The organism is Haloarcula salinisoli (assembly GCF_019599405.1).
Taxonomy (GTDB): Archaea; Halobacteriota; Halobacteria; order Halobacteriales; family Haloarculaceae; genus Haloarcula; species Haloarcula salinisoli.
This window is the reverse complement of the sequence record NZ_RKLQ01000002.1, coordinates 1-55,801: the sequence shown is the minus strand read 5'-3', so window position 1 is coordinate 55,801 and position 55,801 is coordinate 1. Positions and strand designations below refer to the sequence as shown.

Genomic DNA, 55,801 nt, shown 5'->3' with positions numbered 1-55,801 from the left:
GCGGCGGGGGCGAGTTCGCTCACGAGGTCTCGGACCTCGCCGCCGTCGGTCACGTCCGCCGCGCGGAACTCGATGCCCTCGCGGGTCGCTATCTCCCAGCCGGGGTGGTCGAGGTCGACACAGACGACGTGGTAGTCCTCGGCGAGGCGGTCACATATCCAGCGGCCCGAACGACCCAGCCCGCCCGTGACGACGACTGTCTCGGTCATGCCCTGCCGTTGTAGGCGTTCGTACATATGCCTGCGGGCGGCGGACGGAGAGTGTGTCATGCAAACACGATAGCGGGGTTTTAGCCGCTTGGTCACTTAGCTAACATATGCAGTGGCAAACCGACTGGGGACTCCGCGGGCGCATGGCCCTGACGATGTTCCTCCTCTTCGGGCTCTACATCGCCTTCCTCGGCGTCCTCGTGCTGTATTTCGATAGCATCGCGCTCATCATCCTCGTGATGGCGCTGTTCATGGGCGCGCAGTTCTTCTTCAGCGATAAGCTCGCCCTGTACTCGATGGGCGCCCGCGAGGTCGACCCCGACGAGTACCCCGAGCTCCACCGGCAAGTCGAGCGGCTGGCCCAGCAGGCCGACCTCCCGAAACCGAAGATCGCCGTCGCCGACTCACGGACGCCCAACGCCTTCGCGACCGGACGTTCGCAGGACAGCGCCGCCGTCGCCGTGACGACGGGCATCATGAACCTCCTCGACGACGAGGAACTGGAGGGGGTCCTGGCCCACGAGCTCGCCCACATCAAGAACCGCGACGTGATGGTGATGACTATCGCCTCCTTCCTCTCGACCATCGCCTTCCTCGTGGTCCGGTGGGGCTGGCTGTTCTCGGGCGGGCGCTCGCGTGGCGGCCAGCAGCAGGCGCCCGTCTTCGTCGCTATCCTGCTCTCGCTGGTGGTGTGGGTCGTCTCGTTCCTGCTCATCCGCGCGCTCTCTCGGTACCGCGAGTTCGCCGCCGACCGCGGCGGCGCCTCGATTACGGGTCGCCCCGCGGCGCTGGCGACCGCGCTGATGAAGATAGACAGCGGGATGGAGAAAGTGCCACAGGAGGACCTGCGGGGCCAGTCGGAGATGAACGCGTTCTTCATCATCCCCATCCGCTCCGGGTTCGTCGGCCGGCTGTTCTCGACGCACCCGTCGACCGAGAAGCGAATCGAGCGATTGCGCGCGCTGGAACGGGAACTGTAAGGTTACAGCGCCGCTCCGATTATCATAACTTACAATCCAAGCGACATTTTCATATGTGAACAGTTGTCAATGGTAATCCACGATGCCGACAGAAACCCCTCCGGAAGACGCCGCCCGCACAATAGTCACCCGCGTCGCAGCGATCCGAGACGTGGAGCTGACGGCGCTCCCGCCGCTGCAGGAGACCATCGACGTCGACTCGCTCGACGCGCTCCTGGACGGGAAGTTCTCGGGGACCTGTACGTTCACCTACGCCGACTGTACGATTCGTGTCGGAGGCCACGGCCGGATTCGCGTCAGTCGCCGTCTCGATGACTCGACGATAGATACCGCCGGACAGCGGCGACAACGACGCCGCAACTGACGACGGCCGACACCGGCCTCCCGAGTAGCGGCCCGACACTGACAGGGGGCCTGCGTCGCTCGTTCGCAGTCCGCCACTCGGTACCGCCGGGACGGCAACCGCCTTACCGCTCGCACCCTATCGTTCGGTATGGGACTGCTTTCCGGACTCAAGAGCGTCCTCGGGATGCGTGCGGAGGCCGACGCGACCCGGGACGCCGACCCCGACGACCTCTTCGGGATGTCGACGGCCCACGTCACCATGGAGGCCGAGCTTGGCTACGAGCCGACCGGCGACGCGGCGCTGTGTTTCGGGGACGTGGACAGCACGGACTTCGCGGCGGCAACGGACGAGGTCGAGGCCATCCTCGACGCCGGCGAGGCCGAGACCGGCACGGTGGCCGACTTTGTCGGCGACAGCCACGGCTACCGCTGGGTCGTCCTCCACGACGCGGACTTCGACGACCTCGTCACCTCTATCCACTTCGCCGCCGACACGCTCATCGAGCGGCGCTACGGCTCGCGGTTGCTGGCCGCCCTCTTCGCATTCGGAGATGACCGCACCGGTGACCCCGCCTACTGGGTGTACTCCTTCCGCCGGGGGGCGTACTACCCGTTCGCGCCGGACCCCGACACCGACCACGAGCGCGACCAGGCGACGGAGTTCAAACTGGAGAGCAAGCTCGACGGCGAACTCAGCGTCGAGGACGACAAGGCCTTCTGGTACCCGCTGTGGCCCGACCGCGCGGGCGACCACCCCTGGGAGTAGTATGCAGGACATCGCTGTCTACGACCACCTTCGCTCGACCGACCCCGATGACGACGACGCCGTCTACCGCGTCGTCGGCACCCGCCCTGAGAGCGTGACGCTCCTGCGCGTCTCCGACGGCGACGGCCGGCGCGCGAACACGGGCGAGGTGGTCACCGTCTCCCACGAGACGCTCTCTACCTTCGAGACGGTCGAGAACCCGGACGGCAACCGCGGTCTCCTCGGAACGGTCGGCTCGGTGGTCAGCGGAGCCTACTGGTCGCTCCGGGCGGGCGGCCCGCTCATGATCGCTGGCGTCCTCATGGCGGTGGTCGGTACCCTCGCCAACGTCGGCCTGCTGGCGCTGTCACCGCTGGCCGTCAACGGGCTCATCTTCCTCGGTTTCGGCTGTATCCTCCTCTCGCTGGTCGTCGGTTGACCCACCGTGTCGCCCCTTCGCTTCTAAAAGTCCCGATACCGTGCTCTCGTCTCCCGCTTCCGTCTGCCAGTTTCACTTTCACTACACTGTTAACGGGGGTTTATATCCCATCGGGCGTAAGCCACATCCATGTCCGAAGCAGCAGACCTCGAAGACCTGCCGGGTGTGGGGCCAGCAACAGCGGAGAAGCTCAAAGAGAACGGATTCGACTCCTACCAGGGGATTGCCGTCGCCTCCCCCAGCGAACTGTCGAACACCGCCGACATCGGCGAGTCTTCGGCCTCAGATATCATCAACGCCGCTCGCGACGCCGCCGACATCGGCGGGTTCGAGACGGGTGCGACTGTCCTGGAGCGCCGGGAACAGATCGGCAAGCTCTCCTGGGGCGTCGACGAGGTCGACGAGCTGCTCGGCGGCGGCGTCGAGACCCAGTCCATCACCGAGGTGTACGGCGAGTTCGGGGCCGGGAAGTCCCAGGTGACCCACCAGCTCGCGGTCAACGTCCAGCTCCCCGCCGAACACGGCGGGCTCGAGGGTAGCGCCATCTTCATCGACTCCGAGGACACGTTCCGCCCCGAGCGTATCGAGCAGATGGTCGAGGGCCAGGAGGACGAGGCGCTCGAAGACATGATGAAGCTCCACGGTATCGTCGGCGAGGACGAGGCCGCCGACGCGACCGACGACGACCTGATGGCCGACCTCGTCGAGTCGGTGCTCGACAAGATTCACGTCGCGAAGGCGTTCAACTCCAACCACCAGATTCTGCTGGCCGAGAAGGCCCAGGAGATCGCCAGCCAGAGCCAGGACGACGAGTTCCCGGTCCGGCTGCTCGCGGTGGACTCCCTGACGGCACACTTCCGTGCGGAGTACGTCGGTCGTGGCCAGCTCGCCGACCGCCAGCAGAAGCTCAACAAACACCTCCACGACCTGATGCGCGTGGGCGACCTCAACAACACCGCCGTGTTGGTCACAAACCAGGTCGCGTCGAACCCCGATTCGTTCTTCGGTGACCCGACCCAGCCCATCGGTGGGAACATCCTCGGCCACACCTCCACCTTCCGCATCTACCTGCGCAAGTCCAAGGGGAACAAGCGCATCGTCAAGCTCGTCGACGCGCCGAACCTCCCCGACGGCGAGGGCGTCATGCGCGTCGAGGGCGCTGGCCTGAAAAACGAGTAGCGAGACGGGCCGTTTCCGCTCTGTTCTTTTTTTGTGCTGTCTCGGTGAGCGGCAGTGCCGGTCTGTGTGCTGTCTGGGTCGTGTCCCCATACCCCGAACCCCTCTGTTTCAATTGGAACCCGGCGCCGTCTCGCGTCTTGCGGGCGTCTGACGCACCGCAGTGAAAGTGGTTCCCACGCCAGCAAACCGCCGGACGGCGATACATCTCCTGTCGAAACGAGGGGGTTGTGACCGAAAACCACACGACGGCAACTCGACACGATGGTATAGGGAGGGGTAGCTCAACGACTGCAGATTCGCTGATTCTGTTGACCGGGCCGCCGGCGATAAACCGCCTCCGTGACTAGTCCCCTGCCTGTCTGCAGTGGCCGATGCGTCGGCGATACACCGCCTCCGTGACTAGTCCCCTGCCTGTCTGCAGTGGCCGATGCGTCGGCGATACACCGCCTCCGTGACTAGTCCCCTGCAGACTTCATCCCGGTGCCGTCTAAGTCCTCGCCGCCGACCGAGGAACGCAGCGCGTCCATCCCGTCGTCGCGGTCGATACCGAAGTTGTCCGCGTACAGCTCCTGAACGCGGTCGTACTCTTCGTCCGACAGCGGCGGGGTGTCGGGCGCGCCGGCCCACTCGTCGATGTCGGCGTTCGTCCGGAAAGTGGGCGTGACCGACGCGACCTCGTCGTGGGCGAGCAGCCACTGGATGGCGGCCTGGCCCATTGTGCGTTCCCCATCGCGTTCCAGAAACCGGAGCGTCTCCACCTTCTCCCAGCCGGTCTCGTACCACTCGGTGGGTCGGTGGCCGCGGTGGTCGCCCTCTTCGAGTTCGGTGTCGGGGGTGACCTGCTCGTTCAACAGTCCGGAGGAGTGGGGGACCCGAGCGAGTACCGACGTGTCCGCGTTCTGCTCGCGGATGGTGTCGATGAAATGCTGGCCGGGCGTCTGCTCGAAGAGGTTGAACACGGTCTGGAGCGCGTCGAACTCGTTGGCGACGGCGGCGTCGCCGTCGGCCAGCCAGCCGATAGAGGGGCCAAGCGCCCAGCCGATGGCCTCGACTTTCCCCTCCTCGCGCAGTTCGTCGAGCGTCTCCAGCACGTCGGGGGTCACCTCGTCGACGTTGGCGTTGTGGAGCATCAGGAGTTCCACGTGGTCCATGTCCAGCCGGTCGAGCGAGCGGTCTAACGCGGTGCGAATCCACTCGGGCGTGACCTTCTTCGGCAGTTCACCGTGGCCCGCCTGCGGGTTGTTGTAGAAGTCGTAGCCGACCTTCGTCGAGACGGTCACTTCGTCCCGTACTTCGGCGAGGGCCTCGCCGACGAGCTCCTCGCTGTCGCCGTGGCCGTAGACGTCACCGGTATCGAAGAACGTCACGTCCTGGTCGACGGCGTGTTGCACCATTTCGATAGCCTGGTCGTGCGTTCGGTCGCCCCACCAGTCCGTGCCGACGACCCAGGCACCGAAGCCGACCTCCGAGACTTCGATTCCCGTGTTCCCGAGCGTATCGTACTTCATGAGGGCGTGTTAGGGCGGTCCACACTTATCGCTCTTGGTTCGTCCGTCGAAACCTGCCGCGCCGGTGTCGCTACTCCCCACCGCGCGTCGGAATCCGGAGCTCCGGGACGGCGATACTGTCCAGAATCTCGACGCGGCCGTACTCCCGGCGGACCCACCAGTAGAGCGCCCCAGACCCCAGCGCCAGCAGCGGGAGGGCGACGAGGCCGCCCTCGGGGCCGAACGCGCCGCCCGTCACCAGTTCGGGCCCCATCGACTCGGTGCCGACCAGTGCGACGCCGGTGTCGAGGCCGCTGACGGGGAAGTCCCACATCGAGAGGGCGTAGTTCCAGGCGACGTGGAAGCCACAGGCGATGCCGAGTCGGCCGGTGAGGACGTAGCAGGCCCCGAGCAGGACGCCGTAGAGCGTGATGTTCGTCACCGACAGCAGCGTCGCGCTGGGGTTGGTCCAGTGCAGGAGGCCAAAGAGCGCACCGGTCAGGACGGTGGCGGCGACCGTCGAGGCCGCCTTGCCGATGGCGCCGGCGGCACCCTCCGCGAGGTTCGTCAGGAGATAGCCCCGGACGAGAATCTCCTCGGCGGTCGCCTGAACGACGAAGAAGGGGACGAGCAGCGCCAGCCCGATGACTGCGCTCGTCGAGCCGAGACCGAAGGTCCCACCCGTGGTCGTCGGGAGCACGGCGGTGATGGCGGTCCAGCCGACCGCGAGCTGGGTGGCAAGCACGGCAGTCGGCAGCCCCACACCGAGCGCGACACCGAAGCCGGCGTCGCGCCACCACTGGCCGTCGAGCCCCAGCCCGAAGTCGGCGAGCGTGCGCCTGTCCAGCAGATAGCCGACACCGAGCCCGGCAGCACCCATCGCGAGAAAGCCCCAGCCGAGTTCGCTCAGGGCGTACACCGCTCCGGCCAGTCCAGTCTCCCCGGTCGGCGCGGGGACGACGGCAAAGAGAAGCGTGAACAGGACGGTAACGAAGCCGGCCAGCAGTATCCAGAGGCCGATTCGCCACGGTGCCCGGAGGCGCTTCTCGGCGGGGTTGACGAGGTAGCCCCGTATCTCCATGATAAAATCCGACCTGGCCATGTCGGTGTGACGGCCGGCGGCGGTTTATATTGTCGCCACTGCGGCACGCGGGATACCCGGTCGCCCGAACAGGGGGACGATGGGGTAGTGACACCGGTGTTACCCACTGGTGGCGACGTAACGGAAACCACTATCTGCCCTCGCGGCCAGGCTTGTGACATGACGAAGCGCCACGTGTCGCTGCCGCCGCTGGCCGAGGAGGGTCTCCGGGCTTTTATCGACGAGGTCGACGAGCGACTCTCGGGCGAGGAGGACACCTGTGACGTGGTCACCGACGTGCTCATCGACCTCCACGGCGACCGCGAGGCCTACGAGCGCTGGCAGGCTGGCGAGGACATCTCCCCCGCCGAACGCGTCCGCCTCCAGGGCTATGACCCCTGCAACACGACCCTAGAGAGCGAGTACTACGCCGAGAAAGACGAGGAGCGGTTCAAACGCTCGAAACACCTCCAGTGGCTCTGGCGACAGTTCGACGCGACGCCGATGGCCGACAACGTCGAGTTCGCGCTGCGCTTTCGCCGGATGCTCGCCGACCACCTCTTCGAGTCCTGTGGCGAGGGATGCCGATTCTTCAAGAACATCTCCTTTACCTACGGCCACAACATCGAACTCGGCGACAACGTCGTCGTCCACGACGACGTCCACCTCGACGACCGCGGGAAGCTCACCATCGGCGACCGCGTCTCTATCTCGGACGATTCCCACGTCTACAGCCACGACCACGACGCTGTCGACCAGACCCACGTCGACAACTATCACACCATCATCGAGGACGACGTGCGGCTGACCTACGACTCGATGGTCCGGGCCGGCGTCCGGGTGGGCGAGAACGCCATCCTCGCGGCCAAATCCATCGCCGGGAAGGACATTCCGGCCCACCACATCGCGGCCGGGACACCCGCCAAGTCCATCGCTGTCAAGGAGGGCTGGGAGTCGGTCGCCGACCCGCTGGAGAGCGCCAACGTCGACCGCCGCGCCGAGCGCGAACTCGACGTCGAGATTCCCGACGACATCACCGTCTTCGACGAGTTCCAGCGCGACCTCTCGCCGCCGGACCGCTGAGAGCGCGGAATCTCCCGCCCAAGTATCACATCTGAAAATTGGCGGGTAACACCAAAGTAGTATTCTCGCCCACTACCACTCATGCAACCCTGGGTGTGGCTCACGGCGTACGTCCTCGGGTTCGGGCTGTTGCAGATACTGCTTTACCGGCATTTCAGCGGGCAGACGACGTCTCCCCAGCCCACCGAGGGCCGCGCCGCGCGGGCCGACGGTGGCCGACGAGTCACCAGTGACACGGCCGAGACCATCGCTTGCGAACACTGCGGCGCTGTGAACGAGTCCCACCGGATGATTCGGTACTGTGGGAGCTGTGCCGAGTCCCTCCGGTAGGCCTTTGGCCGGCCACGGGGACGTTCGACTATGCGGGCCATCGCCATCAACGTCGGTGCCAACACCAACGAACCCGGTTTTCGCGGCCCACTCTTCCCCGACGGAACCTTTGAGTACATCCCGATTCCCGAGGCGAAACCGACCGCCGAACCGGTTCCGACCTACGCCGACCTCGACGTAGACACCGACGTGAGCGGCGTCGCCGACCGCCCCGTCCACTTCGACCCCGAGTTCCCCGAAGTGGGCGGCGAGCGCTACACCTACGGCGACGAACACGGCGTCAAGGCCGGGCCGCTCTCGGAGCTGTCGGCCGGTGACTACCTCCTCTTCTACGCGACGCTGTCGACGACCGGCGAGCCACCCGACTGGGCACCGCCTCAGTGGGGCGCTCACGTCATTGGTCACTTCCGGCTGGCCCGGGACCCGGTCACTGGGGAATCGTATCGTGACCTCCCGGCCGAGGAGCGGGCCGTCTTCGACTCGAACGCCCACGTCAAGCGGGCCGACTTCGACGCCCGCGTCCTCCTGCTGGGCGACCCCGACGGGTCGCGGCTGTACGAGACGGTCGTCCCGCTGTCGGCGCCCGCCGGCGGGACGGACGCCAACTGGCTCGTCACCGAGCGGTCCTCGGACTCCGGGAAGGGCCCCTGGTGGCGCCGACCGATGCGCTTCGACGCGGACGCCACGGCGGAGCTGCTCGACTTCGCCGACGACTATCCCGGCGCCGTCTTCGACTGACGGGCCGGCCGGGAGAGTTATCACCAGTGAAAACGTGACACCAACACATATGTCCAGAGGCGTCGATGCTGAGACTATGCGACTCTCCACGGGGGTCCCCGGATTCGACGAACTCGTCGAGGGGGGCTTGCTGCCCGACCGACTGTACGTCGTCAGCGGCCCGCCAGGCAGCGGGAAGACCACCTTCTGCTCGCAGTTCATGACGCAGGGCGCCAAGGAAGGCGAGACCTGTCTCTACGTGACGATGCACGAGACGAAAGAGGAGTTGATGCAGGACATGGCCGGCTACGAGTTCGGGTTCGACCGGGCGATGCAGTCCGACGCCGTCCAGTTTCTCAATCTCGTCACCGAGAGCGGCAAGCGCACCATCACGCAGTTCGGGACCGAGGGCGGCCTGACGAACCGGCTGGTGGCCTACATCGAGCAGAACGACATCCAGCGGGTGGTCATCGACTCGACCATGCTGTTGCAGCACTTCATGAACGACATCGACAGCGAGATAACGGGCTTTCTCTCGGCGCTGAAACAGACCGACGCGACCACCCTGCTCATCTCGGAGATGACCGACCCCTCCTCCTACAGCGACGAGCACTATCTGGCCCACGGCGTCATCTTCTTCCACAACTTCCTGGAGGGCGGGAGCATGACCCGCGGCGTACAGGTCATCAAGATGCGTGGCACGGCCATCGACTGCGATATCCGCAAGATCTCCTTCTCCGACCGCGGCCTGCAGGTCCACGCCGACGAGAAAATCGACTCATGATAGTGACACTCGCAGATTGTTTCCGGACAGGGTCGGCGCGTCCCGGTAAACCGCCACAGGAATCAATATGAGCCGCTACGAACGGGAGTTCGAGACCGGGTGGGAGACACTCGGGAAGGACGAGGCGACGACGCGGGCCTACGCTATCGGCGTCGCAGAGCGGCTGGGCGAACGCAACCGCGAGGAGCTGAAAGCCATCTACGCCGAGATGGACTCGGCGTACCACCGCAGTATGGTCGAACTCGCCTACGAGGAGGGTCGCAACGAGGCCAAGGCCGCGGCCGACCCCAACAGCGACGACGGCGACGCCGTCTGGGCCGAACTCGTCCAAGGCGAAGTGACGACGGTCGACCCCGACGACATCCCAGAGCCCAAGCGTGAGAGCCTCCCCGAAGCGCTCGACTCGGGGGAGCTGCTCGACAAGCAGGAGGTCGACAGCACCGAGCCGGTTGACCGCCCCGAGTTTCTGGACAGATAGCGAGATATCGACTGAGTCGATATCTCGGATACCGACGCGGGGAACGAAGTGACCCGCGGAGGAATAGCGAGACGCTGAACGTAGTGAAGCGTCTCGTAGCGAACCGGCGACCGTGGCGAGACCGACCAGAGCGGGAGGTCTCGAAGCGAACCGGCGACCGCAGGGAGCCGGAGAGCAGTGAGCCGGAGAGCCGCGCGGCGTGCCCGGCCGCCCTGTTCGTATTTAGTTAGGAGACTTCGAGTTCGAACAGCCAGAAAGCCCCACCCGTAGCCGGTTGGCCAGCCGGCATGGGTGGGGCGTTCTGGCTCTCAGAACCAATCGCTGCTAAAGTAACCACTGCCGCCGCCCTCGGCAACAGGGTTATATACTCGACAGGATAAGCCGGCTCACATGAGCCGAATCAAACTGTCGCTGCCGGACCAGGTCGACTCCGACATCCAGCGTCTCGTCGACCAGGGGGAGTTCTTGAACCGCGACCAGGCCGTCGAGGACCTGCTGAAACGCGGTATCTCGGCGTACAACGTCACCACAGAAGAGTCTGAGGAGCCGGTCGACGACGAGATGTTCGGCCAGACCGCGGCCGAGCAGCAGGACCCCGCCCAGATGGACGACGACTACGGGTTCTAGCTGTCGCTGGGGGTCAATCGCGCGAAAAAAGTGTAGCTGGGGCCGCCGCCGCTCTAAAAGGAGACTTCTTCCGGGCCGTCCTCGCCCATGCAGACTGGGTCCCGGTCCGAGTAGCCCTTCCGGCCAATAGCCTTGCCCGAGACGCCGGCCAGCGCCGTCAAGCGTGCGTCTTCGGCCGTCTCGAACGTCTCGGGGGCCGACCGCGAGAGCGCGTCGGCCAGTTTCTCGGTGCCGTTTGGCAGTTCGAGGGTCAGGTCGCCCTCGGCCTCGATGAGCTCTTCGGTGGTCATTGGGTACTGCTGTGCGTCGAACGCCGCCTCCGCGTCTGTCCACATCGTCATACCACAGGGGAGCGGGTGATGGGATATAAACTTCATGGTTTATAATGATAATATTCCTTAATTGCATTAATTGGGTCGGCGTGCCACGGGGGAACTGGCTTGCCGCTGGATTGCGATTCGGACGTATGGTCGTCGCGGACCTCCACGTACACACGACGCGCTCGGACGGCTCGCTCACGCTCTCGACGCTCCCGGACGCGGCCGCCGACGCCGGGGTCGATGTGGTCGCGGTCACCGACCACGACCGGGTCCAGCCCGCCCTCGACGGTCCGGTGACGACCCGCGACGGTCTCACCCTCGTCCACGGTATCGAGCTGCGCGTCGACGCCGGCGACCAGCGGCTCGACCTGCTGGGCTACGGCGTCGAGCCCACCGACGCGCTGGTCGCCGCGTGTGCCCGCATCCAGCGCAACCGTCGCGAGCGCGGTCGGGCCATCATCGACTGCGTCGAGGCCCGCCTGGACGTCTCGCTGTCGGTCGAACCCCGTGCGGGGCTGGGCCGACCCCACATCGCCCGGGCCATCGCCGAGGCGACCGACTACAGCTACCAGGGGGCGTTCGACGACATCATCGGCGATGACTGCCCCTGCTACGTCCCCCGCGAGGTCCCCGACTTCGACCGGGGCCGCGAGTTGCTTTCCGACGCCTGCGGGCTGGTCGGGCTGGCCCACCCCTTCCGGTATCGCGACACCGGGGCCGCGCTCGACCGCTGTCGGGACCTGGACGCCGTCGAGCGGTGGTACCCATACGGGCGGTCCGTCGACATCGACCGGCTCGCGGACGCCATCGAGCGGTACGACCTCTTGCCGACCGGCGGGAGCGACGCTCACGACCGACAACTCGGCGTCAGTGGCCTCGACGGTGATGCCTGGGCGCGGGTCCGGGAGCGTCTCGTCTGAGCCCGCTCTCGCCGCCCCGCTCCGTCTGACGGCCGGCAGACGGAATCCGAGGGTTCAATGCCCCACGGGTCAAACGTTCGCGTATGCAGTGTCACTACTGCGACCGTGACGCGGACATCGCCGTCGACAGCGACGGGGTCAAGGTCGGCGTCTGCAAGACGCACTTCCGCGAGCAGATGGCCGAACTCGAAAACGCCGACTGGCTCGAGGATCTCGACGAAGAACTCGACATCGACCGGCGGGAATAGCGACCGTTCGTCCACTCGATAACGGAAGACCAGTCCATACGTCAATTCTCTCCTGCTAGAACTGACTGCCGTCGAACGCTACATCTTTACCTTCCCAGGGGGACCTTCGGCCACAGTGACCGACGGTTCATGGGCCCGACAGGCGAGCCACGCCGGCGCCCTGCTTTCGGCGCTGGGCGCGGTCGTCTGGCTCAGCGGGCTCCCATTTCTCTTCCCGAGTCTCGGCCCCACGGCGTACCTCTTTGCCACCCAGCCGTCGGCCCGGCAGTCGGCGCCCCGGCGGGTGCTGGGCGGACACGCCGTCGGCGTCATCGCCGGGCTCGTGGCGTATCACGCCATCGCCGGCGAGGTAATCATCACCGCGTCGATGGGGCCCGCCTCGATGGACGGCCTCAGACTCGCGGCCAGCGGGGTCGTCGCCGTCGCGCTCACCACGGCCGGGATGACTCTCACCGACACCGGCCACGCCCCGGCCTGTGCGACGACGCTCATCGTCGGGCTGGGTATCCTCGCCGCGCCACTGGAGGGCGCGATTATCATGCTGGCCGTCGGTGTACTGGTCGGAGAACAGGCGCTGTTGAACCGCCTTGTCTAGTCGTCGCTTGCGACCTGCTCGCTCTCGGTGGCGGCGACGCGCTGCCCGCGGACGTAGTCGGTGAAGTTGTCGAAGAGCCGCTTGGCCTCGCAGGCCGCCCGGTAGTTCTCGTCGGTGATGCCGTCGAGGACGCGCTCGATACGCTCGTCGGGGAGGTCCTTGCCCGAGGCCACGTCCTCGGCGGTCGCGGGGTCGTACTCGGGGTGGAACTGAACCGCGAAGACGTCCCCCTTCCGGAAGCCGTGGACACCGTAGTCGTTCTCGGCGAACTGCGTCGCGCCCGGCGGCAGCTCCGCGACGTGGTCCGAATGGGTCGTGAAGACGGTGAACTCCTCGTCGACACCCGAAAGCAGCGGGTTCGCCCCGTCGTGTTCGACGGTCCGGTAGCCAATCTCGTAGTCGTCCATCGGTGCGACGGTACCGCCCAGCGTATGCGCCAGCAGCTGGTGGCCGAAACACACCCCCAGGAAGGGGACCCCCTCGTCGATGGCGTCGTCGACCCACGACTCGAGGTCGGCGATCCACGGCTCGTCCCAGTAGACAGAGGCCCGCGAACCGGTGACGAGACAGGCGTCGAACGCGAAGCTCTCGGGTAGTTCGCGCTCGGTGACGTCGAACTCCACGAGGTCGGCGTCGAGCTCCCGCCGGAAGTTCCGGCGGTTGTCCTCGCCGTCGTGGGCCGCGTTCAGCAGGGCGATACGCAGACTCATTGTCTGTATGCAACAGGTGGAGCACCAAAAGGCCACGTTTCCGCGGTGATTTCTGCCACGGTCACCGACGCCAGCTCCGATACCCGACGACGGCAAGTATCCAGAGGCAGGCTATCACGCTCAGGCGTGCGATGAACGGCTCCGCTGTCCGGCTGAAATAGGCCAGCACACCGAACGCGATGGCGAACGTGACGTGGCTGACACCCAGCTTCTTCGGCCGCTCGTCCCGCCAGTAGAGCCACGCTTGACCGACCATCCCCAGACCGACGAGGATATAGAACGCGTCAAAGTACGTCGATGGCGTCGACTGTGTGACGCCCACCAGTATCGAGAGTACCCCCCCAATGAGAAATGGTGGTACGGATTTGACGAACGAATGTACCTTGGCGGAGGCCGCACTCATCGTATCAACGTACATTCAGGTGGCGAATATAGTTTTTCTTCGCTGTTGCTGCAGATCAGTGGCCGTATACTCGTCGAGCCACGCGGTGATGCGGTTGACGGAGGGGCTGTCGCTTTTCGACAGCTGTCGTCTCGCCCCGCGCCTGCCACTGCGACTGTTGCCGCACAGGGCTGTCGAACCCGGGCGTCGAACCGTCGGCAGCTACTGGAATCGAATCAGTAGTAGCCCGATGAGGAACGCGACTGCCCCGAACAGTGCCAGAACGCCACTTTTCGCCGGTGTATTCGCCGCGAACACGAGTATCAGCCCCCCTGCGAACACCGACCCGATACCCCTCCGGTCCTCTTTCGTTAGCCTCTCCATGAACTTGAATTAACAAGCCTCACTGAAATAACTTGGGCGTCGTCGTAACACCGTCACGTCGCTCGTACAGCCGGCAGTATCACTCGGCGGCGTACTCGTCTAGGAACGCCACCAGCCGGTCGGTCACCGCGGTCGCGTACTCGACGAAGGAGAGATGGCGCCCTTCGACGGCCTCGGCACTTCCCCGTGGCAAATCCGCGGCCAGCGATTCGGCGGCCGCGGTCGGCACGACGGGGTCGTCGACGCCGTAGTACACCTCGGCGGGCTGGGTCACCTCGTACAGCGGCGGCGCCGAAAAGTCGGTCATGGCCGCCGCCTGGGCGGCGAAGGCGTCCCCGGTCGCGTCCTCGGCCTCGCGCCACCCGACGATGCGGTCGACGAGGTCGGGGGCCGCTTCCCGGAACTGCGGCGAGAACGCGCCGTCGAGGGACCGCTCGGGGCCGTTGTCCAGTGCGAGCGAATCGAGCGCGTCGGCGTCGATGTCGCCCCCATCGGCCGCCGTGTTGTACAGTGTCAGCGTCCGCGCCCGATTGTACTCGTGGGCATACTGTAGCGCGACCATCCCGCCCAGGCCCGCGCCGACGAGGTGGGCACTCCGGACGCCGTGGTCGGCCAGGATCGCTTCGAGGTCGGCGGCGAGGGTCTGGACGGAGTACGCACCACTCGGCGCGTCGGAGTCGCCGGTGCCCCGCAGGTCCCACACCAGCGCCTCGTAGGGCCCGGCGATGGCGTCGTGGTGCCAGCCCCACAGCCACGCCCCGTAGCCGATGTCGTTGAGAAACACTACTGTCGGCCCGTCGCCGGTGGTCTCGTAGTGCAGGCTGACGCCGTCTTTGGTTGTGGTCGCCATCTGGCTGGTGGTTCTGGTGGTGGGCGCGTGGCTGTTTCGATTCGCGACCTGGCAACCCACCGATCTGTCCGCGTCCGGAACGATGACATCCGCCCCGCCCTGCGGGGCGGGGTTTTGCCTCGATTCTTCGAGAAAACTGCGGGAGAGCACTGTGGGGTACCCCCCGGTACTACCCAGTGGCGTCTGGTATACTCGCCATTGAAAATCAATGCACACCCGATCGCACGACGACGGTGCGGTCGGTGTGTAAATCGTTTCAATTGTTACTACAGGGTTCGACCCGGTTCGGTCGAGATGGCTTGCCGTCAGTAGGTGTCTACGTCGTACGACACGTTACTGTCTATCGAGCGGATTCCGTGGTCCTCGTAGCCCTCGACCCACAAATCGACGTAGTTATCGGGGGTGTCGGGATCGTTTTTCTGCCCAGCAACCGTGGCGTAATACTGGTACCCCCGGAGATTCCGCTCCGCACGTGGCCCTGTCGGGTCGATCGGATTGCCATAGACCGTGATCTTTTCCTCCGGATCCGAGTCGTACTCGTCGACTTCGATACTGATATCGATGTCACCCTCGCTACCGTCAGTCCAGAAACTGATCGACGCGTACGTTGTCGATGCGGCCGCTGGCGTACTGGTAGCAGCAATCCCACCAGTCAGGAGGGTTGCAGTGACCGCGCCCTTTTTGATAGCACTTCTCCGGGTTAGCTTATCTTTCCGTGACATCAAATTATGGCACGTAGTGAAAATTAATAAATTCTTTTTCTAGAACATTATATATTGACACCTGCGGGTATCACTCTCGGGCGTAGTGACGCCGGAGGCGCCGCTCAGTACGGTGAACAGACGCAAGAATTGGGCGCAGGCTGGAATAGCCCGAAAGCGCTAGACGTTCGCGACGGACTGGAGAATCGACTCGGCGTCGTCGAGCGCGTCGTCCAGTTTCTCGCCGTCGGGACCGCCACCCTGGGCGAAGTCAGCGGGGCCGCCGCCACCGCCGCCGACGCGGCCGGCGAGTTCGCCGACGACTTCGCCGGCGTTGACCTCGACGCCCTCTGGGACGGCGACGACGAACTGAGCGCCGGAATCGCCCGAGCCGAGCACGGCTATCTGGCCCTGCTCGACGACGGCGTTGGCCTGGGCGCGCAGTTCGTCCATGTCGGCGTCGATGCGCTGGACGACCGCGGTGGTCCCGGCCACGTCGACCTCCTCCGTGTCCGCGCCACCGGCTGCGCGGGCCTGTGCGAGCTGCTCTTTCAGCTCCTCTATCTCCTTGCCGCGGGCCTTCCACTCGTCGAAGAAGCGGGCCGCGGTGTCGGGGACGTCGCCGGGGGCCACGTCGAGGGTGTCAGCGGCTTCGTAGAGGGCGTCCTCGGTTCGGTGGGTGGCCTCGATGGCCGCGTCCCCGGCCGCGAACGTGAGGCGGATGACGCCGTCCTGGACCCGTTCCGTGTTCAGCAGCTTGATGGTCCCGATGTCGCCGGTGCGGGCGACGTGGGTGCCACCGCAGGCCTGGATGTCGTCGGCCACCTGGATGAGCCGAATCTGCTCGCCGGCGGGGATGCCGCCCTGGTAGAGGTCGAAGCCGTGTTTGGCCTCGGCCTCGTTGCGGTCGGGCCACTGCTGGGTCACCGGGACGTTGTCCTGGACGAGGTCGTTGGCCAGTGACTCTATCTCCTTGACCTGTTCGCGGGAGACGGAGTCGTAGTGGGAGACGTCGATTCGCGAGGAGTCGACGCCCTTCTGGGCGCCGGCCTGGCGGACGTGCTCGCCCAGCACCTGCCGGGCGGCGTGGACGACGATGTGGGTCGCCGTGTGGTGTTGCATCAGCCGCTTGCGTCGGGTGGCCTCGACCTGCCCGCGGACGAACTCGCCCTTGCCGGGGTCGTCGTCGACGGTGTGGCAGATGACGCCGTCGTACCGCTGGACGTCCTCGACTTCGACGGTTACGTCGTCCGTCGAGAGCGTGCCGTGGTCCGGCGGCTGGCCACCGCCCTCGGGGTAGAACATCGTCTGGTCGAGCACCACGTCGAAGCGGTCGTCCTCGCGGTCGAACACCTCTAACACGACGGCCTCGAACTCCATGCGCTGCTGGTCCTCGTAGTAGAGCCGGTCGGTGTCGGGCAGTTCGGCGAGTCGGTCGGCGTAGGGAACGCCCGACTCCTCGGCCGCGGCGGTCTCCCCGCCGTGGCGGTCGGCGACCACGGCGTAGAAGTCGTCGGGTACGTCCACGTCGACGCCCCGTTCGGCGGCTATCTCCTCGACCATGTCGGGCTGGATGCCGTGGGAGTCGTACAGCTCGACGAGTTCTGTCGTGGGGATGGGCTCGCCTTTCTCAGCGTAGTCGTCGGCCAGCTGGCGCACGCGGCGACCCCCGCGGTCGAGGGTCTCGCGGTACTTCTCGACCTCGGTCCGGACGATGTCCCGAATCGTGTCGCGGTTCTCGTAGCCCAGCCGGTCGGCCTGCATGTCGACGAGCTCGTCGAGAGGGGCGTCCACGCCGACGCTGTCGACCAGCCGCTTGGTGCGCCGGAGGACCATCCGCGCGAGATAGCCCGTTCCGACGTTCGAGGGGACGATGCCGTCCCCGAGCATGTACGCCAGGGTGCGGGAGTGGTCGGCGATGGCGTATATCTCCTCCAGCGGGGCGACGAGGTCGCGCAGCTCGGAGACGTCGACGCCGACCTGCTCGGCGATGGTGTCCCGTTCGGCCTCGATGTCCTCGGCCTCGTCGATATCCATCCGGCCCGCGAGTTTGGCGGCGTTGTGGACGATGGCTGCCTCCTCGTCGGTGAGTTCGATGCCGGCGTTGTCCTTGAGGAAGGCTATCATCTCGGGGTAGACCGCCTCGTACACCGTCGGGGTGCCCTGGGAGACCCAGGTCCATCGTTCGAGCCCGTAGCCGGTGTCGACGACGTAGGTGTCCATCTCCGAGTAGCGGTTCCCGTCTTTCATCTCGTACTCGCCGCCGGGGTCCTGCTCTAGGGACATGAACACGAGCGTCGCCAGCTCTGCGCCCTGGTAGATGACCTCGAAGGCGGGCCCGGCGTTGCCGCCGCCGACCCACGGGTCCTCGATGAGGGTGAGCTCGTCGACGTCCGCGCCCAGCTCCTCGAACAGCTCGACGCAGTACTCGACGGTCTCCTCCTTCCAGTACACCTCACCCTCGTAGGCGTACTCGCCGGGGTCTTCGATGTCCTCCTTGGCGTTGAAGGCGTGGTGGGCCATCATCTCGAAGGCCATCGTGTGTCGGCCGGTCTTGCCGACGTTGTCGATGTCCTGCATCCGGATGCACGGCTGGGAGATACAGAGGGGATTGGCCGGCGGTGGCGTCGTCCCGCTCGTGACGAGCGGCTGGAAGTCGTAGATAGACGCCTGTGTCAGGAGGACGTCGTCACGCCAGCGGTTGGCCGCGACCGGGTACGGGTCGATGCGCTCGTGGTCTCGCTCCTCGAAGAAAGAGAGGAACGCCTCGCGCATCTCGCCGAGGGCGTACTCCTCGTCGAATCCGGGCGTGTCGATGAAGCCGTACTCGGCACACGGGGGCTCGCCACAGGTGTCGCGGTCGGCCCGCGACCAGAACATATCGCCACACTCGGCACACTCTTGCCGGTGGAATCCCGCCTCCTCGAAGTAGTCGAGTTGGTAGGCCTCGTCGAGGTCGCTCATTGGCGTAACGTTCGCCCAGCAGCGGGTAAAACTGTTCCGAAGGGGTCTACGGATCGTTGTAGATTATTTCCGACCCGAGGTCGGCGTATACCGGCACATCACTACAACGGTCCGTAGCAGCAACTGACTACAGTCGCACCGCGGTCGTGCCCGATATCGTCTCGGGGACGAGAATCTCCTCGGTCGTCTGTGAACCCGAGGCCGTCGTGATGCGTATGGTCGCGCTTTCGCCCTCCCCGATTTCGCTGCCGAACGGTTCGGCGCCGTCGATGAGAGTCTCGTTGTCGCCCTCACCGAGTTCCAGCTGTATCTTCAGGCGGTCTTCCTGGTCGTTCAACACCGGGCTCGACCCGTCGCTGTCCTGGACGGTCGCGACGGCGAAGTACCCATCTGGATTCCCACCGGTGCTGTTCTCCGCGAGCTGGTAGAACGAGCCGTTCGGTCCGACCCACTGCACTGTCGTCGTCTCGAGGTCGATGTTGCTCGCGCCGGGGCCGGCCTTTACCACGAGGCTCACGACGCCCACTGTGCTGTTGTCCAGATCGGTCCCCGTCGTACTGACGACCTGGATGCGGTTCGACGTCGCGTCGCTCGCGCCCTGGCCGGTCGCTTCGGCGCCGCTCTGGAGGAACCCAGCCGTGTTGATGAGCACGCCAGCGGCGATGGCCGCGACCAGCACCATCGCGATGAACACGATGAGTGTCCCGATACCGACCTGCCCCCTGTCGTCGGGTGCTTGGTCATTCAAGCTGTACATTTCAGTTACTGATAGCTTGGTAGTTGCACTTGTATAAAGCTGCGTGAGCAATTATCGGCGGTGAAAACAGCAGGTAGCGACCTACTGCGTTCTATTCGGTGTTCGCCAGCGAGGCCAGCATCGCTTCCAGCTGGACCCGTTCGTTCGCCCCTTGCGTGATTCGGTAATCGGTCTCGCCGACCCGTTCGAGGATACGAACCGCCGCGCGGTCCTCGACCTCGAACTCCCAGATGGAGCGATGCAACTGGTCGATGATGTCGCCGCCGGCGATACCCTCCTCGGTCAGCAGGCGGTCCAGTGTCGCCCGCGCCGCGGTGAAGTCCCCGTCGAGGGCCGACTGGACCATCCCGTGTATCTCCTCCGGTCGCGCGGTGGAGGTGATGGCGTACACCGCCGATTCGTCGACCACGTCGCCGCTGACCGAGGCGGCCTGCAGCCCGTTGATGGCCTTGCGCATGTCCCCGCCGGCGGCATAGACGAGCGCGTCCAGCCCGTCGTCGGTCAGTTCGATGTCCTCTTCGCTGGCGATGTGGCGAATCTCTTCCTCGACGGCGTCGTCACTGAGTGGCGAGAAGCGGAACACTGCGCAGCGAGACTGGATAGGGTCGATAATCTGACTGGAGTAGTTACACGAGAGGATAAAGCGGACGTTGTTCGAGAACTGCTCCATCGTCCGGCGGAGTGCTGATTGAGCGTCTGAGGTGTTGTGAGTCAGTATCCCGTTTGCGAGCATGAAGTTCGGCGTCCCCTCCATGCTGATGTTGTACGCTTTCCCACGGTGGCTGTACTCGATATTCCGCACTTCGACGGTTTCAACTGTCTGAACGCCACCGTCGGAGACAAGCGCCGGTTCGAACTCGTTTCTATCGTAGTGTTCGTGGTGTGGAAGTTCCTCGTCCCCAACGACGATGAACGTATACTCGTCGCCGTACGTCTCTAGGAACTCTTCTACTTTCTCTACTTGACCCCACAGCTCGGCGGAACCCTTGACTTCGATGACCGTGTCGTCGATGATGAAGTCGGGGCGGAAGACGGTGTCGGACAGTTCGAACTCCGGTTCGTACTGGTACTCTACTCCGGCGTCTTGCAGGGCCTTCGCGACTTCGTACTCCCAGTCGGACCGAACGAGATGGCCAAGTTCGTCGCTGTGTCGGATATTTCCACCCGTCGGCTTGTGACCTTGCAGTGCTTCCGAGACTTTCTGTGCAACCTCGGGGTCACGCATCGGGTTGTTGTCCCCGGTAATGTCACAGACGGGATAATCGCAGTTTTCGGTGGCTTTCTCGATTATCCGCTCTTTTTCATCATCGTCTATACTCTCCCACCACTCTGCGCAGGCACGTCCGATGTCTTCTTTGACTTCTTCGGCGTCTGCATCGACGACCCATTCCTCCCACGAGGTTCCAGACCGTCTCTCGCTAATCTTTTCGCGGAACTGTTCGATCGCCGTTTCGTCCATCTCCCACACTGAAACACCGTGGAACTCCCCGCCATGATTGGGGTTGTTCTCTCCAGCAAACCGCCCATCGGAGAGTTTTTCGACGATTTTCTCACGTCGCTCTTCGGACCATTCCGTGCCGTGCATCGGATTGCCGTCTCCTTGCATCCGGCGGCTGTGACCCTCGTTCTTGCAATCGAGGGAACAGAATCTCCCAGCAGTCCAGTCGCCACAGACCTCGCACCGTGAGACGCCAATATCCGTTTTGAAATCGGCGATTTCGTCACCAAGAGATAGCTCCTGTAGCTCTTTTTCGACCAGTTTCCCGTTCTCATCGACCACGAAGAACGGATGGGAGAGACTTGCACGCATCGTTCGTCCGTCCGCCAGTTCGAGTTCGAAGAAGTCCGCGATACCCGAGTCGACTAGTTTCCCCTTGTCTGACTGGACCTCGTTTGTGTCGAAGTCGACGGACGGAATTGGTTCGCCGTCTTCGGCGACCTCTTCTATCGGCTTTACCTCCGGTGACGACGGGTACCCGGTGACGACTTCGGTACCCGGAGGAACGCACAGCGCGTCTGCCTCATCGAGGAAGATGATGCGGTAGTTGTAGCCGCCGAAGCTCGTGCGCGCGAAGTTCTTGATGCGGTCCCGGACCACGTCGATACCGCGCTCGTCGGAGGCGTTCAGTTCGAGGAAGTTCTCCTGCCAGTCCTCGCCGTACAGCTCCCGGGCGATGGCGGTCGCACTGGTCGTCTTTCCAGTGCCGGCCGGACCACTGAACAGCATGTGGCTCAGGTCGTTGCGGTCGACGTAGCTCTGCAGGCGCCCGACGATGTCCTCGTGACCCATCACGTCGTCGAGTGACTCGGGGCGGTACTTCTCTATCCACACTTCTTCCCGTCCCGCCCGCGACTCGGCGTCGGCCTCACTCATGTATCAGGGGTGGCGTGGGCCCGGCATAAACGAACCGTTCGCCTCGGCGGCTACCCCCTCGCCCACGATACCGGCCCAGCAGTAGTGTCGTCTCGTGGATTGCTGGAAGTAATTCGGCCCGTTTCGTCGCTAACGGCGCCCTACTCCCCGGCAGCCGGCACATAGCTTTGCTGCCTCATAGTCAACTAGTACCATGGGAGAGACAGCCAACCACGAGCGACAGCGAACGGTCACCGAATTCGCCGATGGGACCATCCGGTCACTCGCCGAGCGCGTCCGGGGGACGGTGCTGGAACCCGGCGACGACGGCTACGACGAGGCCCGGACGATATGGAACGGGATGATAGACAACTACCCCGCCGTCGTCGTCCAGTGCACCGGGACGGCGGACGTCGTCGCGGCCGTCGACTTCGCCCGGGAGACCGACGCCGACGTGTCGATACACGGCGGCGGGCACAACGTCTCCGGGAGCGCCGTCGCCGACGGCGGCCTGATGATAGACCTCTCGCTGATGAACGGCGTCCACGTCGACCCCGAGGCCGAGACGGTCCGGGCCGGCGCCGGCGCGCTCCTCGGTGACGTCGACCACGAGACTCAGCTGTTCGGTCTCGCGACGCCGCTGGGCGTCGTGACGGAGACGGGCGTCGCCGGGCTCACGCTCAACGGCGGCTACGGCCACCTCTCGCGGGAGTACGGGCTGGCGGCGGACAACCTCCGCGAGGTGGACATCGTCACCGCCGACGGCGAGGTCAGGACGGCCAGCGAGGACGAGCACGAAGACCTGTTCTGGGCCATCAGAGGCGGTGGTGGCAACTTCGGCGTCGTCACGTCGCTCGAATACCAACTCCACGAGGTCGGCCCGGAGGTGTCCCAGCTGTTCGTCTGGTACCACGCAGACGAGGCCGCCGGGCGCATGGCGACCTTCCGCGAGTGGACCGAGTCGGCACCACGACACGTGGCCGTCCTCCCCTTCCTCGCGCAGGTTCCCGACGAGGGGCCGTTCCCCGAGGACGCGTGGGGCGAGCCGGCGCTCGTCTTCTTCGGCTGTTATCGGGGCGACCCGGAGACGTTCGACGACGTGCTGGGCCCGCTGACCGACGGCGACCCCATCGTCGACCTCAGCGAACGGACTCACTTCGAGGACTTGCAGGCGCTGCTCGACGAGGACTACCCCGACGGGCTCAGGTACTACTGGAAGTCGCTCTACCTGGCGGACCTGACCGACGAGGTCGTCGACCTGATGGTGCGGTACAACGACAGCGCCCCCTCCGACCTCTCGACGGTCGACATCTGGTGGCTCGGCGGTGCCGTCGCCGACGTGTCCCAGGACGGGACCGCGTTCTGGCACCGCGACAAGCCGTTCATGCTGACGTTCGAGGCCAACTGGGAGGACCCGGACGCGGACGACCCAAACGTCGAGTGGGCCCGGACGGGCTTTGCCGCCGCGGAGGACCTGGCCGTCTCGGGCGGCCGCTACGGCAACTTCCCGGGCTTCGCCCAGGACCCCGCAAACCTCCTGTTCGGCGAGAACTACGACCGACTGGTCGCGGTGAAGACGACCTACGACCCCGAGAACCTGTTCCACCTGAACCAGAACATCGCGCCCGAGACGTAGTTACGCCAGCAGCCGCGTCGGGTCCGCGAGATACTCTTTCAGCGTGTTCATGAACCGCGCGGCGTCGGCCCCGTCGATGACCCGGTGGTCGATGGCCAGCGAGAGCGTCAGCGTCGGTTCCGCGACGACCTCGCCGTCCCTGGCGACCGGCCGCTCTTTCAGTGCGCCCACGCCCAGGATGGCCGTCTCGGGGACGTTGATCACGGGGTCGGCGTACTCCCCGCCGATGGCGCCGAAGTTCGTGACGGTGAAGACGCCCCCCTGCATCTCCTCGCGGTCGATGTCGCGATTGCGCGCGCGGGAGACGAGTTCACTTGTGTCTGCGGCGAGCTCCAGCAGCCCCTTCTCGTCGACGTCCTCGACGACGGGGACGACGAGCCCGTGGTCGGTCGCCGTCGCCACCCCGATATCGCGGTCGCTCCGGTAGACAATCTCCTCGGCTTCCGTGTCCAGTTGCGTCGCGAGAATCGGGTGTTCCTCCAGCGCGGCGGCGACACATTTCAGCACCAGCGGCGTGTAAGTGAGCTCGACGCCCTCTTTCTCGGCCAGCGGCTGGAGTCGCTCGCGGGCCTCGACGAGCCCGGGGACGGCCACTTTGTCGTGGTGGGTCGCGTGGGGGACCTCGCGCCGGGAGCGGGCCATCTGCTCGCCGATACTCCGGCGGACCCCGCGATATGGCTCCCGCCGGTCCGCGTCGCTCGCCTCGACAGGCGTCGGCTCCGCGCCGACCTCGGCTGCCGTCTCCTGGAGTTCCGAGACCACTCGCTGGGCAACCTCGCGAACGTCCTCGTCGGTAATCTCGCCGGATACCTCTTCGCGCTCGCTCACGGTTTCACCGTTCGCGCTATCCGAGGCGCTTCGCGCCTCGCTGGCGACAGCGCGCACGGCCGCCGCGTCGACGTAGGGCTCGCCCTCGCGGGTCTCGTCGGTCGGGACGGCGTCGATGTCGACGCCCAGCTCGCGGGCGAGCCGACGCGTGGCCGGCGTCGCCAGCGTGTGGTCACGGCGCTCGGCCATCGGGTCGGAAGTCGCCCGCCGGACGGCGGACTTGACGGCCGGCCCGTCGTCCCGGAGGTCGACGACGGTCGTCTCGGTGTCGCCGTCGTCCTCGACGGGCGAGATAACTCTCGTCGGCCCGTCGTCGTCGCTCACTTTCGAGACCACGGACGTCGGGCCACTGTCGTCGTCCTCGTCGTCGCTCACTTTCGAGACGACCGAGGTCGGACCGTCACGCTCGCCCTCGTCGACCTGCGAGACGACCGACGTCGGGCCGTCGTCGTCGTCGGCCGCCTCGCTGGCGGCCGCTTCCACGTCGGCCTCGGTGATGCGGCCGCTCGGCCCGGACCCCTCGACGGCGGTGATGTCGACACCCTGCTCGCGGGCGAGCCGTCGCACACTCGGCGGGGCGAAGGCGCGGCTGTCGGCGGCCGTCTCGTCGCTGGCCGCCTCGCTGCCGGCGGCCTCTCCGCCGCCTTCGGCCGTCTCGGCGCTCTCTGCTTCGACGCCCTCCTCGATGGAGACCAGCACCTCGCCGGTGGCGACGATATCGCCGACCTCGGCGTGCAGTTCGCGGACGACGCCGTCGACCGGCGACGGGACGTCGACGGCGGCCTTGTCGGTCTCGACTTCGGCGAGCACCTGGTCCTCGGCGACCGCGTCGCCGACCGCGACGTGCCAGGCAAGCACCTCACCCTCTGCGACCCCCTCACCCAGGTCGGGCAACTCGAACTCGAACATGGTCAGAACTCGACGGCCTCGGTGATACCGTCTTTGATGCGGGCAGTCTCGGGGAGGTAGTAGTCCTCCAGCGCATAGAGTGGGAAGGGGACGTCGAAGCCCGTGATTCGCGTCACCGGCGCTTCCTGATACAGCAGCGCTTCTTCCTGGATGGTGGCGATGATCTCGCCGGCCAGCCCGCCGGTTTTCGGTGCCTCGTGGACCACGGCGGCGCGGCCGGTCTTCTCGAAGGAGGCGACGATAGTGTCGGTGTCCATCGGTTTCAGTGTGCGGAGGTCGACGACCTCCACGTCGACGCCGTCCTCGGCGAGTTCCTCGGCGGCGTCCAACGTCTTCCGGACCATCGCGCCCCAGGTGAACACCGAGATATCCTCGCCCTCGCGGCGGACTTCGGCAGTACCTAGCTCGACTGTATACGGCTCCTCGGGGACGCTCTCGCGGAACGCCCGGTAGATGAGCTTCGGTTCGAGGACGACCACGGGGTCGGGGTCACGGATGGCGGCGGCGAGCAGCCCCTTGGCGTCGGCCGGCGTCGACGGCACGACGACTTTCAACCCCGGCTCGTGGGTGTAGAAGGCCTCCTTGGACTCGGAGTGGTGTTCGGGCGCACGGATGCCGCCGCCGTAGGGCGCCCGAATCGTTATCGGGCACGTGTAGCGGCCCCGGCTTCGGGTGCGCAAGCGGGCCGCGTGGCTCACAATCTGGTCGAAGCCGGGGTACATGAACCCGGCAAACTGGAGCTCGGGGACCGGCCGCAGGCCGTAGGCCGCCATGCCGATAGCGGTGCCGACGATGCCCGACTCGGCCAGTGGCGTGTCGACGACGCGGTCGGCGCCGAACTCCTCGTAGAGGCCCTGTGTCGCCCGGAAGACGCCGCCGTTGCGCCCGACGTCTTCGCCCATGACGAGCACGTCGTCGTCCCGTTCCATCTCGCCATACAGGCCGTCGCGCACGGCCTGGACGAGCGTGAGGTTCTGGGTGGCGCTCTCGGAACTCATTGGAACAGCTCCTCGTCGCCGTGACGGTCGCGCAGGTCGCGCAGATACTGGAGTTGCTGTTCGAGGCGTTTGGGCATCTCCGCGTAGACGTGGGCGAACATCGCTTCGGGGCTGGGCCGCTCGGTCGACTCGGCGGTCTCGATGGCGTCGGCCACCTCGTCGGCGACCGACTCCTCGATATCGCCGACCCGCTCGTCGTCCAGTACCCCCCGCTCGCGCAGGAACGTCTCCAGCCGGGGGATGGGGTCTTTGCGCTTCCAGCGCTCGACCTCCTCGTCCTCGCGGTAGACCGAGGGGTCGTCGGCGGTCGTGTGGGCGCCAAACCGGTACTGCACTGCCTCGATGAGCGTCGGCCGCAGCTCCCCGTCCGGTGGATTCCGCGCCTTCGCGACGGCCTCGCTCGTGACCTGGTACACCGCCAGTGGGTCCATCCCGTCGACCTGCACGCCGTCGAAGCCGTAGGCCGCGGCCTTCTGTGCGAGCGTCGCGCTGGCAGTCTGGCGCTCCCGGGGCAAGGAGATGGCCCACTGGTTGTTGTTACAGAAGAAGACAGCGGGCACGTCGAAGACGCCCGCGAAGTTCAGTCCCTCGTGGAAATCCCCCTCGCTGGTCGCCCCGTCGCCGAAGTAGGTGAGCACGACGGCGTCGTCACCGCGGAGTTTGGCGGCCCAGGCCGCCCCCGTCGCGTGGGGTATCTGGGTGGCGATGGGCACCGCCATCGAGAACACCTGTACGTCCTCCGGCGGGGCGTTGCCGGCCTCGTTGCCCATCCAGTACAGCAGGTCGTCCGAGAGCGACCAGCCCCGCACCGCGAGTGCGAGGTGTTCCCGGTAGCTCGGGAACGTCCAGTCCCCATCCGAGAGGGCCATCGCGCTGCCGACCTGGGAGGCCTCCTGGCCGGCCATCGGCGGGTAGGTGCCCATGCGGCCCTGGCGCTGGAGACTGACGGCGCGCTGGTCGAAGTGCCGACCGAGCTTGAGATACCGGTACATCTCGACGAGGGCGTCGTCGGAGAGGTCGGGGACGGTCGCCCCGTCGACGACCTGCCCGTCCTCGTCGAGTATCTGTACCCGGTCGCCGGGCTCGCGCTGTAGGACGCTCAGTGGGACCACCCTGCGCGATACATACGCTAGACGTTGGCACGCACCATGCTTAGGGTTTTCGCGGCCAGCGATGCCGATTCTGTCGTGAGAATCAGCCCGCGACGACACCGTCGCTGCGAGTGAGATACAGCGAGTAGGCGATACAGCCCACACCGGCGAGCTGAATCACCCTGACGGCGAGCCGGAAGTACCCCTGATACCACAGCGGCACCGTCCCGAGTCGGAACAGCGCGTTGCCGGTGAAGGCGATGACGTAGGTCACACCGAAGAGGAGGATGAGCCCGGCGGAGAGATACCGCATCGGCGGGCTGTCGTGTCGCCGGAGCCCGCGGTAGGCCTGATAGCCGATGTACAGTCCCACCAGCGAGGTGAGGGCGGTCACGGCAAGTTCCGCGAGCCCCAGCGGCGTGAACTGGTCGAGCACCATCTCAGAACTCCTCCCAGAGCCGCGTGAGTCGGTCGGCAACGTCGTCGCCGACCCGGTCGAGTTCGAACTCGAGTTCCCCGTCGCGCAGGCGCACGGTCAGTTCGTCGAGCGTGGCCGCGTAGACGGTGTCGTGGTGGCCGTCGGCCCGCGGGCGCGTCCGCTCGGTGACCAGCCCGGCGTCTGTCAGGCGGTCGACCCGTCGGTACACCGTCGCCTGCGAGATGTCACAGCGCTCGCTCAGCTCCTTCGCGCTCAGGGCGTCGTCGCTCGTCGCGGTGAGGATGGCCCGTGCGTGGTCGTCGTCGAGGAGCGCGACGACCGTTTCGAGCGTCGGGTCGGCCGGCACGCCCGTGTCGTCGCGTGCTGGTGTCATAGTTGTCAGTGTCGTGCGGGCCGGGTTCGGTCGTCCGACCCGGTGTGGCTGTCTCATGGTCGCTCCCAGTGGGCCAGCGTCGCGGTCGCGTCGCCGTCCGGACTCTCGTACACGAGTTGGACGGTCTCGCCGGAGTCGACGCCAGCCGTCGAGACGGTCAATGCCTCGCCCGGTTCGAGGGTGTCGCCCACGTCGAAGTCGGCTCTGTCGTCGATGCCGGGCGCCCGTACGACGAGGCGGTCGGTCTCGATCGTATCGCCGGCCTCGTGGTGGAAGGACAGCCTCTCGGCGGCCACGTCGTATTCGGTACGCCACGCCACGTGGGGGACCACGAGTGTCGTGGTGTCCTCGCGGTACTCCTCCAGCGGCCGGGAGAGCTCCATCGTCGCGACCCGCCCGTCGACGCTGACCTCGACCGCGTCGGCCTCGTTCGCCCGTGCGCGCCGCTCGAGCGCCGTCTTCACCTCCCCCACCGTCACGTCGTATCCGTCCGGGAACAGCCACGTCCGGACGCTGTAGGCGGTGTCGTCGTCGTGACTGAACGCGTACGCTCGGCCCACGGTGTCCCAGAACACCGTGTCCGTCGACTGCTGGTCGCCGCTCCGTATCGTCCCCGGCATCAGCCACGTCCACCGGCGGCTGCCCGCGCCGGCCGACAGCTCCGCGAAGTCCGCCGACACCTCGTGGTACCGCTTTACCTCTCTCCGTCGCGCGTCCGCGACGGTGGTCATAATCTCCCGTGCGCTCGGGCCGCTGGCGAACACCAGCCCGTCCGCCGAGACGCCCAGCACGCGGTCGGCGTCGGGCCGTGTGTAGACACTGTATCCGTTCTCGGTGTCGCCGGCCTCGTAGCTGGTCTCGGCGACCGTCTCCCGGACGGCTCCCCGGTCGACGTCGCCGGCCAGTACGAGTGCGATGCTCTCCGCCAGGAGGTTGCTGATGCCGACCGCGACGTCGACGTCGTCGACGTGGAGGCCAACGTAGTCGGACTGCGTGGCGACGCGGGTCCGCGCGACGCTCCCTCTGGTCCAGGCCGGCGCGTCAGCAGGTGGGGGCTCGTATGCGTGGACGTTGTAGGCGCCGTCAGCGTCCGCGGAATCGGGGAAGGCGTCGGCCGCGGGGAGCCACTCGCGGTAGGTCGGGGCCCGCGCGTCGGGCGCCGGAACGGTGCCGTATCTGACTTTCGACCCCAGCGGCGGGAGGCCGCTACAGCCGGTCAGTGCCGTGGCAGTCACCGCCGCGGCGCCGGCACGGAGCGCCGCCCGGCGCGAGAGGCGGGTGTCAGGTGAAGGCGACATCTGTCTGGTAACTACTCGGCAACTATGTTAAACCGGGCTGTCGCTCGGCAGCCGGCTGCAGACCGTAGAAACTGTTAAGTACTCAGTCGCTCGCCTGCGCTCGCCGTCCTGGCTCTTTCCCGGCGACCACTCTCAACGAATGGTACCCCGGCACGGTATGACGACCGGTCCCGACGCACTCGGTCTGCCGTGGCCACAGCGGCCGGTCGGCTACTGTGACCGGCCGATGACGAGCGCCAGTCCGAGCGCCGCCGCGAGGGCTGTGCCGACCCCGAACCCGGGGCCGGAGCCGTCGCTCGTCCCGGTCGGCGTCTGGCTGGACTCGCCGGTCGCCGTCGCCTGGCTCTCGGCAACCGTGACCGTCGTCTGGCCCGTCACGGTCTTGTTACCAACCATCGCGTTCCCCGCGACAGTGACCGGGTCCGTCGCGTCGTCCGGCACGGCCACCGTTATCGAGGGCGCGACCGAACCGCCGGCCTCGACGCTCTGGAAGAGCCACGAGCGGTCATCGCGCCAGACGCCGCCGTCGTCCGCGTGGGACTGGACGGTCCAGTCGTCGGGCAGTTCGCTGACGGAGACGATAGTCGCAATCGGTTCGTCACCGTTGTTTGCGAACTCGAAGGTCAGCGTGACCGTCTCGCCGGGCGTCGCCTCGCCGGCGGTGGCCGTCAGGCTGGTGGCGTCCGACTGGGCTGTGACGGGAGCTGTGGCCAGCACGACCAGCAGCATCGCCACGGTGGCAGTCGTTCCCCATCTCATCAGGCGCCTCCCTGCTCCCAGAGGTTGATTATCTCCCGTCTCTCGTCGTTCGTGATGGTCTCGTTGGAGTCGCCGACCGGGTCGTCGCTTCGCCAGCTGTTGATCGGCTGGACGACCTCGGCGTTGTCGAGGGTATCGTCATCGTTACTGTCGACCGCCTGGACCGTCGCCAGCCCGTCGCGGTCGACCGTTGTAGTCGCCGACACCGTCTGGCCGTTCCCGCTTGCCGTGCCGGTCACGGTATGGTCGCTGGCGTTCGAATCGACCGCGACGTCGACGGATGCCGTCACGCTCTCGTCGGGTTCGAGGTCCTGGAACAGCCACGTGTGTGCGGACGCTCGTCAGACGCCGCCCTGGCTCGAGTGGTTGCTGAGCGACAGCGCGTCCGGCGCGACCACGTCACTGGCGTTGACGATCACCGGGGTGGTCTCCCTCCCGGTGTTCTCGACGGTGAACTGCACGCGGACGGTCCCGTCGAGGGTCGGGTTCGACGTGGCCGTCATCGAGAGCGTGCTGCTCCCGCCCGTTTCGTTGTTCTAGGTTTCGTTCTCGGCGACCTCCCCCTCGGCGGTAGTCAGTTCGGTGTCACCGTCGAGGACGATCACCTCGAACTCGGTACCCGGCTCGGCGCTGGAGAAGTCCTGGCTGACACTGAAGCTGTGGTCGTCCTGGACGGTCGTCTCGGACTCGAAGACGAACTGGTCGGTGTCGTCGGTACTCTGGATACGGACCGTCAGCTCAGTTCCGGAATCGAGCGTCGTGTTCCCGGAGACCGTCTGATTGTCCGAGTTCTGGACGTTGAGGGTGTCACCGTCGTACACGAGGTGTGTCGGTGCCACCACTTCGCCGTCGGCGGAAGTCAGCTCGGTGTCACCGTCGAGGACGGTCACTTCGAACTCGGTGCCGGAGTCGTACTCGGAGAAGTCCCCTGTGACGCTGAAGCTACCGTCCTCCTGAACCATCGCCTCGGACTCGAAGACGAACTGGTCGGTGTCGTCGGTGCTCTCGATACGGACCGACAGTACGGTACCGGGATCGAGCGTCGTGTTCCCGGAAATCGTCTGGCCGCCGGTGTTCTTGACGTTGAGGGTGTCTCCCTCGTAGTCGAGACTGGCCTCCGTGCCGGCCTCACCGTGCGTGACCTCGATGGTCTCGGAGTCGGAGGCGTCGGCGTCCGTCACGTTCGTTTCGAACGTGTAGGTGTCGGCGCTGATGTTCGTGAAGTCGAGGTCGTAGGTCCCCTCGGCGGTGGTGCCGCGGTTGACCGTGACCGTATCTTCGTCGGGGTACTCTTGCGTAGTGTTCGCGTCGCCGAAGATGTCGTTGAGGTCGTCAACATCCAGTCCGTCGGCGGAGACGTTCACAGCGTATTTGCTCCGGACGGTGGAGCTGATCTCGTACTCCACGGTGGCTGCCGTGCCATCGTTGCTGGTCGACTGGTCCTCGAACTCGGTCGACAGGTCCTGCGTGATGACTTCGAAGGCAGCAGATCGGGTGTGCGACGCGCTGGCGCTCAGCGGGGTCTCCGCAGTCCCCTGGTCGACCGGAACGACGAATCCATCCTGGTTGACGATGACGAATTCCCCCTCGGAGAGGGCGCCGTCGAGCGTGAACTCGACGGTACCCGCGTCGGTTTCAAGCACGCGCTGGAGCCTTCTGGGCTCGTCGTCGGCGTTCACTTGTCGGACACCATACGCCTCGTTTGCGTCAAGGCCGTCAACGGTGACCGCCTGTCCGGTGTAGTAGGTGGAGTCGGAACTGAGCGGTTCGCCGTCCGGCTGGTGGGCGTCGCCCGTGTCCGTGACCTCGATGGTCTCGGAGTCGGAGGCATCGGCGTCCGTCACGCTCACTTCGAACGTGTAGGTGTCGGCGCTGATGTTCGTGAAGTCGAGGTCGTAGGTCCCCTCGGCGGTGGTGCCGCGGTTGACCGTGACCGTGTCTTCGTCGGGGTACTCTTGCGTAGTGTTCGCGTCGCCGAAGATGCCGTTGAGGTCGTCAACGTTCAGTCCGTCGGCGGAGACGTTCACAGCGTAGTTGTTCCGGACGTCGGAGCTAATCTCGTACTCTACGGTGGCTGCCGTGCCATCGTTGCTGGTCGACTGGTCCTCGAACTCGGTCGACAGGTCCTGCGTGACGACTTCGAAGGCAGCAGATCGGGTGTGCGACGGGCTGGGGCTCAGCGGGGTCTCCGCAGTCCCCTGGTCGACCGGAACGACGAACCCACTCTCGTTGACGATGACGAACTCGCCCTCGGAGAGGGTGCCGTCGAGCGTGAACTCGATGGTACCCGCGTTGTTTTCAAGCACGCGTTGGAGCGTTCCGGGCTCGTCGTCGGCGTTCACTTGTCGGACACGATACGTCTCGTTTGCGTCAAGGCCGTCAACGGTGACCGCCTGTCCGGTGTAGTAGGTGGTCTCTGAATTGACCGGTTCACCGTCTGACTGGAGGGCAACTGCGCCGCCGGCTGCCGCGACTGTCAACCCCACGACTGCAAGCAGTGTCGTGAGGAACACGCTGCCCTTCGAAAGGGCAGTACGCCAGCCGATGGCGCGTTTTGGAGAGCTTTCTTTCGACATTGCAAATCAAAAATTCAAGTAATTTGCATAAATTCTTTGTGTAAACTGGCGCACAATATTGCATTATATAGAAGGTAAGAGAGGCTCCGAGCGGGTAGTTTGCAAGTAAACTCGCTGCAACGTTACCTTTCTTTCACTTCGCCGCCGGTAAATCCCTGCACCGTCGAAAATTTCGGCGTTTCGGCGCGAGCGGCACATCTGGGTCAGCGGTGCGAGATGGCTCCGTGTCTCGACAGACTGCCGGTTGCCCTGCGATGCTCCCCTGTTCCCGACGCAAGCTTGCTCTCGTACGCTTCGCCGTCGATTCTCGTTCGGACCCGAGGTCGCTACGCGAGCTGGCTCTCGACAAAAAGCTCCCCGGCCCGATAGGACGACCGGACCATCGGGCCAGAGGCGCAGTACTGGAAGTCGAACTCCTCCTCGGCCACCCGCTGCCAGGTGTCGAAGACGTCGGGATGGACGTACTCCGAGACTTCCAGATGCGACCGCGAGGGCTGGAGATACTGGCCGAAGGTGACGATATCGGTGCTGACCTGTCGCAGGTCCGAGAGGGTCTGGTACACCTCGTGGGCGTATTCGCCGACGCCCAGCATGAGACTGGTCTTGGTGAAGATATCGCTCTCCCGACTCGCCTGCCGGAGCACGGACAGTGACTGCTCGTAGCCCGCCCGCCGGTCCCGGACCGGCCACTGTAACCTATCTACGGTCTCGATGTTGTGAGCCAGCACGTCCGGCTCGGCGTCGATTATCTTCCGGACGAGGTCGGGCTCGCCCCGGAAATCGGGAATCAGACACTCGACGAGAATATCGGAATCGCGCCGCTTTATCTCCCGGATGGTCTCGGCGAAGTGGCCCGCCCCCTGGTCGGGGAGGTCGTCGCGGTCGACGCTGGTCAGGACGACGTAATCGAGGCCGATGTCGGCGACGGCGTCGGCGACGTTTGCGGGTTCCTCTTTGTCCAGCGCCTCCATGCCGCCCGTCTCGACGTCACAGAAGTTACACCCCCGCGAGCAGCGGTCGCCCATCAGCATGAACGTCGCCGTCCCGGGGCCCGACTCGCCGCTCCAGCACTCGCCCATGTTCGGGCAGTTGGCCTCCTCACAGACCGTATGGAGGTCCCGCTCGCGGAGGCTCCGCTTGATATCCGTGAACCGCTCGCCCGACGGCGGCGCCGTCTTGAGCCAGTCGGGCTTTCGCGAACGACTCATTGTCGGCAGTTGGACTGTCGGGACAAAAGCCGTTGGGTTCAGTCCCCGCTCTCTAGCTGCTCTCCGACCTCGTCGAGGACCTCGCGGACGCCCGCGTATCTGTCGGTGAACGTATCGTCACCGGCCAGGCAGGACTCGGCCATCGCAATCGGGCTGACACGCGCCGCACCGTCCGAGACTGGGAGTTCGAGTTGCAACCCGTCCGTCTCCGTGTGACGCCACGACCCGCCGAGTTCGCGACGGAGCACCTCACCGAAGTAGGACCCGGCATTGACCGTGTGAGCAGTCAGCAGTATCGAGGCCTCGTCGTCGGTCGACCCGACCTCGGCGTCGGCAAAGGCCGGCCCGGAGAACTCCGCTGTGACGAGTTCGTCCAGCCGCTCGAGCGACTCGACGGAGTAGTCGAACTCGTAGGCCGGCCACGCCTCGACGTGGTCCTCGGCGTCGCCTCGAACGTCCTCGATTAGCTCCTCGGCGTCCCGCTCGCCGGCGGCCGCCGCTATCGCCTCGTCGTCGAAATCGTCGGGGTCGATACCCTCGTCGACGTCCATGACCGCGGCGCGCCCGCCATCTGTGTCGAGCAGGTCGCCGTCCAGTCCGACGTCCTCGACGAACGTGTCGTGGAGCATGACGAAGGGTGGGTCGCCCTCGAGGGCCTGATGGGCGGTCTTGAAGATATTGACTATCTGGCCGTTGCCGAACTGGAGTGCCCACCCGAAGTCCTCGTCGAAGGTCCACTCGGCATCGTAGTTGCGCACCATCACCTCGCCGAAGTACGCGGCCGGTTCGCTGGCCATGGGCGCCACCGCTCCCTCGTAGCCGTCGCCGAGGTCTATCGAGAGGTAGTTCGCGCGCTCTTGCTGTGTCGCGACCATCGCATCGACGTCCGGTATCGACGACGGTGTAAAATCCAGCTCGTACTCGCTCCAGAACTCGGCGAACTCCTCGGCGTTCTCGTGGAGCTCCGCCCGGTTCGTGGCCGCCAGTGCGCCAAAGGGGACGCGCTCGTCCCGCGTGGTGTTTTCCGGTATCCTGAATCCGCCGTCGTCGGTCGACTCCGCCCCGTCGTCGTCGGGTGTCGTCGCGCTTTCGTCGTCGGTCGGCTCCGTTCTCCCGTCGTCTGCTGTCGGCTGTCCACCGCCGAACAGCGCCCGGAGTACGTCGAAAATGCCCATCTTGTTTTCGGGACGGCTATGTAGTATTTAAAACTACACGCCGGGGTTCCCCGGTGGACCGTCACCGCGCCCGGACTCCGACGAATATGCGCTGTGGCGGCGGGCGGGAGAGCGGCTCGGCGGGCGTCGGTCAGACTGACCGTCGGGCGAGTAGCGCGACCGCGACTATCCCCACGAGCGCCCCGAGGACACCGAAGCCGGGGCCGGAGCCGCCGGACGTTCCGGTCTCGGTCTGCATCCCCGTCCCGTCGTTGGTCGGCGTGTCCGTGTCGGTAGGCGTGTCCGTGTCGGTTGGCGTGTCCGTGTCAGCTGGCGTGTCCGTGTCGGTCGGCGTGTCCGTGTCACTCTGGCTCACCGACAGCGACAGCGTCGCTCGCTCGTCGGCGTCGTCGGCCGCGAGCTGGGACGCGTTCTTCTCGCCCGATTTGAGAAGTAGGTTGTACTCGCCTGCCTCGAGGACGTCGCTGCCGGTCGACTCGTTGGCTCCGGCGAACTCGCCGGCCTGGGAGACGTTGCCCACCGCATCGTCTTCCTCGGGCGCGAAGAGGACCTCACCGTCGCTGCCGGCCGCGCCGCTGTCGAAGGTGACGACGACGGTCCCGTCGCCGTTCTGGTCTGTCACCTCGGCGGTGGCGGAGTAGTTGTGCTCGCTAGTGAGGCCGACCTGCAGCGTCGCGACGTCGGTCTCGCCCACGTCGATGGTGAGGTCGACTGGCTCGCCGCGCTCGCCCATGTAGACGTTCTCCCCGAACGCCGGCGTCGCCTCGTCACCGTCTGCCGTCTGGACGCTGGCGGGCCCGTCACCGCTGTCCACGGCCGCTGCGCCACCCGCGACTGCCACCGTCGTTCCCACGACTGCGGCCAGCACGAGCAACAGTGTGCGGCCAGTTCGTCGCGTCCCTGTCCGTTTCGCACGTTCGATTACTGACTGTCTGGAGGGCTTCATTGCAAAATCTGGATATTATATTTAATGTAATAAGTTTTGTGAACAGAACAGAGCTCTGCGACCGGACGCCGAAGGGCTGTACCTGTCTGGCGTGTCCGTGGAACTCGGGCCGGACAGAAGCGTGCAGTTCGGCGGGCGGTCACGCCGGGTCGAGCGTGGGCGTCCGGAGGTGGGAAACCAGCGACCCGACGACGTCGCGCTCGGCCCGCCGCACGAGTAGCGAGGCCGTGCTCTGGGCACAGCTCATCGCCTCGGCCACGTCGGCCAGCGTCCCGGTCCGTGGCACGTCGTAGTAGCCGACCTCGTGGGCCGTCGCGAGCGCCCGACGCTGGCGGTCGGTGAGCGAGCCCGCGAGGCCGCCGCCGCGTCGGTCGTAGCTGCCGACCTCTCGCACCGTCACGTCGACGGCCGGCGGCAGCGCCGCGAGGGCGGCCTGCATATCGCCGCCGTCGCCGACCACCGTCATCGACATGGCTGCGTCGGCGTCGAACCGAATCGGGGGGACGACCACGAGCTGACGCCCCGCGAAACTCCCCCGCCAGGCCGCGGTCTCGGGCCGTATCTCCTCGCGTGCCCACAGATGCAGCGACTGGTCGTCGATGGGCTCGACCCGCACCGACTGTATCGTCTCGACCGTGCTGACCTGGTCCCGGTAGCGGTCGGCGTCGCCCTCGACGTAGAACAGCACCTGCTCGACGCCCGCCGACGGGTCGACGTTCCAGGCCAGCAGCTCCTCGTAGCTGACGGCCTCGGAGTCACGGACGAAGGCGGCCATCGGATGTAACAGCTCCTCGGGGAGCCGTATCTCGACGTCGAGATACTTCACGGCCGGTCGCTACGGCCGCTGTAATAAAATAGCTAGGTGCTTCGACAGAAACCCGACGGGGCCGTCGGCCCAACGCTCGGGTATGAGCAGGGCTGATTCCCCACCGACACCGCCCGGGCTCCCGCTTGTCGGGAACGGCTGGGCGTTCTCGCGGCGCCCGGTGGACGCGATGGAATCGTGGGCCGACCACGGGGACCTCGTCGAGCTACGGTTCCCCGGCCAGTCGCTGTACATGGTCAGCGGGCCCGACCTGGTCGAACAGATACTCGTCGACCAGCACGACCGGTTCACCATCGGCCCGCGACAGCAGGCGACCTTCGAGGGTATCGAGGACCACGCCGTGACGACGGCGACGGGCGACCGGTGGAAACGACTCCGGCGCGCGCTCCACCCCGCGTTCACCCCCGACCGCCTCCAGCAGTACGGCGACCGGATGACCGCGGTGACCGCCCGGTTCGTCGACGACTGGGCCGAGGGGGACCGGCTCGACCTGACGGCGGCCATGCGAGCGCTCGCGGTCCAGTTGCTCGCCGACTCGCTGGTCGGTGCCGACCTCCGGGGCGAGGAGGACGTGGTGATAGCGGCCGCCGACGCGCTCGTCGCCCGGACGAACTTCCGCCGGCCGGGCCAGTTGCTCCCCGACTGGGTCCCGACGCCGACCGACCGGCGGTTCCGGCGGTCGGTGACCGAACTCGACGAGCTCGTCGACGGGCTGCTCGCGGACCGCGAGGCGGGCGCGGGCGAGGACGTCCTGTCGGTGCTGCTCGAGGCCCACGAGCGGGGCGACCTCTCGATGGCCGAGGTGCGACACAACCTCGTCGGGCTGTTGCTCGCAGGACACGAGTCCCCGTCGAACGCGCTCGCGTCCGCCTGGCGCCTGCTGAGCGACCACGGGGACGTTCTCGACGAACTCGTCGCGGAGTACGACGCGGTCGTCGACGGTGACCGACCGACGGCTGCGGAGTTCGAGGCGCTCACCCGGACCCGCAACGTCGTCCGGGAGACGCTCCGGCTCTACCCGCCCACGACCGGCGTCAACCGGATGGCGACGACCGACGTGACACTCGACGGCTACACGCTGTCGGCCGGCTCGCAGCTGTTTGTCCCCCAGTGGGTGCTCCACCGCGACGAGCGGTTCTGGACCGACCCCGAGCGCTTCGACCCCGACCGCTGGGCGCGAGACACGACGCGACCCGACCACGCCTATATCCCGTTCAGTGCGGGCCCGCGCGCCTGCATCGGCGCCGACTTCGCGCGCCGGGAGCTGACCCTCGCACTGGCGACGATGGTGGGCCGAGTGGCGCTGGACGTCGAGGTCGACGGCCCGCTCACGTTCACGCCCTCGCTGTCGCTCCGGCCCGAGCAGGACATTACGGCGACGGTCCATCGGCGGTAGCCCGTCCTGACAGGCGGCCCGACCACTTCCACTCCGCCATAGAAACGCCTTTGCCGTCGCGGTGCCGCCCATCTGACGTGCCACGCAGAGCCGACAGCGAGCCGACGGTGGCGGTCGAGGAGGTCCTGCCGGACTTTGTCGGCGCCTTCCCATTCGAGCGGTTCAACGAGATGCAGTCGGCGGCGCTGCCCGCCCTGTTGAACCGCGAGGACAACGTCGTCGTCAGCGCGCCCACCGCCAGCGGGAAGACCGCCCTGGCGGAGCTGGCCATCTGCAAGACCCTCGCCGAGGGCGGGACGGCGCTCTTTCTCGCGCCGCTGCGCGCGCTCACCAACGAGAAGGAAAGCGAGTGGGAACGCTTCGAGGAGCTGGGCTACTCGGTGTACGTCGTCACCGGCGAACGCGACCTCTCGCCGCGCCGTGCCGAACGCGCCGACATCCTCGTGATGACGCCGGAGAAGGCCGACTCCGCGACGCGAAAACACGAGACGGCTCGCTACTCTTTCATCACGGACGCGGACTGCTGTGTCATCGACGAGGTCCACCTGCTGGATTCGGACAGACGTGGGGCGGTGCTGGAAGTGACAGTCTCCAGACTCCGCCGGCTCTGTGACCCCCGCGTCGTCGCCCTCTCGGCGACGATGCCCAACATCGACGACGTGGCCGACTGGCTCGACGCTCCCGGCGACACGACCTTCGCTTTCGGCGAGGAGTTCCGCCCCGTTCCCCTGAACGCCGACGTGAAGACCTACTCCCACGGCGAGAACGCCTTCGCCGACAAGTACCGGCGGCTCTACCGGGCCTTGGACCTCGCGGAGCCACACATCCGCGACGAGGGCCAGGCGCTCGTCTTCGTCTCTTCCCGACAGGACACCGTCCAGGCCGCCAAGAAGGCCCTCGACGAACTCACCGAACGGGACATCCCGATGGGCGCACGCGGGGACTACGATTTCCACAACGACGCTGCGGACCTGAGCAACGACACGCTCCGCCAGTCGGTGCTGGACGGCGTGGGCTTTCACCACGCCGGGCTCTCCCGTGAGGACAAGAACCGCGTCGAGGAGTGGTTCAAGCAGGGGAAGATTCAGCTCCTCTTCTCGACCTCGACGCTCGCCTGGGGCGTGAACCTCCCGGCCCGCTGTGTGGTCATCCGGGACACGAAGCTCCACGACCCGCTGGAGGGCGAAGTCGACATGAGCCCGCTGGACGTCCTCCAGATGCTCGGGCGGGCGGGCCGGCCGGGCTACGACGACATGGGCTACGCGTGGGTCGTCTGTGACCGCTCGGACGCGGACAAGTATCGTCGCCTCCTGCGTGACGGCAAGGAGATAGAGTCACGGCTCGCGGGCGAACTCGACGCCCACCTCAACGCCGAAATCGCCCTGGGTACGATTCGGGACATCGACGACGTGATGAGCTGGCTGGAGACGACGTTCTACTACGCCCGCGCCAAATCGGCCCCCGACGCCTACGACGCCGGCAGCGCCCTCCGGGAACGGGTGTCCAACGAGCTCTCCCAGCTCGTCGCCGACGGCTTCGTCGAGCGTGACGGTCTCCGCATCGAGGCCACCCGGCTGGGCCAGCTCGCCTCGAAGTTCTACCTGCGGCTGGAGACCGCCCGCCGCTTTGCCGACCTGGCCGAGCGCTGTGAGGCGGCCGCAAGCGAGGGTGACGCGGACCGAATCGACGCCGAGACGCTGCTCTCGACGGTCGCGGGTGCGACCGAATTCGACAGCGTCAGCGCCCGCTCGGACGAGCAGGACGCGGTGACGGCAGTACTCGGGGATGCCCCAGACGAGCTAGACGCCGGCCAGCGGAAGGTGCTGGCCATCCTTCGCTCCGGGATGACCGGCACCACGCCGACGGAACTCAAGAGCGACGCCTGGGTCATCCGCCAGAACGCCCTGCGCCTGCTGGCGGCCCTGCGTGAGTTCCTCGACAACCTCGCGCCGGGTCGCTTCGCCAACCTGGCCTGCCGCGTCGAGGCCCGCGTCGAACACGGTATCAGCGACGACGCGGTCGGGCTGACGGCCATCGACGGCGTCGGCTCGGGCCGTGCCGGCAAACTCGCCGCTGCGGGGCTGTCCAGCCCGGGCGACATCGTCCGGGCCGGCGTCTCCGGACTGGTCTCGGCCGGGCTCTCCGAGGGCGTCGCCGAGCAGGTCGTCTCGAACGCCCGTGACCTTCCCGTCGTCGTCGTCGACTGGGGCGAGTTCCCCGACGCTATCGCCGCCGGCGACCACGACATGCGGGAAGTGACCGTCGCGAACAACGGCGGCGGCGCCCGGGCGGGACTGCGCGTGACGGTCAACGGCCGCGAGATGACGGCCAAACCCGCCTACCTCGGCCAGACCAACCTTCCGGTCGCCGTCTTCGGTGCCGACGCCGACGAGCTGACCTTCACCGTCGAAGTGACGTTCCCGGACCAGCCCCTCGACCCGGTCACCTCCACTCGGACGGTCAGCGTCGAGTGACGGGCAGACTGTCGGTGTGTCTCGCCGTCTTCGTCCAATTCCGGATAACCGCCTCATAGGGCTGAATAAAATTTATAACGGCACCTAGGGCGGTCTAATCGAGTGTAAATGGTGACAGTGAAACCAGCTAAAATCAATCAAACGAAACGTATCCGAGCGAATTAACCACAACCGTCGTTCGTTTATATGGGGGTATCGGTCATACAGTCGTGTGAGGAGGAACCCAATGTCCAGTGCTTCGCCCCTTCGGTTGCCCACTGACGTACTCCCCAGCGGACGCGCCGACGTCCGAACGATGGCCGTCCGACCGGTCCAGTTCGTCGGGTTCTGGACCGCCGTCGTGGCCCCACTGGCGTATCTGGCAGTTCTCACGAGTCCACTGGACGGACGGAGCCGCCTCCTCCTGCTAACCGGTGTGTTCTTCGCCAACGTCCTCGGTCTCATTGTGGGCCGAGGCTACCGCGCGGACAGTTGACTCCCCTCGACTGTCCCGCACTCTTCGACTCCCCCCTTCACTGGAAACGCTACCCGAACAGCACGTCGCGTAGCTCCGCCGCGTCGCCGGCCAGATGGTGGACCATCGGGAGCTCCGTCGCCGCGCCGTCGCCCTGGAAGCCGACGGTCGTCATCCCCGCGGCCACGGCCGCGCTCGCGCCGGCGTGGGAGTCCTCCACGGCCCAGCAGTTCGTCGGCTCGACCCCCAGCTCGCTCGCGCCGTGTTCGTAGATGTGTGGCTCGGGCTTGCCCGGCGCGTCGATGTCCTGGGCGCTCACGGCCGTGTCGAAATGGTGGAGCAGGCCAAAGCGGTCCTCGATGACGTCGATCCAGTCCCACGGCGCCGAGGTCGTCAGCGCCAGCGACGTGCCGGCCTCGCGCAGGTCGGCCAGCAGGTCGTCCACGCCGTCGAGCATCGTCGCGTGCTCGCTGTATATCTCCCTGCCCGCCTCCTCGAAGAGACGCTCGTACTCCTCGCGGGAGACGGCGAGCTCGTACTCTCCGTCGAGGTCCGGATACACCTCGGTGTAATCGCGGCCGGTGATAGCCGACAGCGGGATGTCGTCGTCGGGCGCGACGGTCGGCAGGATGTGCTCGCGCTGGATACTGACCCAGTGGTCCTCGGACTGGACGAGGACACCGTCCATGTCGAAACAGATTGCAGTCGGCGCGTCGCTCATTACCGTCTCTCACTCACCCGAGCGGTTTGCCCCTTGCGCTCGACCGGCGTCGCTACCGCCGGCCGAGAGTTTACATACCGAAACGGAGCCACACCCGCTATGCACGACGGAACGCGCGTGATGGCCGGCGAGTGTACGACTGTCTTCGAGGGGTCCCGCGAGCGCGAACAGCGCGGCGACGTGCTGGTGGTGGTCAAGCCCGACAACACGGTGCTGGTCCACGACGCCGGGGGGTACCAACCGGTGGCGTGGCTCACTAGGGCCGAGAGCGTCGCCGTCGAGGACGGGACTGTCACCGCCCGCGACGGCGAGCAGTTCCTCCGCGTCGTCGCCCACGAGGAACACGGCAGCGCCCGGTTCCCGGCCTCGGAGGCCGGCGTCCCGGTCGGCGACTGTCCGAACTGTCCGGGGACACTGGTGCGTGCGGGCGGTGACGTGACCTGTACCGGCTGTGGCGAGCGCTACGGGCTGCCGACCGACGCCGCCGTCACCGGCGGTCGCTGTGGGGACTGTGCGCTGCCGACGATGCGGGTCGAACGCGGCGAAGCCATCGAGTGTTGCATCGACCGCGACTGTGAGTCACTCGACGAGCGCGTCCAGGCCGCCTTCGACCGCGAGTGGACGTGTAAGCACTGCGACGGCGACCTGCGGATTCTGCGCCGTGGCGGCCTGCTGGCGGGCTGTGAGAACTACCCCGAGTGTGACACCGGCTACGCCGTCCCGTCGGGGGTCGTCGTCGACGACTGTGACTGTGGCCTCCCCACGTTCGAGACCAGCGGCGGCCGGCGGTGTCTCGACAGCGGCTGTGAGGAAAGCGGGTGATTGGCCGGGCTGGAGTGGTTGGTTCGGCGTACTGATTTCAGAGAGCCGGAAAGGGGCGGCTGGCTCCGGGAAGGCGGACGACGTAAGCACCGGAACGAGCGTAGCGAGTGAGGAGCGCAGCGAGTCCCCCCGACCGGAGCCAGGCGGGGCTTTCTGACTGTTCGAAGTCTCTCGTCCACTCCCCACACCACTGCTAGCCCGAACCCGCAGGGGATTTGACCCTCGGTCGACCACCAACCTGTATGCAACTCACGCTCGACGGCGACGTGGTCCGGGCCGGGAACCGTGCTCGCGAGCGGTTCTACGACTCCCGTGGCTACGGCCACGCTCGCGACGGGGACCTCGACCTCGCGCCTGTCGAGGCCGCCCATCTGTGCTATCGCGGCGACATCGACGCCGTCGACGGGATGGGCGTCCAGGAACTGCTCGCCTCCGGGGCCGTCTCGGCCGTGGACTTTCTGGTCTACAAGGACCTGCGCGACCGGGGGTTCTATCTCACGCCCGCCCGCGAGGGATGGGTCGACGAGCCCGCTGGCGTGGACTTCGTCGTCTACCCGCGTGGTAAGGGGCCGTGGGACGACGCCGTGGCCCACCGCGTCCGGGTCGTCGGTGAGCGCGACGACGTCCCCGCGTCGTCGCTGGGCGACTGCGTGCTGGCCGTCGTCGACGAGGAGAGCGAACTCACCTATCTGGACACCAGCCGACGGACCGTCGAGGGGACCAGTGCCGCCGACGTGCCCGCCGTCGAGGGGACGCTGCTCGCCGAGCGCGTGCTGTGCTGGGACCCGCCGGCGGCGCTCTACCAGCAGGCCTTCTACGGCCAGCAACTGGACGAGGACGCCGTCCAGCTCTCGCTCGTCGAGGCGGCGTATCTGGCTCGCGAAGGGGTGCTGTCGGTCGACGGGGATGACGCTGCGGTGGTCGAGCGCGGCCGCGACGTCGAGGGCGACCGTTTCGACCGCCGGCTGGCCGTCTACGCCGCCCTGCGGGACTCGGGTGTCGTCCCCAAAACGGGGTTCAAGTTCGGTGCGGACTTTCGGACCTACGCCGACGTCGAGAGCGTCGACGACCTGGGCCACTCCGAACTGCTCGTCCGAGTGTTGCCTGCCGACCACGACTTCGAACCGCGGGACCTCGCGCTGGACGTCCGGCTGGCCCACGGCGTCCGGAAGACGATGGTGTTCGCGCTCGTGGACGAGACAGTCGAGTGGGTCGAGACACGGCGGTTGACGCCCTGAACGTCAGGGTCTGACGGGGGTCCCCGACCGACGGACGAACTCGACCCCGGTCCGTGCCAGATAGCCGACCACGACGCCGGCGATGCCGGTCTGGAACGCGATGACCCCAAGGAACGCGAAGTATTCGGGGTCTATCACCGCGAGTCGCTCCGGGACTGTCCCGTCCGTCCGCCGTACTGTTCCTTCGATGAGCGGCCCGACAAGCGGCGGGTACGCCCCGAGCACTGCGGTGACGACACCGCCACGCAGGTAGCCGACCGCCGTGGCCACCCCGAACCCCACCAGGCCACCCACTATCGGGACGATCACCATCCCGTCGACGCCGACGAGGTCCAGCGCGTATCCGCCGATGGTGAGTGCCCCCGCTGTGAGTATCAGGACGAGAAACGTCCGCGGGCCGTGTTCGCCCGCTCCCAGCAGTACCCGGCGGATTCGTGCCACCATATCGGAACCTGTGTCGGTGATTGGACAAAAATGTCCTCCAGTGATACCGTAAGCCGTAGCAGCGACTGTCATCCCCGTTCTTGAGACGCCCGGCACGGTCGAGGCGGCGACGTTCGTCCGCCGCCCCAGCGCGCTATGAGAAAATGGGACAGCCGGTCGGATCACGCGGTGCTGTCGCTGTGGTCGCGCTCGAACGGACCCGGAAGGAATAAGACCGTGTTCGCGCATGTCCCCAACATGGTGTCCACTCCCGTCGACGGCTGGCGCTGGCACGCCCGGAGAGTGGACAGTTTCGCGGTTCCCGTCCGGCGGGCGTAACCCGTCGGCGAGGCCGACGATGCTCCCTCCGCTTTCTCTGCCCTGGCCTCGACTGCACACCGACACGACACACGACACATGACGCGAAATTCACACACCGACGACGAACCGACAGACGAGCAGCCCCGGACGGACGACGGGGAGCCAAGCGACACGAAGCGAGCCTCGTCAGAGCTCCGCTCTGACGGTGGTGAGTCGAACACGGTGAGACGAACCTCATCGGAGCTTCGCTCCGATGGTGGCACCGATGCCGCCGGCGCCGACGAGGCCGTCCTCGACCCGTGGGGCTCCTCGACCGTCGCGGACTACCGCAAGCTGTTCGAGCAGTTCGGCATCGAGGAGTTCGACGACGTGCTCCCGGCGGTCCCGAACCCGCATTACCTGATGCGCCGGGGCGTCATCTTCGGCCACCGTGACTACTCACCGGTCGCCGAAGCCATGCGCAACGACGAGCCCTTCGCCTCGCTGTCGGGCTTTATGCCGACCGGCGACCCCCATATCGGCCACAAGATGGTGTTCGACGAGATAATCTGGCACCAGGAGCAGGGCGCCGACGCCTACGCCCTCATCGCCGACCTGGAGGCCCACGCCGCCCGCGAGCTCTCCTGGAGCGAAATCGACGAACACGCCGAGAGCTACATCCTCTCCTTGCTCGCGCTCGGGTTTGACCCGGAGGAGGGCGAGCTGTATCGCCAATCGGACAACCGCGAGCTGCAGGACCTCGCGTTCGAACTCGGCGCCGAGACGAACTTCTCGGAGCTGCAGGCCATCTACGACTTCGACGGCGAGACCGACGTCTCGCACATGCAGTCGGTCGTCACGCAGATGGCCGACATCCTCTACCCGCAACTGGAGGAACCCAAGCCGACGGTGATTCCGGTCGGCCCGGACCAGGACCCCCACATGCGGCTCGCGCGGGACCTGGCGGCGCGGATGCGCTACTTCGGCGTCACCGAGGCCTTCGCCAGCTTCGAGGCCGAGGCCGTCGAGCGCACTCTCTTGGGCCAGGCCTACGACGCACGCGAAGCGTACGCCGAGGACCCCGAGATGCCCCGCTGTGTCGAGGCCGCCGACTACCTGCGCGAACACGAGCCGGCGCCCGCCGACGCCCGCGAGTCCGTCGCCGAGAAACTCGACAACGCAGGGAAGGAGCCGATTCGGCCACGGACCCGCATCTTCGACCGCAACGCCACCGACGAGGCCTTCGAGGCGCTCATCGAGGCCGTCGACGGCGAGAAGCGCGTCTACGACGAGCACGTCGACGCATTCGACCTGGACCACGCCGAGGCCGACGAACTCGCCCGTCAGGTCGAACTCGACACCGGCGGCTACGGCTTCCTGCCCCCCTCCTCGATTTACCACCGCTTTATGACCGGACTGACCGGCGGGAAGATGTCCTCCTCGATTCCGGCCTCACACATCTCGCTGCTCGACGACCCCGAAGAGGGCTACGACAAGGTGAAAGCCGCCACGACTGGCGGCCGGGCGACTGCCGAGGAACAGCGCGAGAAGGGCGGGAAGGCTGACGAGTGTCCCGTCTACGAACTGTACGCGTACCTGCTCTCTGGCGACGACGACGAGTTCGCCGAGGAAGTGTACGAGGAGTGTGTCGGCGGCGAACGGCTCTGTGGCGGCTGCAAGGAGCAAGCGGCGGAGCTGATGGAAGCCTTCCTGGAAGAGCACCAGGAGAAACGCGCCGAGTGGGAGGACAAACTGGACGAACTCGACATCGACCTGGACTCGCACCGAACGCGGGGCTAGGAACTGTTGGAGTCGGTGTTTTTTGACCTGCTGCTTTCGCTGAGAGCCAGAAAGCCCCACCCATGCCGGCTGGCCAACCGGTTACGGGCGGACTGAAAGGGGCCGGCCGCTCGACGTTCGAGACGATGTAAGCACCGCAGGGAACGAAGTGACCGAGGAGCACAGCGAGTCGCAGTAGTCGAGCGGTCGGGGGCTTTCTGGCTGTTAGCAGCCGGTCTGACTGATTCAAAACCTCGACCCGCAGTTTCACACTTCACAATCCTTTTGTTAAGGCACGCCAATCGCTCTCACATGGCATCCGAATCCCACGCTGCCAGTGTCGCCGTCCAGCCAGCCGTGCGTCCGGGATTCGGATTTTTCTTCGCGGTCTGACGGGTGGCGGACTCGGGGCCGCGGTGGTCCCGACGAAATCACCCGGTGCGTGGGCCGTCCACTAGCCCTTCGCAGCAAGTAAGAACCGTTAACTGAGCGACCCGCGGTACTCCCCACAACGACCGAGACACTCATATGAAGCGACCACAGGCACAGGTGGCCGTCCTCCAGGCCGCCGACGCAGACGACCCCAGGCGCATCGACGAGGTGGCCGACGAGGCCGGCCTCAAACCCGAGACGGCGACACGGGCCGCGTTCGAACTCGAAGACGACGGCCTGCTTTCCGTCACCGAGGAGACCGTCGAACACTACACGCTGACCGACGAGGGCACCCAGTACGTCTTCGAGAGCCTCCCGGAACAGGACCTCTACGAGGCCGCAATCGACGCCGGCGCCGACGAGGAGCCGGTCCAGATGGGGCAGGTCATCGGTGCCTCCGGGCTCGAAGGCCCCGCCGTCGACATCGCGCTGTCGAACTACGCCCGCAAGGGGTACGGCGAGATAGACAGCGGCGAGATAACCGCCGACCCGGACGCGAAACCGGGGCAGGACGCGGAGATGCTGGCGCTCGAAGCGGTCGCCGACGACCAGCTCGACGAGGCCGACGCCGACGCGCTCGACCAGCTCGAACGGCGTGGCCTGCTGGAGGTCCGCGAGGAGACCGTCCGTTCCGTGCAGCTGACCGACGAGGGCGTCGCTGCCCTCGAAGCCGGCGTCGAGGCCGCCGAGACCGTCGACCAGCTCACCGCCGAGCTACTGACCAGCGGCGAGTGGGCGGACGTCGAGTTCACCGAGTACAACGTCGAGGCCGACGCCGAAGACGTGAGCCACGGCAAGGAGCATATCCTCCGCCAGACCGCAAACAGGGTCAAAGATACCCTCGTGGGAATGGGGTTCCAGGAGATGGAAGGCCCCCACGTCGACGCGCAGTTCTGGATCAACGACTGCCTGTTCATGCCCCAGGACCATCCCGCACGGACACACTGGGACCAGTTCGCGCTGGAGCGACCGGACGAAATTGGAGAACTGCCCGCGGACCTCGTCGACCGTGTCCGCTCGGCACACAAGGAGGGCGTCGGTCCCGACGGTGAGGGGTATCACTCACCGTGGGAAGAAGACGTTGCCCGCGGGCTGGACCTGCGGGGCCACACCACGTCGCTGTCGATGCGGCATCTCTCCGGCGAGGAAATCGGCGAGCTGGAGCCACCGAAGCGATTCTTCAGCGTCGAGAAGGTGTACCGCAACGACACGCTCGACCCGACGCACTTACTGGAGTTCTTCCAGATAGAGGGGTGGGTCATGGCCGAGGACCTCTCCGTGCGTGACCTGATGGGCACGTTCACGGAGTTCTACGAGCAGTTTGGCATCACCGACCTGGAGTTCAAGCCCCACTACAACCCATACACGGAGCCAAGTTTCGAACTCTTTGGCACCCATCCCGAGACCGGCGAGGTCGTCGAGGTCGGCAACTCGGGCATCTTCCGCGAGGAGGTGCTCTCGCCGCTGGGCGTCGACTGCGACGTGATGGCGTGGGGGCTCTCGCTCGAACGCTTGCTCATGTTGATGTACGGATTCGAGGACATCCGTGACGTCCACGGGACGTTGTGTGACCTCGAACTGCTGCGGACCACGGAGGTGCTTCACTGATGCCCGTTGTCGATGTTGACCCCGACGAACTGCGATACCTGACCGGTCACGACGAGAAGGACGACGACGAACTCAAATCGGACCTGTTCAATCTGGGCCTGGAGTTCGAGGGCTGGACCGAAGACGACGAGTTCCAGCTGGAGTTCGCGCCCGACAGACTGGACCGCCTCTCCGTCGAGGGCGTCGCCCGCTCGCTGCGGTATCACTACGGCGACGACCGGGGCGTCTACGTCCCCAACACGAACAGCGCCGAGTGGACTATCGAGGTAGAGGACCAGCCCGAGGGCCGGCCCTACGTCACCGGCGCGGTCGTCCGCGGGCTGGACATGAGCGAGGGCGCCCTCGAATCGCTGATTCAACTGCAGGAGAAGCTCCACGCGACGATGGGTCGCAAGCGCGCGAAGGGCGCTATCGGGGTCCACGACCTGACGATGCTGAAAGGAACCGACCTCCGCCCGACCGACGAGCAATCGAGCAGTCTGGACCTCTCGGGCGGACAGGACCCGACCGAAGCCAGCGAAGAGCCCCAGGACGAAATGGTCGGCGACGCCACCGTCGAAACCACCGGCGCCAACGCGATTACGTACACGAGCGCAGACCCCGACGAGGCCACCTTCGTCCCGCTGGAGTCCGACGCCGAGATGACTCCGAACGAGGTCATCGAGCGCCACGACACCGGCCAGCAATACGGCGACCTCGTCGCAGACTTCGAGAAGGTGCCCGCCATCTACGACGCTATCGGGCTGTTCTCGTTCCCGCCGGTCATCAACGGCCGCCGGACGGAGGTCAGCGAGGACTCCCGGGACCTCTTCATCGAGCTGACCGGGACCGACCAGTGGACCATCGACCACATGTGTTCGATTGTCTGCTACGCGCTGGAGGCCCGCGGCGGCACCATCGAGCGCGTGAACGTCGAGTACGCCGACGACGCCGCCGGCGAGTACGCCGGCCGGACACTGGAGCGTCCCGACTTCGAGACCCGGACGAAGACAGTCACCCAGGACCGCATCGAGTCCCTGCTCGGCGTCGACCTCGAGCCCGAGCAGATCATCGACTACGCGGAACGGGCCGGCCTGGACGCCACGCGGGTCGTGACTGACGACGGCGTCTCTTTCGAGGTCGAGATTCCGCCCTACCGGGTCGACGTCATCCACCCGCTGGACATCGTCGACGACATCGGTCGTGCGCTCGGGTTCAACAGCCTCGAACCGACATACCCTGACGTTTCGACGGTCGGCGGCCGCCACGACCGCTCCGTGCTGGAGGACGCCGCCCGTGATACCCTCGTGGGACTTGGCTTCGAGGACTTGCTGAACTTCCACATGACCAACGAGGCGGAGAACTTCAGCAGAATGAACCTCTCCGACCCCGACGCGGCGGCGGCCGACGACGCGCTGGTCGGCCTCGCGGACCCGGTCACCATTCAGGAACCCTACAGCGAGGACTACACCATCCTCCGGACGTGGGCGCTCCCATCGCTCATGATGGTCCTGGAGAACAACACCCACCGCCGGTACTCGCAGGACCTCGCCGAAATCGGGCTCGCCGCGGGCCTGGACGAGGGCCAGAACACTGGCGTCAGCGAACACCGCACCGTCGCCGGGGCACTCGCCCGCACTGACGCCTCATACGAGGACGCCAAGGCCCGCCTACAGACCGTCGCCGAGGCGTTCGGGAAAGACCTCGAGACGCCCGCGACGAGCCACCCGACGTTCATCGACGGCCGCGTGGCCGATGTCGTGCTGGACGGGGAGACGGTCGGTGTCATCGGCGAGGTGCATCCGAAAGTGCTCGTCGAGCACGACCTGGAACTGCCGGTGGCGGCCTTCGAGTTCCGGCTGGACGCGCTGGAGTAGGGCGCGAAGGGCCGTCAGTACCTTCGGCTACTGTTACCTTTTCGTAACCGACTTACCGGACCGTTGCGGGGTATTTTTCCCTCATTGCCACGTAGTACCACACAGAGGGACAATGGCAGTCACCGACAGACACTCCGACTGTGGCGACCCGGACCGCTACGGCAACCCGGCCTGTGAGACGTATCCGTGGTTCGAGCTCGACTGGCTGGTCGACGACCCGGACGCCCCGTCTGTGCTCACCATCGTCCCAGGGACCGGCGACAGCCAGACGGCGTGGCTGTCGGCCGATATCCAGGCCGCGATTCCGATCGAGGAGTGCCGATAGCGGTCCGCGCCGACTGCTACGACGGAGTCCCCGATGGTTCTGTTCAGGTGTCTCCCTGGGACCGGACCCACGCGACGGTGACGTTGGCCAGCCGGTCGTGGGCGGTGGCGTAGCTGAGATTGCTCGGCTCGTCGCCGCGCTGGCCGCGGTAGCTCCCGAACTGGGTGTGGTTCAGCGGGAGCGTACGGACTGTGGTGTCGGCAGGGAGGTTCTCGCGGTTTTCCTCGTAGGAATCGCTGTCGAGGACGGTGTCCGCGCTGCCGGTGACACTCAGGGCCGCGAGTCCGGTCTCGGAGATGTCCCGGTCGCAGTACGAGGCGTACAGCACCACGCCCTCGACCGCCTCGGGGTTCTGGGCCGCGTAGCGACAGGCCATCGCCCCGCCCAGCGAGTGCCCGCCCACGTACCAGTTTTCGACCCTGGAACCGGTCACGTACCCGCTGGCGGCGCCCTGTTCGAGCACAGCCAGGTTCAGCCGTAGCTTCGGGACGACGACGGTCACGTTGGCCTCGCTGGCAAGCGGTGCGAGCGACGCGACGTAGGCGTCCGGGTGGACCCGCGCGCCCGGGTAGAAGACGAGCCCCACTGTCGACTCTCGACCCGACGGTTCGAGTGTGTACGTCCCGCCCTGCTCGGTGACCGTCACGTTCGGGTCCGCCTCGACGCTGGCGACGCTCGCGTCGGACGCGTGGTGTGGCGTGCCGAAATAGAGGACGCCCGCCCCCGCTGTGAGGACGCCGACGGCGACCAGCCAGACCAGCGCCCGGCGGGCGTATCGGTAGATAGCGTCGCAGCTCACGCTCGACGTGTTCGCTCCTCGACGCTAAAATCCCCCGTTACTGTGGTCCGCTACAGGTCCGCGCCGACGGCATCCTCGACACTGTCGAAGCCGTCCCGCTCCAGCAGGTCGAGTAGCCCCTCGTTGATGTCCCGAGCGAGCGACGGCCCCTCGTAGACCAGCCCGGTGTAGAGCTGGACGAGCGAGGCGCCGGCACGGATTTTCTGGTAGGCGCCCTCGGCCGAGGCGACGCCGCCGACGCCGACGACGGGGACGTCGACGCGCTCGGCGACGAACTGGACCATATCTGTCGCTCTGTCCTCGATTGGCTTCCCGGAGAGCCCGCCCGTCTCGCTGGCGTTTGGCGAGCGCAACCCCTCGGGGCGCTCGGTCGTCGTGTTGGTCGCGACGACGCCGTCGAGGTCGAGTTCGGTCACGAGGTCGAGCGTGTCCTCGACCGCCGGTTCGGGGAGGTCCGGCGAGAGCTTCACCAGCAGCGGCGCGGCGCCCGCATCCTGGAGCTCCGCGAAGATGGCAGTCATCGCATCGCGGTTCTGGAGCTCCTCGAACCCCTGTGAGTTGGGACAGGAGACGTTGACGACGAAGAAATCGCCGCCCTCGGCGACGTGCTCGTACGTCTCGCGGTAGTCCGCCGGGGCCCCGCTGGTACCGACGTGCTCGCTCTTGGCGATGTTGACGCCCAGCGGGAAGGGAGCGTCCGTCTTCGCCAGCCGCTCGCCGACGGCGGCCGCCCCCTCGTTGTTCAGCCCCATTCGGTTGATGATACCGTCGTCTTCGCGCAGGCGGAACATCCTGGGCCTGGCGTTGCCGGCCTGTGGTTCGGCCGTGACGCCGCCGACCTCGGCGAAGCCAAAGCCCATCGCCCCCAAGGCGTTTGGCACTGTGGCGTTCTTGTCAAAGCCCGCAGCGACGCCGACGGGGTTGTCGAACGACTGGCCGAACGCGGAGGCGGCGAGGCGGTCGTCGGAGACGGTGTACCGGTCGGCCATCGCGGCCGCTATCGGGGTTCCCTGTGCCGCCTCTAGCAGGCCGTGGACGGCGCTGTGGGCTGTCTCGGCCGGGAGTGAGAACAGAACCGGTTTGGCGATATCGTAGGGTCTCATTGGGGAGTTCGAGTCGCCCCCCGACAGCCGCCGGGGGGTAGCGACAGCACGTCAGAAATCGTGTTCGACCTCTTCGGGGTCGGCTTTTTGAATGATGATCTTGTTGTCACGCACCCGAACGAACACCTCGTCGCCGATCTCCATGCCGGCGACGGCGAGTTCGTCTTCGTGGATGTTGATATGTACGTTGTGGTACTCGCCGTCTTCGTCTTTGGCGCCACTCGGGCTAAGCTTCTTCTTTCGCACCATCGCGCTATCCTATTCCGTGCATCGCCGTAGGATACACTTAAGTCTACCGTGCGGCGTGTCCCGAACTCGAGTGCGCACGCGCTTTCAGGGCGGCGTTTCTGGCCCAATCGTGGCCGAATACAGCCTCTCTCGACTTCTAATATATAAACGTATCCCGTGACGGAGGCCGATTCGGGGGGTATATTTATGTTGTGCCATGTTTTGAGTTGACATGGAGCGGAGAAAACCATGGCACGCGACAGCGACAAGCGCAACTTTGCGCTCCGTGAGGATGGTGACGAATCGAGCGTCTTCTCAGGCGGGACACCCCGGCAGGCTGCGTTGAAGGCCGCCCGGCGGCTCGACCCGGCCGACAGCGAGGACGAAGCAGACCGACAGGAGATACGGCTCCGGGAGAAGGGCACCCACAAGGTCCACATCTACGAGGCGTGGGCCTGGGTCGAAACAGCGCCCGACGACAAACCGGACTGGATGCCGGGCGACATCACGAAGGGGAACGTCTCGAAAGAGGGTGTCGAACACCTCGACGACATCTAGTTCCCTTCGGCACGGACTTTTTGTAGACGATACCGCTCGCTGTGGCCAGTGTGCAAGTTCCCAATGGCTATCTCGCGCGTGAGCGCGCACACACGTAGAGCGTGCATTGACTGGTTGCCAGCTGTTCGCAGTCTGCAGTTCGACTACCGTGTTGCTGTCTACCGTATGAGAGTCACTGCCCCGTGTAATCGCCTGCCGAAGCGGCCGTGGTCCGACGGGGTTAAGTATGGCACTCCCATCGAGTCTAATGCGAACGAGGTCGGGGACGACACTTCCCCGGTCGGGCCTCATCCCAACCGACGCCCTTAAGTGTAACAGGGTGTTCGGATGGAACGCGAAGGTCGCTCACGTCGTGCGGTTCGACGCGAGCGAACTCCGATGCCCTTAAGTGTAACAGGGCACTCGGATTGAACGCGAACGAGGCCTGGCCGGGGCCGACGAAACCTGGCCACACACTGCGGCGAGGCAACTCGCCATCGGAACTCGAAGCCTTTAAGATGGCTTCGGGAGAATATGCAGGTCCGGAGAAATGAGGATTCCACCCCTGCGGTCCGCCGTCAAGATGGAATCTGATGTGAGCCCTGATAGTTCGGTGACACTCGGTCGGCGAGTGTCCTCGAACACCCTTCGATAGCGACCACACTCCATCTGGAGTGTGACCCGCCTAACCCCCCGGCCTTGTGCCGGGATACATTCCGGTTGATCCTGCCGGAGGTCATTGCTATTGGAGTCCGATTTAGCCATGCTAGTCGCGCGGGTTTAGACCCGCGGCATATAGCTCAGTAACACGTGGCCAAACTACCCTATGGACAGGGACAACCTCGGGAAACTGAGGCTAATCCCTGATATCACTCTCATGCTGGAGTGCAGAGAGTGAGAAACGCTCCGGCGCCATAGGATGTGGCTGCGGCCGATTAGGTAGATGGTGGGGTAACGGCCCACCATGCCAATAATCGGTACAGGTTGTGAGAGCAAGAGCCTGGAGACGGTATCTGAGACAAGATACCGGGCCCTACGGGGCGCAGCAGGCGCGAAACCTTTACACTGCACGACAGTGCGATAAGGGGACTCCGAGTGCGAGGGCATATAGTCCTCGCTTTTCTGTACCGTAGGGAGGTACAGGAACAAGTGCTGGGCAAGACCGGTGCCAGCCGCCGCGGTAATACCGGCAGCACGAGTGATGACCGATATTATTGGGCCTAAAGCGTCCGTAGCTGGCCAAGCAAGTCCATTGGGAAATCCACGCGCTCAACGCGTGGGCGTCCGGTGGAAACTGTTTGGCTTGGGGCCAGAAGACCTGAGGGGTACGTCCGGGGTAGGAGTGAAATCCTGTAATCCTGGACGGACCACCAATGGGGAAACCACCTCAGGAGGATGGACCCGACAGTGAGGGACGAAAGCTAGGGTCTCGAACCGGATTAGATACCCGGGTAGTCCTAGCTGTAAACGATGCTCGCTAGGTGTGCCGTAGGCTACGAGCCTGCGCTGCGCCCTAGGGAAGCCGAGAAGCGAGCCGCCTGGGAAGTACGTCCGCAAGGATGAAACTTAAAGGAATTGGCGGGGGAGCACCACAACCGGAGGAGCCTGCGGTTTAATTGGACTCAACGCCGGACATCTCACCGGTCCCGACAACAGTAACGACGGTCAGTTTGACGAACTTACCCGAGCTGTTGAGAGGAGGTGCATGGCCGCCGTCAGCTCGTACCGTGAGGCGTCCTGTTAAGTCAGGCAACGAGCGAGACCCGCACTTCTAGTTGCCAGCAATACCCTTGAGGTAGTTGGGTACACTAGGAGGACTGCCGCTGCTAAAGCGGAGGAAGGAACGGGCAACGGTAGGTCAGTATGCCCCGAATGGACCGGGCAACACGCGGGCTACAATGGCTGTGACAGAGGGATGCAACGCCGAGAGGCGGAGCTAATCTCTAAACGCAGTCGTAGTTCGGATTGCGGGCTGAAACTCGCCCGCATGAAGCTGGATTCGGTAGTAATCGCGTGTCATAAGCGCGCGGTGAATACGTCCCTGCTCCTTGCACACACCGCCCGTCAAAGCACCCGAGTGGGGTCCGGATGAGGCCATCATGCGATGGTCGAATCTGGGCTCCGCAAGGGGGCTTAAGTCGTAACAAGGTAGCCGTAGAGGAATCTGTGGCTGGATCACCTCCTACTGATCGGGATCAGGCCTCTGGCCTGACCCACCTACATCGACTGGTGCGTTCATACGCGCCAGTCACGGGTGTTCGAGAACTACTCACCGACCGGGCACCTATGAACTATCAGGGCTCACACCTGCGGATCTGCCGGGCCCATAGCTCAGCGGCAGAGCACCTCCTTTGCAAGGAGGAAGCCCTGGGTTCAAATCCCAGTGGGTCCATACGACGTGCCAGCCCCGAACCGTGCCCCTTAAGTGTGGGACGGCGATGGGATATGGTACGACGACAGATGCACCATCCCGGGTAAAACCGAGGTTGGGAAGGGTCGATTCGCCCACCATCCACCACCTTGGGGGCGAGTATGAAACCGTGTGTACGTGCGATCCAGGCGTCCACTGGACTCGT

General features: G+C 65.9%; 56 protein-coding genes, 1 tRNA gene and 1 rRNA gene (1 of these 58 cut by a window edge). 27 read left to right on the top strand and 31 right to left on the bottom strand.

What is annotated here, in order from left to right:
* Positions 1-209 carry the 5' portion of an NAD-dependent epimerase/dehydratase family protein gene (locus EGD98_RS09350; protein ID WP_220588114.1) on the bottom strand. It extends 685 nt beyond the left edge of the window, so only the first 209 of its 894 coding nucleotides appear in the window; the start codon lies at positions 207-209; its stop codon lies off the left edge, out of view.
* Between the two features lie 107 nt (positions 210-316).
* On the opposite strand from EGD98_RS09350, the gene htpX reads away from it, so the two are divergent.
* The 5 genes from htpX to radA all read left to right on the top strand — a co-directional run bounded on the left by htpX (position 317) and on the right by radA (position 3,897).
* On the top strand, positions 317-1,189 hold the full coding sequence (gene htpX, locus EGD98_RS09345) for a zinc metalloprotease HtpX (RefSeq protein ID WP_220588113.1): 873 nt from the start codon (positions 317-319) through the stop codon (positions 1,187-1,189).
* 82 nt (positions 1,190-1,271) lie between these two features.
* Positions 1,272-1,553 carry a HalOD1 output domain-containing protein gene (locus EGD98_RS09340; RefSeq protein WP_220588112.1) on the top strand — a complete coding sequence of 94 codons (282 nt, stop codon included), beginning with the start codon at positions 1,272-1,274 and terminating at the stop codon, positions 1,551-1,553.
* Positions 1,554-1,682: 129 nt separating this feature from the next.
* On the top strand, positions 1,683-2,300 hold the full coding sequence (pspAB, locus tag EGD98_RS09335; RefSeq protein ID WP_220588111.1) for a PspA-associated protein PspAB: 618 nt from the start codon (positions 1,683-1,685) through the stop codon (positions 2,298-2,300).
* A 1-nt stretch (position 2,301) separates the two neighbouring features.
* A complete protein-coding gene (locus EGD98_RS09330) occupies positions 2,302-2,718 on the top strand; it encodes a hypothetical protein (RefSeq protein WP_220588110.1) in 417 nt (138 codons plus the stop codon).
* A 129-nt stretch (positions 2,719-2,847) separates the two neighbouring features.
* Positions 2,848-3,897 (top strand): DNA repair and recombination protein RadA, encoded by a 1,050-nt coding sequence (gene radA, locus EGD98_RS09325; RefSeq protein WP_220588109.1) that lies wholly within the window; start codon positions 2,848-2,850, stop codon positions 3,895-3,897.
* Positions 3,898-4,352: 455 nt separating this feature from the next.
* On the opposite strand, the gene EGD98_RS09320 is transcribed toward radA, so the two are convergent.
* On the bottom strand, positions 4,353-5,405 hold the full coding sequence (locus EGD98_RS09320) for an aldo/keto reductase (protein WP_220588108.1): 1,053 nt from the start codon (positions 5,403-5,405) through the stop codon (positions 4,353-4,355).
* A 70-nt stretch (positions 5,406-5,475) separates the two neighbouring features.
* Complete coding sequence (locus EGD98_RS09315; RefSeq protein ID WP_220588107.1) at positions 5,476-6,486, bottom strand: CPBP family intramembrane glutamic endopeptidase; 1,011 nt, start codon at positions 6,484-6,486, stop codon at positions 5,476-5,478.
* Between the two features lie 159 nt (positions 6,487-6,645).
* On the opposite strand from EGD98_RS09315, the gene EGD98_RS09310 reads away from it, so the two are divergent.
* The 6 genes from EGD98_RS09310 to EGD98_RS09285 all read left to right on the top strand — a co-directional run bounded on the left by EGD98_RS09310 (position 6,646) and on the right by EGD98_RS09285 (position 10,484).
* Positions 6,646-7,548 (top strand): acyltransferase, encoded by a 903-nt coding sequence (locus tag EGD98_RS09310; RefSeq protein ID WP_220588106.1) that lies wholly within the window; start codon positions 6,646-6,648, stop codon positions 7,546-7,548.
* Positions 7,549-7,629: 81 nt separating this feature from the next.
* Positions 7,630-7,878 carry a DUF7577 domain-containing protein gene (locus EGD98_RS09305; RefSeq protein WP_220588105.1) on the top strand — a complete coding sequence of 83 codons (249 nt, stop codon included), beginning with the start codon at positions 7,630-7,632 and terminating at the stop codon, positions 7,876-7,878.
* A 30-nt stretch (positions 7,879-7,908) separates the two neighbouring features.
* The gene (locus EGD98_RS09300; protein ID WP_220588104.1) at positions 7,909-8,616 is read left to right on the top strand and encodes an Nmad3 family putative nucleotide modification protein; all 708 of its coding nucleotides are present in this window, start codon (positions 7,909-7,911) and stop codon (positions 8,614-8,616) included.
* A 76-nt stretch (positions 8,617-8,692) separates the two neighbouring features.
* A complete protein-coding gene (locus EGD98_RS09295; RefSeq protein ID WP_220588103.1) occupies positions 8,693-9,379 on the top strand; it encodes an RAD55 family ATPase in 687 nt (228 codons plus the stop codon).
* A gap of 67 nt (positions 9,380-9,446) precedes the next feature.
* Entirely contained in the window at positions 9,447-9,857 is a 411-nt protein-coding gene (locus tag EGD98_RS09290; protein ID WP_220588102.1) for a DUF8057 family protein, read from the top strand.
* Between the two features lie 390 nt (positions 9,858-10,247).
* Positions 10,248-10,484, top strand: a complete 237-nt coding sequence (locus EGD98_RS09285; protein WP_220588101.1) for a ribbon-helix-helix domain-containing protein — start codon at positions 10,248-10,250, stop codon at positions 10,482-10,484.
* Between the two features lie 53 nt (positions 10,485-10,537).
* On the opposite strand, the gene EGD98_RS09280 is transcribed toward EGD98_RS09285, so the two are convergent.
* A complete protein-coding gene (locus EGD98_RS09280; protein ID WP_220588100.1) occupies positions 10,538-10,825 on the bottom strand; it encodes a DUF5789 family protein in 288 nt (95 codons plus the stop codon).
* 125 nt (positions 10,826-10,950) lie between these two features.
* Between EGD98_RS09280 and EGD98_RS09275 the strand changes: the two genes are divergently transcribed.
* The 3 genes from EGD98_RS09275 to EGD98_RS09265 all read left to right on the top strand — a co-directional run bounded on the left by EGD98_RS09275 (position 10,951) and on the right by EGD98_RS09265 (position 12,567).
* A complete protein-coding gene (locus tag EGD98_RS09275) occupies positions 10,951-11,724 on the top strand; it encodes a PHP domain-containing protein (protein WP_220588099.1) in 774 nt (257 codons plus the stop codon).
* A gap of 83 nt (positions 11,725-11,807) precedes the next feature.
* Positions 11,808-11,972 carry a DUF6757 family protein gene (locus tag EGD98_RS09270; protein ID WP_220588098.1) on the top strand — a complete coding sequence of 55 codons (165 nt, stop codon included), beginning with the start codon at positions 11,808-11,810 and terminating at the stop codon, positions 11,970-11,972.
* 115 nt (positions 11,973-12,087) lie between these two features.
* The gene (locus tag EGD98_RS09265) at positions 12,088-12,567 is read left to right on the top strand and encodes an HPP family protein (RefSeq protein ID WP_220588097.1); all 480 of its coding nucleotides are present in this window, start codon (positions 12,088-12,090) and stop codon (positions 12,565-12,567) included.
* Here EGD98_RS09265 and EGD98_RS09260 read toward each other — a convergent pair.
* The 8 genes from EGD98_RS09260 to EGD98_RS21270 form a co-directional block, all read right to left on the bottom strand.
* Entirely contained in the window at positions 12,564-13,277 is a 714-nt protein-coding gene (locus EGD98_RS09260; protein ID WP_220588096.1) for a type 1 glutamine amidotransferase, read from the bottom strand. The two genes, EGD98_RS09265 and EGD98_RS09260, sit on opposite strands and share 4 nt — an antisense overlap.
* 61 nt (positions 13,278-13,338) lie before the next feature.
* A complete protein-coding gene (locus EGD98_RS09255) occupies positions 13,339-13,680 on the bottom strand; it encodes a hypothetical protein (protein ID WP_220588095.1) in 342 nt (113 codons plus the stop codon).
* 201 nt (positions 13,681-13,881) lie between these two features.
* Positions 13,882-14,043 carry a hypothetical protein gene (locus tag EGD98_RS09250; protein ID WP_220588094.1) on the bottom strand — a complete coding sequence of 54 codons (162 nt, stop codon included), beginning with the start codon at positions 14,041-14,043 and terminating at the stop codon, positions 13,882-13,884.
* A gap of 79 nt (positions 14,044-14,122) precedes the next feature.
* The gene (locus tag EGD98_RS09245; protein ID WP_220588093.1) at positions 14,123-14,893 is read right to left on the bottom strand and encodes an alpha/beta fold hydrolase; all 771 of its coding nucleotides are present in this window, start codon (positions 14,891-14,893) and stop codon (positions 14,123-14,125) included.
* A gap of 305 nt (positions 14,894-15,198) precedes the next feature.
* Positions 15,199-15,615 carry a hypothetical protein gene (locus EGD98_RS09240; RefSeq protein ID WP_220588092.1) on the bottom strand — a complete coding sequence of 139 codons (417 nt, stop codon included), beginning with the start codon at positions 15,613-15,615 and terminating at the stop codon, positions 15,199-15,201.
* A gap of 159 nt (positions 15,616-15,774) precedes the next feature.
* Positions 15,775-18,558 (bottom strand): alanine--tRNA ligase, encoded by a 2,784-nt coding sequence (alaS, locus tag EGD98_RS09235; protein WP_220588091.1) that lies wholly within the window; start codon positions 18,556-18,558, stop codon positions 15,775-15,777.
* Positions 18,559-18,685: 127 nt separating this feature from the next.
* A complete protein-coding gene (locus EGD98_RS09230; protein ID WP_220588090.1) occupies positions 18,686-19,315 on the bottom strand; it encodes an archaellin/type IV pilin N-terminal domain-containing protein in 630 nt (209 codons plus the stop codon).
* A gap of 91 nt (positions 19,316-19,406) precedes the next feature.
* The gene (locus tag EGD98_RS21270) at positions 19,407-21,689 is read right to left on the bottom strand and encodes a replication factor C small subunit (protein WP_220588089.1); all 2,283 of its coding nucleotides are present in this window, start codon (positions 21,687-21,689) and stop codon (positions 19,407-19,409) included.
* Between the two features lie 193 nt (positions 21,690-21,882).
* On the opposite strand from EGD98_RS21270, the gene EGD98_RS09220 reads away from it, so the two are divergent.
* A complete protein-coding gene (locus EGD98_RS09220; protein WP_220588088.1) occupies positions 21,883-23,304 on the top strand; it encodes an FAD-binding oxidoreductase in 1,422 nt (473 codons plus the stop codon).
* Here EGD98_RS09220 and EGD98_RS09215 read toward each other — a convergent pair whose 3' ends face one another.
* From EGD98_RS09215 to EGD98_RS21150, 14 genes are all read right to left on the bottom strand, one after another.
* Positions 23,305-25,041 carry a 2-oxo acid dehydrogenase subunit E2 gene (locus EGD98_RS09215; protein ID WP_220588087.1) on the bottom strand — a complete coding sequence of 579 codons (1,737 nt, stop codon included), beginning with the start codon at positions 25,039-25,041 and terminating at the stop codon, positions 23,305-23,307.
* 2 nt (positions 25,042-25,043) lie between these two features.
* The gene (locus tag EGD98_RS09210; RefSeq protein ID WP_220588086.1) at positions 25,044-26,039 is read right to left on the bottom strand and encodes an alpha-ketoacid dehydrogenase subunit beta; all 996 of its coding nucleotides are present in this window, start codon (positions 26,037-26,039) and stop codon (positions 25,044-25,046) included.
* The gene (gene pdhA, locus EGD98_RS09205; RefSeq protein WP_220589388.1) at positions 26,036-27,142 is read right to left on the bottom strand and encodes a pyruvate dehydrogenase (acetyl-transferring) E1 component subunit alpha; all 1,107 of its coding nucleotides are present in this window, start codon (positions 27,140-27,142) and stop codon (positions 26,036-26,038) included. The genes EGD98_RS09210 and pdhA overlap by 4 nt, the downstream gene beginning before the upstream one ends.
* A 91-nt stretch (positions 27,143-27,233) precedes the next feature.
* Complete coding sequence (locus EGD98_RS09200) at positions 27,234-27,569, bottom strand: DUF7521 family protein (RefSeq protein WP_220588085.1); 336 nt, start codon at positions 27,567-27,569, stop codon at positions 27,234-27,236.
* 1 nt (position 27,570) lies between these two features.
* A complete protein-coding gene (locus tag EGD98_RS09195; protein ID WP_220588084.1) occupies positions 27,571-27,942 on the bottom strand; it encodes a helix-turn-helix domain-containing protein in 372 nt (123 codons plus the stop codon).
* Between the two features lie 53 nt (positions 27,943-27,995).
* Positions 27,996-29,240, bottom strand: coding sequence for a hypothetical protein (locus EGD98_RS09190; protein ID WP_220588083.1), 1,245 nt, complete (start codon positions 29,238-29,240; stop codon positions 27,996-27,998).
* A gap of 210 nt (positions 29,241-29,450) precedes the next feature.
* Positions 29,451-29,999 (bottom strand): NEW3 domain-containing protein, encoded by a 549-nt coding sequence (locus EGD98_RS09185; RefSeq protein WP_220589387.1) that lies wholly within the window; start codon positions 29,997-29,999, stop codon positions 29,451-29,453.
* On the bottom strand, positions 29,999-30,289 hold the full coding sequence (locus tag EGD98_RS09180) for a hypothetical protein (protein WP_220588082.1): 291 nt from the start codon (positions 30,287-30,289) through the stop codon (positions 29,999-30,001). Before EGD98_RS09180 ends, EGD98_RS09185 begins: the two co-directional genes overlap by 1 nt.
* A 51-nt stretch (positions 30,290-30,340) precedes the next feature.
* Positions 30,341-30,502 carry a hypothetical protein gene (locus tag EGD98_RS09175; protein WP_220588081.1) on the bottom strand — a complete coding sequence of 54 codons (162 nt, stop codon included), beginning with the start codon at positions 30,500-30,502 and terminating at the stop codon, positions 30,341-30,343.
* 33 nt (positions 30,503-30,535) lie between these two features.
* Positions 30,536-32,575 carry a BGTF surface domain-containing protein gene (locus EGD98_RS09170; RefSeq protein ID WP_220588080.1) on the bottom strand — a complete coding sequence of 680 codons (2,040 nt, stop codon included), beginning with the start codon at positions 32,573-32,575 and terminating at the stop codon, positions 30,536-30,538.
* A 326-nt stretch (positions 32,576-32,901) separates the two neighbouring features.
* Positions 32,902-33,792: a lipoyl synthase gene (lipA, locus tag EGD98_RS09165; protein WP_268899165.1), complete on the bottom strand. Its 891-nt coding sequence runs from the start codon at positions 33,790-33,792 to the stop codon at positions 32,902-32,904.
* Positions 33,793-33,821: 29 nt separating this feature from the next.
* Positions 33,822-34,958 (bottom strand): hypothetical protein, encoded by a 1,137-nt coding sequence (locus EGD98_RS09160; protein WP_220588078.1) that lies wholly within the window; start codon positions 34,956-34,958, stop codon positions 33,822-33,824.
* A gap of 130 nt (positions 34,959-35,088) precedes the next feature.
* Entirely contained in the window at positions 35,089-35,904 is an 816-nt protein-coding gene (locus EGD98_RS09155) for a DUF7827 domain-containing protein (RefSeq protein ID WP_220588077.1), read from the bottom strand.
* 139 nt (positions 35,905-36,043) lie between these two features.
* A complete protein-coding gene (locus tag EGD98_RS21150) occupies positions 36,044-36,730 on the bottom strand; it encodes a helix-turn-helix domain-containing protein (protein ID WP_220588076.1) in 687 nt (228 codons plus the stop codon).
* Positions 36,731-36,812: 82 nt separating this feature from the next.
* Here EGD98_RS21150 and EGD98_RS09145 point away from each other — a divergent pair, with 82 nt between their 5' ends.
* From EGD98_RS09145 to EGD98_RS09135, 3 genes are all read left to right on the top strand, one after another.
* Positions 36,813-38,126, top strand: coding sequence for a cytochrome P450 (locus EGD98_RS09145; RefSeq protein ID WP_220588075.1), 1,314 nt, complete (start codon positions 36,813-36,815; stop codon positions 38,124-38,126).
* Positions 38,127-38,233: 107 nt separating this feature from the next.
* Positions 38,234-40,600, top strand: a complete 2,367-nt coding sequence (locus tag EGD98_RS09140; protein ID WP_220589386.1) for a DEAD/DEAH box helicase — start codon at positions 38,234-38,236, stop codon at positions 40,598-40,600.
* Between the two features lie 226 nt (positions 40,601-40,826).
* A complete protein-coding gene (locus EGD98_RS09135) occupies positions 40,827-41,075 on the top strand; it encodes a DUF8028 family protein (protein WP_220588074.1) in 249 nt (82 codons plus the stop codon).
* Between the two features lie 49 nt (positions 41,076-41,124).
* On the opposite strand, the gene EGD98_RS09130 is transcribed toward EGD98_RS09135, so the two are convergent.
* The gene (locus EGD98_RS09130) at positions 41,125-41,775 is read right to left on the bottom strand and encodes an HAD family hydrolase (protein ID WP_220588073.1); all 651 of its coding nucleotides are present in this window, start codon (positions 41,773-41,775) and stop codon (positions 41,125-41,127) included.
* Positions 41,776-41,874: 99 nt separating this feature from the next.
* Here EGD98_RS09130 and EGD98_RS09125 point away from each other — a divergent pair, with 99 nt between their 5' ends.
* Together EGD98_RS09125 and endA are read left to right on the top strand one after the other, a co-directional pair.
* Positions 41,875-42,597 (top strand): PDDEXK family nuclease, encoded by a 723-nt coding sequence (locus EGD98_RS09125; RefSeq protein ID WP_220588072.1) that lies wholly within the window; start codon positions 41,875-41,877, stop codon positions 42,595-42,597.
* 242 nt (positions 42,598-42,839) lie between these two features.
* Positions 42,840-43,835, top strand: a complete 996-nt coding sequence (endA, locus tag EGD98_RS09120) for a tRNA-intron lyase (RefSeq protein WP_220588071.1) — start codon at positions 42,840-42,842, stop codon at positions 43,833-43,835.
* 3 nt (positions 43,836-43,838) lie between these two features.
* Here the strand turns inward: endA and EGD98_RS09115 are convergent, their stop codons facing one another.
* Positions 43,839-44,279 (bottom strand): hypothetical protein, encoded by a 441-nt coding sequence (locus EGD98_RS09115; RefSeq protein ID WP_220588070.1) that lies wholly within the window; start codon positions 44,277-44,279, stop codon positions 43,839-43,841.
* Positions 44,280-44,675: 396 nt separating this feature from the next.
* On the opposite strand from EGD98_RS09115, the gene EGD98_RS09110 reads away from it, so the two are divergent.
* From EGD98_RS09110 to EGD98_RS09095, 4 genes are all read left to right on the top strand, one after another.
* On the top strand, positions 44,676-46,358 hold the full coding sequence (locus tag EGD98_RS09110) for a tryptophan--tRNA ligase (RefSeq protein ID WP_220588069.1): 1,683 nt from the start codon (positions 44,676-44,678) through the stop codon (positions 46,356-46,358).
* A gap of 507 nt (positions 46,359-46,865) precedes the next feature.
* Positions 46,866-48,377 carry a phenylalanine--tRNA ligase subunit alpha gene (pheS, locus tag EGD98_RS09105; protein WP_220588068.1) on the top strand — a complete coding sequence of 504 codons (1,512 nt, stop codon included), beginning with the start codon at positions 46,866-46,868 and terminating at the stop codon, positions 48,375-48,377.
* A complete protein-coding gene (gene pheT / locus EGD98_RS09100; protein ID WP_220588067.1) occupies positions 48,377-50,233 on the top strand; it encodes a phenylalanine--tRNA ligase subunit beta in 1,857 nt (618 codons plus the stop codon). The genes pheS and pheT overlap by 1 nt, the downstream gene beginning before the upstream one ends.
* Positions 50,234-50,345: 112 nt before the next feature.
* Entirely contained in the window at positions 50,346-50,558 is a 213-nt protein-coding gene (locus EGD98_RS09095; protein WP_220588066.1) for a hypothetical protein, read from the top strand.
* Between the two features lie 43 nt (positions 50,559-50,601).
* On the opposite strand, the gene EGD98_RS09090 is transcribed toward EGD98_RS09095, so the two are convergent.
* Genes EGD98_RS09090 through EGD98_RS09080 form a run of 3 tightly spaced genes read right to left on the bottom strand, consistent with a single transcriptional unit; the run spans position 50,602 to position 52,709 of the window.
* Positions 50,602-51,357, bottom strand: a complete 756-nt coding sequence (locus tag EGD98_RS09090) for an alpha/beta fold hydrolase (protein WP_328762504.1) — start codon at positions 51,355-51,357, stop codon at positions 50,602-50,604.
* Positions 51,358-51,407: 50 nt separating this feature from the next.
* On the bottom strand, positions 51,408-52,460 hold the full coding sequence (locus tag EGD98_RS09085; RefSeq protein WP_220588065.1) for a quinone-dependent dihydroorotate dehydrogenase: 1,053 nt from the start codon (positions 52,458-52,460) through the stop codon (positions 51,408-51,410).
* Between the two features lie 51 nt (positions 52,461-52,511).
* Positions 52,512-52,709, bottom strand: a complete 198-nt coding sequence (locus EGD98_RS09080; RefSeq protein WP_004516407.1) for a hypothetical protein — start codon at positions 52,707-52,709, stop codon at positions 52,512-52,514.
* 228 nt (positions 52,710-52,937) lie between these two features.
* Here EGD98_RS09080 and EGD98_RS09075 point away from each other — a divergent pair, with 228 nt between their 5' ends.
* From EGD98_RS09075 to EGD98_RS09065, 3 genes are all read left to right on the top strand, one after another.
* Positions 52,938-53,246, top strand: a complete 309-nt coding sequence (locus EGD98_RS09075) for a non-histone chromosomal MC1 family protein (protein WP_220588064.1) — start codon at positions 52,938-52,940, stop codon at positions 53,244-53,246.
* Positions 53,247-53,938: 692 nt separating this feature from the next.
* Positions 53,939-55,409, top strand: a 16S ribosomal RNA gene (locus tag EGD98_RS09070).
* 136 nt (positions 55,410-55,545) lie between these two features.
* Positions 55,546-55,617, top strand: a tRNA-Ala gene (locus EGD98_RS09065).
* Positions 55,618-55,801: the final 184 nt, after the last annotated feature.

What these genes read in the sequence shown, in the direction of transcription:
- htpX (WP_220588113.1), top strand. Translation starts at nt 317, where the DNA reads ATGCAGTGGCAAACCGACTGGGGACTCCGCGGGCGCATGGCCCTGACG.
- EGD98_RS09340 (WP_220588112.1), top strand. Translation starts at nt 1,272, where the DNA reads ATGCCGACAGAAACCCCTCCGGAAGACGCCGCCCGCACAATAGTCACC.
- pspAB (WP_220588111.1), top strand. Translation starts at nt 1,683, where the DNA reads ATGGGACTGCTTTCCGGACTCAAGAGCGTCCTCGGGATGCGTGCGGAG.
- EGD98_RS09330 (WP_220588110.1), top strand. Translation starts at nt 2,302, where the DNA reads ATGCAGGACATCGCTGTCTACGACCACCTTCGCTCGACCGACCCCGAT.
- radA (WP_220588109.1), top strand. Translation starts at nt 2,848, where the DNA reads ATGTCCGAAGCAGCAGACCTCGAAGACCTGCCGGGTGTGGGGCCAGCA.
- EGD98_RS09320 (WP_220588108.1), bottom strand. Translation starts at nt 5,405, where the DNA reads ATGAAGTACGATACGCTCGGGAACACGGGAATCGAAGTCTCGGAGGTC.
- EGD98_RS09315 (WP_220588107.1), bottom strand. Translation starts at nt 6,486, where the DNA reads ATGGCCAGGTCGGATTTTATCATGGAGATACGGGGCTACCTCGTCAAC.
- EGD98_RS09310 (WP_220588106.1), top strand. Translation starts at nt 6,646, where the DNA reads ATGACGAAGCGCCACGTGTCGCTGCCGCCGCTGGCCGAGGAGGGTCTC.
- EGD98_RS09305 (WP_220588105.1), top strand. Translation starts at nt 7,630, where the DNA reads ATGCAACCCTGGGTGTGGCTCACGGCGTACGTCCTCGGGTTCGGGCTG.
- EGD98_RS09300 (WP_220588104.1), top strand. Translation starts at nt 7,909, where the DNA reads ATGCGGGCCATCGCCATCAACGTCGGTGCCAACACCAACGAACCCGGT.
- EGD98_RS09295 (WP_220588103.1), top strand. Translation starts at nt 8,693, where the DNA reads ATGCGACTCTCCACGGGGGTCCCCGGATTCGACGAACTCGTCGAGGGG.
- EGD98_RS09290 (WP_220588102.1), top strand. Translation starts at nt 9,447, where the DNA reads ATGAGCCGCTACGAACGGGAGTTCGAGACCGGGTGGGAGACACTCGGG.
- EGD98_RS09285 (WP_220588101.1), top strand. Translation starts at nt 10,248, where the DNA reads ATGAGCCGAATCAAACTGTCGCTGCCGGACCAGGTCGACTCCGACATC.
- EGD98_RS09280 (WP_220588100.1), bottom strand. Translation starts at nt 10,825, where the DNA reads ATGACGATGTGGACAGACGCGGAGGCGGCGTTCGACGCACAGCAGTAC.
- EGD98_RS09275 (WP_220588099.1), top strand. Translation starts at nt 10,951, where the DNA reads ATGGTCGTCGCGGACCTCCACGTACACACGACGCGCTCGGACGGCTCG.
- EGD98_RS09270 (WP_220588098.1), top strand. Translation starts at nt 11,808, where the DNA reads ATGCAGTGTCACTACTGCGACCGTGACGCGGACATCGCCGTCGACAGC.
- EGD98_RS09260 (WP_220588096.1), bottom strand. Translation starts at nt 13,277, where the DNA reads ATGAGTCTGCGTATCGCCCTGCTGAACGCGGCCCACGACGGCGAGGAC.
- EGD98_RS09255 (WP_220588095.1), bottom strand. Translation starts at nt 13,680, where the DNA reads ATGAGTGCGGCCTCCGCCAAGGTACATTCGTTCGTCAAATCCGTACCA.
- EGD98_RS09250 (WP_220588094.1), bottom strand. Translation starts at nt 14,043, where the DNA reads ATGGAGAGGCTAACGAAAGAGGACCGGAGGGGTATCGGGTCGGTGTTC.
- EGD98_RS09245 (WP_220588093.1), bottom strand. Translation starts at nt 14,893, where the DNA reads ATGGCGACCACAACCAAAGACGGCGTCAGCCTGCACTACGAGACCACC.
- EGD98_RS09240 (WP_220588092.1), bottom strand. Translation starts at nt 15,615, where the DNA reads ATGTCACGGAAAGATAAGCTAACCCGGAGAAGTGCTATCAAAAAGGGC.
- alaS (WP_220588091.1), bottom strand. Translation starts at nt 18,558, where the DNA reads ATGAGCGACCTCGACGAGGCCTACCAACTCGACTACTTCGAGGAGGCG.
- EGD98_RS09230 (WP_220588090.1), bottom strand. Translation starts at nt 19,315, where the DNA reads ATGTACAGCTTGAATGACCAAGCACCCGACGACAGGGGGCAGGTCGGT.
- EGD98_RS21270 (WP_220588089.1), bottom strand. Translation starts at nt 21,689, where the DNA reads ATGAGTGAGGCCGACGCCGAGTCGCGGGCGGGACGGGAAGAAGTGTGG.
- EGD98_RS09220 (WP_220588088.1), top strand. Translation starts at nt 21,883, where the DNA reads ATGGGAGAGACAGCCAACCACGAGCGACAGCGAACGGTCACCGAATTC.
- EGD98_RS09215 (WP_220588087.1), bottom strand. Translation starts at nt 25,041, where the DNA reads ATGTTCGAGTTCGAGTTGCCCGACCTGGGTGAGGGGGTCGCAGAGGGT.
- EGD98_RS09210 (WP_220588086.1), bottom strand. Translation starts at nt 26,039, where the DNA reads ATGAGTTCCGAGAGCGCCACCCAGAACCTCACGCTCGTCCAGGCCGTG.
- EGD98_RS09200 (WP_220588085.1), bottom strand. Translation starts at nt 27,569, where the DNA reads ATGGTGCTCGACCAGTTCACGCCGCTGGGGCTCGCGGAACTTGCCGTG.
- EGD98_RS09195 (WP_220588084.1), bottom strand. Translation starts at nt 27,942, where the DNA reads ATGACACCAGCACGCGACGACACGGGCGTGCCGGCCGACCCGACGCTC.
- EGD98_RS09190 (WP_220588083.1), bottom strand. Translation starts at nt 29,240, where the DNA reads ATGTCGCCTTCACCTGACACCCGCCTCTCGCGCCGGGCGGCGCTCCGT.
- EGD98_RS09185 (WP_220589387.1), bottom strand. Translation starts at nt 29,999, where the DNA reads ATGAGATGGGGAACGACTGCCACCGTGGCGATGCTGCTGGTCGTGCTG.
- EGD98_RS09175 (WP_220588081.1), bottom strand. Translation starts at nt 30,502, where the DNA reads ATGACGGCCACGTCGAACCCGACCCTCGACGGGACCGTCCGCGTGCAG.
- EGD98_RS09170 (WP_220588080.1), bottom strand. Translation starts at nt 32,575, where the DNA reads ATGTCGAAAGAAAGCTCTCCAAAACGCGCCATCGGCTGGCGTACTGCC.
- EGD98_RS09160 (WP_220588078.1), bottom strand. Translation starts at nt 34,958, where the DNA reads ATGGGCATTTTCGACGTACTCCGGGCGCTGTTCGGCGGTGGACAGCCG.
- EGD98_RS09155 (WP_220588077.1), bottom strand. Translation starts at nt 35,904, where the DNA reads ATGAAGCCCTCCAGACAGTCAGTAATCGAACGTGCGAAACGGACAGGG.
- EGD98_RS09145 (WP_220588075.1), top strand. Translation starts at nt 36,813, where the DNA reads ATGAGCAGGGCTGATTCCCCACCGACACCGCCCGGGCTCCCGCTTGTC.
- EGD98_RS09135 (WP_220588074.1), top strand. Translation starts at nt 40,827, where the DNA reads ATGTCCAGTGCTTCGCCCCTTCGGTTGCCCACTGACGTACTCCCCAGC.
- EGD98_RS09130 (WP_220588073.1), bottom strand. Translation starts at nt 41,775, where the DNA reads ATGAGCGACGCGCCGACTGCAATCTGTTTCGACATGGACGGTGTCCTC.
- EGD98_RS09125 (WP_220588072.1), top strand. Translation starts at nt 41,875, where the DNA reads ATGCACGACGGAACGCGCGTGATGGCCGGCGAGTGTACGACTGTCTTC.
- endA (WP_220588071.1), top strand. Translation starts at nt 42,840, where the DNA reads ATGCAACTCACGCTCGACGGCGACGTGGTCCGGGCCGGGAACCGTGCT.
- EGD98_RS09115 (WP_220588070.1), bottom strand. Translation starts at nt 44,279, where the DNA reads ATGGTGGCACGAATCCGCCGGGTACTGCTGGGAGCGGGCGAACACGGC.
- EGD98_RS09110 (WP_220588069.1), top strand. Translation starts at nt 44,676, where the DNA reads ATGACGCGAAATTCACACACCGACGACGAACCGACAGACGAGCAGCCC.
- pheS (WP_220588068.1), top strand. Translation starts at nt 46,866, where the DNA reads ATGAAGCGACCACAGGCACAGGTGGCCGTCCTCCAGGCCGCCGACGCA.
- pheT (WP_220588067.1), top strand. Translation starts at nt 48,377, where the DNA reads ATGCCCGTTGTCGATGTTGACCCCGACGAACTGCGATACCTGACCGGT.
- EGD98_RS09095 (WP_220588066.1), top strand. Translation starts at nt 50,346, where the DNA reads ATGGCAGTCACCGACAGACACTCCGACTGTGGCGACCCGGACCGCTAC.
- EGD98_RS09085 (WP_220588065.1), bottom strand. Translation starts at nt 52,460, where the DNA reads ATGAGACCCTACGATATCGCCAAACCGGTTCTGTTCTCACTCCCGGCC.
- EGD98_RS09080 (WP_004516407.1), bottom strand. Translation starts at nt 52,709, where the DNA reads ATGGTGCGAAAGAAGAAGCTTAGCCCGAGTGGCGCCAAAGACGAAGAC.
- EGD98_RS09075 (WP_220588064.1), top strand. Translation starts at nt 52,938, where the DNA reads ATGGCACGCGACAGCGACAAGCGCAACTTTGCGCTCCGTGAGGATGGT.